General features: G+C 61.3%; 54 protein-coding genes (2 of these 54 running past the window's edge). 22 read left to right on the forward strand and 32 right to left on the reverse strand.

Going from position 1 to position 56,539, the window contains the following annotated elements:
• The 6 genes from ACO08A_RS10225 to ACO08A_RS10250 form a co-directional block, all read right to left on the reverse strand.
• Positions 1–646: the 5' portion of a thiolase family protein gene (locus ACO08A_RS10225; protein ID WP_422040982.1), read on the reverse strand. 551 nt of this gene lie to the left of the window's left edge; 646 of the gene's 1,197 nt are visible here — the first part of the coding sequence; its start codon is at positions 644–646; the stop codon falls past the left edge of the window.
• Complete coding sequence (locus ACO08A_RS10230; protein WP_422040983.1) at positions 643–2,076, reverse strand: AMP-binding protein; 1,434 nt, start codon at positions 2,074–2,076, stop codon at positions 643–645. Before ACO08A_RS10230 ends, ACO08A_RS10225 begins: the two co-directional genes overlap by 4 nt.
• Before the next feature lie 21 nt (positions 2,077–2,097).
• Entirely contained in the window at positions 2,098–2,652 is a 555-nt protein-coding gene (locus tag ACO08A_RS10235; RefSeq protein WP_422040984.1) for a biotin transporter BioY, read from the reverse strand.
• Between the two features lie 81 nt (positions 2,653–2,733).
• The gene (locus ACO08A_RS10240) at positions 2,734–3,372 is read right to left on the reverse strand and encodes an energy-coupling factor transporter transmembrane component T family protein (RefSeq protein ID WP_422040985.1); all 639 of its coding nucleotides are present in this window, start codon (positions 3,370–3,372) and stop codon (positions 2,734–2,736) included.
• Positions 3,372–4,148, reverse strand: a complete 777-nt coding sequence (locus tag ACO08A_RS10245; RefSeq protein WP_422040986.1) for an energy-coupling factor ABC transporter ATP-binding protein — start codon at positions 4,146–4,148, stop codon at positions 3,372–3,374. The genes ACO08A_RS10240 and ACO08A_RS10245 overlap by 1 nt, the downstream gene beginning before the upstream one ends.
• Before the next feature lie 373 nt (positions 4,149–4,521).
• On the reverse strand, positions 4,522–5,931 hold the full coding sequence (locus ACO08A_RS10250) for a PLP-dependent aminotransferase family protein (protein WP_422040987.1): 1,410 nt from the start codon (positions 5,929–5,931) through the stop codon (positions 4,522–4,524).
• A 98-nt stretch (positions 5,932–6,029) separates the two neighbouring features.
• Between ACO08A_RS10250 and ACO08A_RS10255 the strand changes: the two genes are divergently transcribed.
• Positions 6,030–6,626 (forward strand): LysE family translocator, encoded by a 597-nt coding sequence (locus ACO08A_RS10255; RefSeq protein ID WP_422040988.1) that lies wholly within the window; start codon positions 6,030–6,032, stop codon positions 6,624–6,626.
• A gap of 50 nt (positions 6,627–6,676) precedes the next feature.
• Here the strand turns inward: ACO08A_RS10255 and ACO08A_RS10260 are convergent, their stop codons facing one another.
• On the reverse strand, positions 6,677–6,964 hold the full coding sequence (locus tag ACO08A_RS10260; protein WP_422040989.1) for a hypothetical protein: 288 nt from the start codon (positions 6,962–6,964) through the stop codon (positions 6,677–6,679).
• Positions 6,965–7,122: 158 nt separating this feature from the next.
• Positions 7,123–8,442, reverse strand: coding sequence for an aspartate aminotransferase family protein (locus ACO08A_RS10265; RefSeq protein ID WP_422040990.1), 1,320 nt, complete (start codon positions 8,440–8,442; stop codon positions 7,123–7,125).
• 189 nt (positions 8,443–8,631) lie between these two features.
• On the opposite strand from ACO08A_RS10265, the gene ACO08A_RS10270 reads away from it, so the two are divergent.
• Positions 8,632–9,048, forward strand: a complete 417-nt coding sequence (locus ACO08A_RS10270; protein WP_422040991.1) for a YcbK family protein — start codon at positions 8,632–8,634, stop codon at positions 9,046–9,048.
• A 60-nt stretch (positions 9,049–9,108) separates the two neighbouring features.
• Here the strand turns inward: ACO08A_RS10270 and ACO08A_RS10275 are convergent, their stop codons facing one another.
• The gene (locus tag ACO08A_RS10275) at positions 9,109–9,468 is read right to left on the reverse strand and encodes an ArsC family reductase (protein WP_422040992.1); all 360 of its coding nucleotides are present in this window, start codon (positions 9,466–9,468) and stop codon (positions 9,109–9,111) included.
• A 182-nt stretch (positions 9,469–9,650) separates the two neighbouring features.
• On the opposite strand from ACO08A_RS10275, the gene ACO08A_RS10280 reads away from it, so the two are divergent.
• From ACO08A_RS10280 to ACO08A_RS10305, 6 genes are all read left to right on the forward strand, one after another.
• The gene (locus ACO08A_RS10280; protein WP_422040993.1) at positions 9,651–11,360 is read left to right on the forward strand and encodes an adenylate/guanylate cyclase domain-containing protein; all 1,710 of its coding nucleotides are present in this window, start codon (positions 9,651–9,653) and stop codon (positions 11,358–11,360) included.
• A 156-nt stretch (positions 11,361–11,516) separates the two neighbouring features.
• Entirely contained in the window at positions 11,517–12,674 is a 1,158-nt protein-coding gene (argE, locus tag ACO08A_RS10285; RefSeq protein WP_422040994.1) for an acetylornithine deacetylase, read from the forward strand.
• 134 nt (positions 12,675–12,808) lie between these two features.
• Positions 12,809–14,389 (forward strand): ABC transporter substrate-binding protein, encoded by a 1,581-nt coding sequence (locus ACO08A_RS10290; protein WP_422040995.1) that lies wholly within the window; start codon positions 12,809–12,811, stop codon positions 14,387–14,389.
• 73 nt (positions 14,390–14,462) lie between these two features.
• On the forward strand, positions 14,463–15,437 hold the full coding sequence (locus tag ACO08A_RS10295) for an ABC transporter permease (protein WP_306145931.1): 975 nt from the start codon (positions 14,463–14,465) through the stop codon (positions 15,435–15,437).
• A gap of 13 nt (positions 15,438–15,450) precedes the next feature.
• The gene (locus ACO08A_RS10300; RefSeq protein ID WP_422040996.1) at positions 15,451–16,428 is read left to right on the forward strand and encodes an ABC transporter permease; all 978 of its coding nucleotides are present in this window, start codon (positions 15,451–15,453) and stop codon (positions 16,426–16,428) included.
• 7 nt (positions 16,429–16,435) lie between these two features.
• On the forward strand, positions 16,436–18,157 hold the full coding sequence (locus tag ACO08A_RS10305; protein ID WP_422040997.1) for an ABC transporter ATP-binding protein: 1,722 nt from the start codon (positions 16,436–16,438) through the stop codon (positions 18,155–18,157).
• Positions 18,158–18,666: 509 nt separating this feature from the next.
• Here ACO08A_RS10305 and ACO08A_RS10310 read toward each other — a convergent pair.
• The gene (locus tag ACO08A_RS10310) at positions 18,667–18,891 is read right to left on the reverse strand and encodes a hypothetical protein (RefSeq protein WP_422040998.1); all 225 of its coding nucleotides are present in this window, start codon (positions 18,889–18,891) and stop codon (positions 18,667–18,669) included.
• Between the two features lie 116 nt (positions 18,892–19,007).
• Here ACO08A_RS10310 and ACO08A_RS10315 point away from each other — a divergent pair, with 116 nt between their 5' ends.
• The 3 genes from ACO08A_RS10315 to ACO08A_RS10325 all read left to right on the forward strand — a co-directional run bounded on the left by ACO08A_RS10315 (position 19,008) and on the right by ACO08A_RS10325 (position 22,717).
• A complete protein-coding gene (locus ACO08A_RS10315) occupies positions 19,008–20,408 on the forward strand; it encodes an HAD family hydrolase (RefSeq protein WP_422040999.1) in 1,401 nt (466 codons plus the stop codon).
• Between the two features lie 112 nt (positions 20,409–20,520).
• Positions 20,521–22,320 carry an IlvD/Edd family dehydratase gene (locus ACO08A_RS10320; RefSeq protein ID WP_422041000.1) on the forward strand — a complete coding sequence of 600 codons (1,800 nt, stop codon included), beginning with the start codon at positions 20,521–20,523 and terminating at the stop codon, positions 22,318–22,320.
• A 115-nt stretch (positions 22,321–22,435) separates the two neighbouring features.
• Positions 22,436–22,717, forward strand: coding sequence for an SCP2 sterol-binding domain-containing protein (locus ACO08A_RS10325; protein ID WP_422041001.1), 282 nt, complete (start codon positions 22,436–22,438; stop codon positions 22,715–22,717).
• A gap of 87 nt (positions 22,718–22,804) precedes the next feature.
• Here ACO08A_RS10325 and ACO08A_RS10330 read toward each other — a convergent pair whose 3' ends face one another.
• The 12 genes from ACO08A_RS10330 to ACO08A_RS10385 form a co-directional block, all read right to left on the reverse strand.
• Positions 22,805–23,452: a pyridoxamine 5'-phosphate oxidase family protein gene (locus ACO08A_RS10330; RefSeq protein ID WP_422041002.1), complete on the reverse strand. Its 648-nt coding sequence runs from the start codon at positions 23,450–23,452 to the stop codon at positions 22,805–22,807.
• Positions 23,453–23,576: 124 nt separating this feature from the next.
• The gene (locus ACO08A_RS10335; protein WP_421980546.1) at positions 23,577–25,178 is read right to left on the reverse strand and encodes a TRAP transporter large permease; all 1,602 of its coding nucleotides are present in this window, start codon (positions 25,176–25,178) and stop codon (positions 23,577–23,579) included.
• A gap of 4 nt (positions 25,179–25,182) precedes the next feature.
• Entirely contained in the window at positions 25,183–25,887 is a 705-nt protein-coding gene (locus ACO08A_RS10340) for a TRAP transporter small permease (RefSeq protein ID WP_421980545.1), read from the reverse strand.
• Between the two features lie 102 nt (positions 25,888–25,989).
• A complete protein-coding gene (locus ACO08A_RS10345; protein WP_422041003.1) occupies positions 25,990–26,997 on the reverse strand; it encodes a DctP family TRAP transporter solute-binding subunit in 1,008 nt (335 codons plus the stop codon).
• Between the two features lie 248 nt (positions 26,998–27,245).
• Positions 27,246–28,157 carry an RNA polymerase sigma factor SigJ gene (sigJ, locus tag ACO08A_RS10350; protein WP_422041004.1) on the reverse strand — a complete coding sequence of 304 codons (912 nt, stop codon included), beginning with the start codon at positions 28,155–28,157 and terminating at the stop codon, positions 27,246–27,248.
• Positions 28,158–28,174: 17 nt separating this feature from the next.
• A complete protein-coding gene (locus ACO08A_RS10355; protein ID WP_422041005.1) occupies positions 28,175–28,606 on the reverse strand; it encodes a carboxymuconolactone decarboxylase family protein in 432 nt (143 codons plus the stop codon).
• 281 nt (positions 28,607–28,887) lie between these two features.
• Complete coding sequence (locus ACO08A_RS10360) at positions 28,888–30,222, reverse strand: sigma-54-dependent transcriptional regulator (RefSeq protein WP_422041006.1); 1,335 nt, start codon at positions 30,220–30,222, stop codon at positions 28,888–28,890.
• A gap of 3 nt (positions 30,223–30,225) precedes the next feature.
• The gene (locus ACO08A_RS10365; RefSeq protein WP_422041007.1) at positions 30,226–32,028 is read right to left on the reverse strand and encodes an ATP-binding protein; all 1,803 of its coding nucleotides are present in this window, start codon (positions 32,026–32,028) and stop codon (positions 30,226–30,228) included.
• Positions 32,029–32,108: 80 nt separating this feature from the next.
• Positions 32,109–33,200, reverse strand: coding sequence for a molybdenum ABC transporter ATP-binding protein (modC, locus tag ACO08A_RS10370; protein WP_422041008.1), 1,092 nt, complete (start codon positions 33,198–33,200; stop codon positions 32,109–32,111).
• On the reverse strand, positions 33,187–33,894 hold the full coding sequence (gene modB / locus ACO08A_RS10375) for a molybdate ABC transporter permease subunit (protein WP_422041009.1): 708 nt from the start codon (positions 33,892–33,894) through the stop codon (positions 33,187–33,189). Before modB ends, modC begins: the two co-directional genes overlap by 14 nt.
• A gap of 56 nt (positions 33,895–33,950) precedes the next feature.
• Complete coding sequence (gene modA / locus ACO08A_RS10380; protein ID WP_422041010.1) at positions 33,951–34,712, reverse strand: molybdate ABC transporter substrate-binding protein; 762 nt, start codon at positions 34,710–34,712, stop codon at positions 33,951–33,953.
• 65 nt (positions 34,713–34,777) lie between these two features.
• Positions 34,778–36,391, reverse strand: coding sequence for a GMC family oxidoreductase (locus ACO08A_RS10385; RefSeq protein WP_422041738.1), 1,614 nt, complete (start codon positions 36,389–36,391; stop codon positions 34,778–34,780).
• Positions 36,392–36,616: 225 nt separating this feature from the next.
• Between ACO08A_RS10385 and ACO08A_RS10390 the strand changes: the two genes are divergently transcribed.
• From ACO08A_RS10390 to ACO08A_RS10405, 4 genes are all read left to right on the forward strand, one after another.
• On the forward strand, positions 36,617–37,786 hold the full coding sequence (locus ACO08A_RS10390; protein WP_422041011.1) for a hypothetical protein: 1,170 nt from the start codon (positions 36,617–36,619) through the stop codon (positions 37,784–37,786).
• 73 nt (positions 37,787–37,859) lie between these two features.
• Positions 37,860–38,324 carry a DUF1203 domain-containing protein gene (locus ACO08A_RS10395; protein WP_422041012.1) on the forward strand — a complete coding sequence of 155 codons (465 nt, stop codon included), beginning with the start codon at positions 37,860–37,862 and terminating at the stop codon, positions 38,322–38,324.
• Between the two features lie 169 nt (positions 38,325–38,493).
• Positions 38,494–39,327, forward strand: coding sequence for an isocitrate lyase/PEP mutase family protein (locus ACO08A_RS10400; protein WP_422041013.1), 834 nt, complete (start codon positions 38,494–38,496; stop codon positions 39,325–39,327).
• 5 nt (positions 39,328–39,332) lie between these two features.
• Entirely contained in the window at positions 39,333–39,812 is a 480-nt protein-coding gene (locus tag ACO08A_RS10405) for a GNAT family N-acetyltransferase (protein WP_422041014.1), read from the forward strand.
• Here ACO08A_RS10405 and ACO08A_RS10410 read toward each other — a convergent pair.
• Both ACO08A_RS10410 and ACO08A_RS10415 read right to left on the reverse strand, forming a co-directional pair.
• A complete protein-coding gene (locus ACO08A_RS10410; RefSeq protein WP_422041015.1) occupies positions 39,794–40,687 on the reverse strand; it encodes an AEC family transporter in 894 nt (297 codons plus the stop codon). The two genes, ACO08A_RS10405 and ACO08A_RS10410, sit on opposite strands and share 19 nt — an antisense overlap.
• Before the next feature lie 151 nt (positions 40,688–40,838).
• The gene (locus ACO08A_RS10415; protein ID WP_422041016.1) at positions 40,839–42,008 is read right to left on the reverse strand and encodes a citrate/2-methylcitrate synthase; all 1,170 of its coding nucleotides are present in this window, start codon (positions 42,006–42,008) and stop codon (positions 40,839–40,841) included.
• A gap of 77 nt (positions 42,009–42,085) precedes the next feature.
• Here ACO08A_RS10415 and ACO08A_RS10420 point away from each other — a divergent pair, with 77 nt between their 5' ends.
• Positions 42,086–43,189 (forward strand): citrate synthase/methylcitrate synthase, encoded by a 1,104-nt coding sequence (locus ACO08A_RS10420; protein ID WP_422041017.1) that lies wholly within the window; start codon positions 42,086–42,088, stop codon positions 43,187–43,189.
• A gap of 209 nt (positions 43,190–43,398) precedes the next feature.
• Here ACO08A_RS10420 and ACO08A_RS10425 read toward each other — a convergent pair whose 3' ends face one another.
• Together ACO08A_RS10425 and ACO08A_RS10430 are read right to left on the reverse strand one after the other, a co-directional pair.
• The gene (locus ACO08A_RS10425) at positions 43,399–44,148 is read right to left on the reverse strand and encodes a tellurite resistance TerB family protein (RefSeq protein WP_422041018.1); all 750 of its coding nucleotides are present in this window, start codon (positions 44,146–44,148) and stop codon (positions 43,399–43,401) included.
• Between the two features lie 134 nt (positions 44,149–44,282).
• Positions 44,283–44,750, reverse strand: a complete 468-nt coding sequence (locus ACO08A_RS10430) for an Lrp/AsnC family transcriptional regulator (RefSeq protein ID WP_422041019.1) — start codon at positions 44,748–44,750, stop codon at positions 44,283–44,285.
• Positions 44,751–44,876: 126 nt separating this feature from the next.
• Between ACO08A_RS10430 and hppD the strand changes: the two genes are divergently transcribed.
• Complete coding sequence (gene hppD / locus ACO08A_RS10435) at positions 44,877–45,989, forward strand: 4-hydroxyphenylpyruvate dioxygenase (RefSeq protein ID WP_422041020.1); 1,113 nt, start codon at positions 44,877–44,879, stop codon at positions 45,987–45,989.
• A gap of 415 nt (positions 45,990–46,404) precedes the next feature.
• On the opposite strand, the gene gshB is transcribed toward hppD, so the two are convergent.
• The 3 genes from gshB to rsmI form a co-directional block, all read right to left on the reverse strand.
• Positions 46,405–47,349, reverse strand: a complete 945-nt coding sequence (gene gshB, locus ACO08A_RS10440) for a glutathione synthase (RefSeq protein WP_422041021.1) — start codon at positions 47,347–47,349, stop codon at positions 46,405–46,407.
• A gap of 602 nt (positions 47,350–47,951) precedes the next feature.
• The gene (locus ACO08A_RS10445; protein WP_422041022.1) at positions 47,952–48,335 is read right to left on the reverse strand and encodes a YraN family protein; all 384 of its coding nucleotides are present in this window, start codon (positions 48,333–48,335) and stop codon (positions 47,952–47,954) included.
• 2 nt (positions 48,336–48,337) lie between these two features.
• The gene (gene rsmI / locus ACO08A_RS10450) at positions 48,338–49,243 is read right to left on the reverse strand and encodes a 16S rRNA (cytidine(1402)-2'-O)-methyltransferase (RefSeq protein WP_422041023.1); all 906 of its coding nucleotides are present in this window, start codon (positions 49,241–49,243) and stop codon (positions 48,338–48,340) included.
• A 173-nt stretch (positions 49,244–49,416) separates the two neighbouring features.
• Here rsmI and ACO08A_RS10455 point away from each other — a divergent pair, with 173 nt between their 5' ends.
• Together ACO08A_RS10455 and coaBC are read left to right on the forward strand one after the other, a co-directional pair.
• On the forward strand, positions 49,417–50,640 hold the full coding sequence (locus ACO08A_RS10455; protein ID WP_422041024.1) for a penicillin-binding protein activator: 1,224 nt from the start codon (positions 49,417–49,419) through the stop codon (positions 50,638–50,640).
• A 30-nt stretch (positions 50,641–50,670) separates the two neighbouring features.
• Positions 50,671–51,894 (forward strand): bifunctional phosphopantothenoylcysteine decarboxylase/phosphopantothenate--cysteine ligase CoaBC, encoded by a 1,224-nt coding sequence (gene coaBC / locus ACO08A_RS10460; RefSeq protein ID WP_422041025.1) that lies wholly within the window; start codon positions 50,671–50,673, stop codon positions 51,892–51,894.
• A 513-nt stretch (positions 51,895–52,407) separates the two neighbouring features.
• Here the strand turns inward: coaBC and ACO08A_RS10465 are convergent.
• From ACO08A_RS10465 to ACO08A_RS10475, 3 genes are all read right to left on the reverse strand, one after another.
• On the reverse strand, positions 52,408–53,196 hold the full coding sequence (locus ACO08A_RS10465) for a DODA-type extradiol aromatic ring-opening family dioxygenase (protein WP_422041026.1): 789 nt from the start codon (positions 53,194–53,196) through the stop codon (positions 52,408–52,410).
• A 161-nt stretch (positions 53,197–53,357) separates the two neighbouring features.
• On the reverse strand, positions 53,358–53,939 hold the full coding sequence (locus ACO08A_RS10470; RefSeq protein ID WP_319384916.1) for an OmpA family protein: 582 nt from the start codon (positions 53,937–53,939) through the stop codon (positions 53,358–53,360).
• 20 nt (positions 53,940–53,959) lie between these two features.
• Positions 53,960–54,379 (reverse strand): hypothetical protein, encoded by a 420-nt coding sequence (locus ACO08A_RS10475; protein ID WP_422041027.1) that lies wholly within the window; start codon positions 54,377–54,379, stop codon positions 53,960–53,962.
• A 173-nt stretch (positions 54,380–54,552) separates the two neighbouring features.
• On the opposite strand from ACO08A_RS10475, the gene dut reads away from it, so the two are divergent.
• The 3 genes from dut to cysK form a co-directional block, all read left to right on the forward strand.
• Positions 54,553–55,002, forward strand: a complete 450-nt coding sequence (dut, locus tag ACO08A_RS10480) for a dUTP diphosphatase (protein ID WP_422041028.1) — start codon at positions 54,553–54,555, stop codon at positions 55,000–55,002.
• Between the two features lie 15 nt (positions 55,003–55,017).
• The gene (locus ACO08A_RS10485; RefSeq protein WP_422041029.1) at positions 55,018–55,677 is read left to right on the forward strand and encodes an HAD family hydrolase; all 660 of its coding nucleotides are present in this window, start codon (positions 55,018–55,020) and stop codon (positions 55,675–55,677) included.
• A 111-nt stretch (positions 55,678–55,788) separates the two neighbouring features.
• A protein-coding gene (gene cysK, locus ACO08A_RS10490) for a cysteine synthase A (protein WP_422041030.1) crosses the window boundary here: on the forward strand, positions 55,789–56,539 show its 5' portion. The gene runs 209 nt beyond the window's last position; the window shows 751 of its 960 coding nt (coding positions 1–751); its start codon is at positions 55,789–55,791; its stop codon lies beyond the right edge, outside the window.

Here is a 56,539-nt window from a genome sequence, read left to right on the forward strand (position 1 = left end):
TTTTCAATGTCAGCGGGCGGGTGAAATCGTCTCCCCGGACGCCCGGAACACATTCAACGAGGCGGTCGGCATGCCTGCTTTTCGCGCCAAGCGCCTTTGCATGCGAGACAACCGCAAATCCGGCCTGGGCGTTTGCCGGAACGGTCCGGTCACGCGCAAGGCGCGCCGCGGCATCCGTCATGTCCGGGTCGTCAAACGGCGGCGGAGCGAATGCCGGTCTTGCATACAAAACGGGTTCGGCATCGCGCGTAACCGGCCGGTGCATGCGGATCGGTGACCGGCTGAAGCTTTCCGCTCCCCCCGCAAGGATGCAGTCGGCCGCACCGGCTTCGATCATCCGGACACCCAGCGTGATGGCATCAAGCCCCGAGCAGCACTGGGTGTCGATGGTCATGGCCGGAACCCCGGCAGGCAGGCAGGCACGAAGCGCCGCCAGCCGTGCAGGATTGCCGCCCGCGTAGAGCGCGTTGCCCAGAATGACATGATCGACGGATGCGGGCGACAGGCCTGCATCCAGCAGAAGCTGTTGCAGGACAGGTGCCGCGAGTTCATCGGCCTGCAAATGCGCCAGCGCGCCGCCGCGCGGGGCAACCGGGGTGCGTCTTGCCGCGATGATATAGGCGGGCGAGCCGTCACGGGCGGTCATGCGTCGCTTTCCCCGTTCTCCATCATGTCGGAAACGCGCTGAATATCGAGCTTTCCTCCGGCCGTTTGAGGCAAGTGATCGAAGAAATGGATACGGCGCGGCAGTTTGGCCGAAGCGAGCCTATTCCTGCAATATGCCAGCAACACCTCCCGCGGGTGTTCAAGGGCATCCTGCAGCTGCACGGCTGCCTCCAGCCGGGTGCCCCGCACCGGGTCTTCAAGGCCGGCCACGACGGCGCCGGCGACCGCCGGATGGGCCATCAGAACGCTCTCGATCTCTTCGGGGTAGACGTTCAATCCGGACGTCACGATCATCCGGTTGGTGCGGCCCGTCAGGAACAGAAAGCCGTCCTTGTCCAGATAACCTTCGTCGCCGAACGTCAGCCATCCGGCCTTCCACCGGGTCTGAGGGTCGTCGCCACACAGGTAGCCGGAGAACAACAGGGCGCTCCTTACCCAGATCGCGCCGGATGTCCCGACGGCCGCCGGCGCGTCCGGGTCACCGATGGCGATTTCCACCTCGGGCGGTGGCTTGCCGACCGAACCGGGCGGCAGCGCGCCACCGGCCGACACGGTGATGAAGCTCGTTTCGGATGCGCCGTAGAATTCGATCAGCCGCGCATTCGGAAACAGGCCGCCGAGGTGCCGGCGATCATCGTCCTGCCACTTGGCGCCGCTGGACAGAACGTGACGAACGGCATCAACCGAACCCTTGCGCTCCGTGGCTTCAGCCAGGAAGTGCAACTGGGTCGGCGTCGCATAGAGCGCGGAGCCGTTTGCGCATCCTGAAAGATCGGCGAGCAGCGTTCGCGGATCAAAGCGCTGTGACAGCACGACTTCGTGGCCGCGCTCAAGACCGCAGACGGCTCCGTAGAGATGGAGCGAATGGGTCAGCTGGCCAGCGACGACAACGCGTTCGCGGCGCGGGATGCCGAATTCCCTGTCGGACAGCTCGAAACTCTTCAGCCAGGAGCCGTGATTCCTGAGATATCCCTTCGGCCGGCCTGTCGAGCCTGAGGTAAAGCCGCAGTAGAAGGGGTCCTCTTCGCTCGGATCGCAGGCGTCCCGTTCGAAATTCCCGGGGGCCTTATTCGAGAGCGCCGCCGAACAGGCCTGCCGGTCGAGGATCAGGTCAGGGGCCGCGTCATCGAGTACAGCGGAGCGCTGTCCGGCCGGCCAGCCCGGATCCAGCACCATGGCAATCCGGCCCGTGCGGGCGCAGGCAAAGAAGCAGATGAGCAGCGCGGCAGGGTCGTCGAGAAGAAGGGCGACCCGGCCGCCCTTGTCGGTGGCGCGGCGGATGGCCGTCTCAACCGTTGCGATGGCGGCCAGAAGAGCGCGCCACGACCAAGCCGCCGAACCGCTCTTCAGCGCGACTTGATCCGGCCGCTTCGCGGCGGCCTCATCCAGGCTGGATCCGATGAAAGCCATGCCGCGCCGATCGTTGCCCGGTCAGCCGCGCGACAGCATCGCTCCCGGCAAGCCGCGGGCAATCGTCTGGGCGATCAGCGCGGCCAGGACGACCTTGACCAGGTCTCCGGGAATATAGATCGCGCTGCCCGCTGCCGCCGTCAGGAGGGGCAGGCCGGCCATGTATGCGACACCTGGTATACCGAAGAGATAGACCACGAGAATACCGCCGACTGCTGCGGAGATCGCGGCAGAGGCAAAAATGTTCATGCCGGGTGTCGCCCGCATGATCCAGCCGGCGACGAAGGCACCGACCGGCCAGCCGATCAGAAAGCCGACCGAAGGCGTTGCAAAGACGCCCAAACCGCCGCGCCCGCCGGCAAGGAACGGTGCGCCGAGGGCCACGAGAAACAGGAAAAGGAGAACCGCGAGCGCGCCGCGCACCGGGCCCAGCATGATCCCGGCCAGCATCACGCCGAGCGTTTGCGCCGTGATCGGCACGCCGCCCAGGAACGGAATTGCGACCGGCGGCACCAGTCCCAGGGCGGCAATCAGTGCCGCGTAAAATGCGATATGAACGAGTGAGCGATCAGCCATGGCGTCGATACGCCTCCCTTTTAGGTTATGTCTCGCGGCCCGGCGGGTCCCGCCCCGTCCCGGTCTCGCGGTTCTGTTCAATCAGGCCGTTCCGGGCCCTGTGCGAATTTCAGCCTGTCCCGCCAGGCCCTCGGATCCGCCGCGCGCCTGCAGCGCATCGGCGACGTTGTCGGACATACGCAGGCACTGGATGGCCAGCGGCGGTATGAGTTTCCAAGAATTTTTCGCCCCGGTGCGCGCCTGAAAAGCCTCGCGCATCTTGGAGAAGATCTGCATCATGTAAGGCGCAAAGCGCAGGACAAGGGCGACGCAGAGCGCGGGTTTGCGCGCCGAAAGCCCAAACCACTCGAGCGGCCTGAACAGGGGCATGACCGCTTCCAGCATGTCATCCATCCGCGTGGTGATGGAGACAAGGTTGGCGGCCAGGATCAGCACGACCAGCCGCAGGATGACCGAGACGCCCTCCCAGAAGGTGCCGGAAATCCAGTGCAGAAGAAGAAGGATCGCCAGCAACACCGTCAGGCCACGCAGCAGGGCAAGGCGCGCAAGCCCTTTGCGCCCGAGCGTTGCATAACACGCGACCACGCCGGCAAGACACGCAATGAAGATCAGCGGGGAAGCGACCTGGAACAGGAGCAGACTGGCAATCGCAACCACCAGCAGCTTGAGCCCAGCCGGGGTCCGGTGCAGCCAGCTGTTTCCGGGAAGGTAGATCGACATCACAGCGCGGCCAGCTCCAGTTTGACGCCCGACCGCCTGGCGATATCCGCCTCGAAGGCGCGCAGGACCTCGTAGGGCGATCCGTCCATGCGCAGGCGGCCATCCTCTAGCCAGAGCACGCGGTCAAATCCCTCGAAGTGGCTGAAGTCGTGGCTCACCATGACGATCTTCTGTGGCAGGGACAAAAGCTTGTCGCGGATTTTCCGCGTTGCCAGCATATCAAGGCTCGTCATCGGTTCATCCAGAACCAGCAGACGTGGTTCCATGACCAGCACGGACAGGATGCACACGAGCTGTTTCTGGCCCTCCGACAGTTCGGCGATCGGCAGGGCGGCCAGCTGCCCACAGCCATGCACGGCGAGAAACTCCCGGGCCCGTTCGCGGCTTTCCCGCCGGTCCGCCCCCAACTGGGTCAGACCGAAGGCGATCTCTTCCTCAACTGTCGGAAAAATGGCCTGATGGTCCGGGTTCTGAAAGACGAAGCCGACATGACGCGGCAGCTCCGGGGCCGCCTTCGCCGCCTCCGCACCGAACAGCGTCAACGACCCGCCAGCCGGCTGGCGCAGTCCGTTCAGCAGGCGGACAAAGCTGCTTTTGCCGGATCCGTTCAATCCGATCACGCCAATCCGGTCCTCCCTGAGCGAAAGTGTCAGGTCGGACAGGATGCGCTTGCCGCCAAGCTCGAGCGAGACCGCTTCGAAAACGGCAAAGGGATCGGCATGCGGATCGCAGACCCGCATCTCTTCCTGCCTGTTTTTCCTGGACCAGATCGCCATCTCACCTCGCCAAGGGCGCGCGCAGGCACCTGACGGTCAACGATGCCCGGCGTCCTGCGCTCTCAAGGGGCCGCTTATTGACCGGATCGTGCCCGATGTCAAAGTAATACCAACCTCAACAAATAGGAACCTATCTGACCGTGTCTGGAGATTGTTCAGCAAGAAGCAGGTCGCAGGGCGATATGGGTTATCTTCCAAGACCTTCGACGCCGCGGAACAGTCTCCAGACGCGGCCTTTGGTGGCCTGTTCCGGCTCGCCGGACGGCGTTGCACTGCTTGAACGGCCAACCAGGCCGTCCTGCGCAATGCGCCTAGCCGGCAAACAGGAACAGTGCCATCAGATAGGTTCCTATTTGTTGATGGTGGTATAAGCCTATCCTACAGGTCGGCCCAATTCCGGCAATTCGGCCAATTGGTCAATGGTCGAGCGCACCTTTTCCAGGGACCGGAAAAAGCGGTCGTCGGATTCCTCCGAGCCGAACGTGATGCGCAGATAGGGCGCGGGCGCGTTGTCCTTCGCTTGAAAATAGCGAGAGGACAGCACCGAAATCCGCTGATGACCAAGCGCGGCCTGGACGGCATCCGGGTCGACATGATCAGGCAAACGCAGCCATCCGAACACCTTGTGCGTATCGCCTTGCAGGAAATAGGGCGACAGGATATCCCGCGCCTTTTGGAAACGGATCCGGTTCGCCTTTCGCTTCAGGCGAAGGGTTTTGAACAGGTGTCCCTCGCGCACCCAGCCGGCGATCAGCTCGGCGGTGATCGGCGAAGCCATCCAAGTGCTTTCGCCGATCTTGTTGCGGATCGAGTCGCCGAACAGTTCCGGGACATGCACGAAGCCGATGCGGCTGCCCGGTGAACAGACCTTGGAAATACTGGCGATGGAGGCCGTCCGCTCCGGGGCAAGGGCTCCGAAGGCCGGGAGGCTCTCGGGGAGAAACGGCGTATAGGGATCGTCCTCGACGATCTTGAGATCATGCGCCCGGGCAACCGCGACAAGATTTTCACGCTGCTCGAGCGACATCGTGTGCGTGGTCGGGTTCTGCATGTTGGGCATCAGGAAGACACCCTTGACGCCGTGCACCCGCGCGGCCTGCGCGAGGGCTTCCGGGTCCATGGCCCCGAAGCCACCGTCGGACCGTTCAAGGGCCGGCACGGACACCGCCTTCAGACCGAGACTTGCCAGCGAAGGGAAGATCGACGGGTAGGTGAACCTGTCGATGGCGATGGCATCGCCGCTGCGGAACAGCGCCTGGCAGGTCACCTGGATACCGTGCTGCGCGCCGCAGGTCACGGCGACCCGGTCCGGGTCCGCATCCAGGCCGTAATCCTTGAAGACGAGAACACCCGTTTCGCGATGCGCCTTCAGGCCTTCCGACGGCACGAAGCCGTTCAACCGGTCGATTCCGGCTGTCCGCGCCATCCGGACGAGACCATCGGAAAGACTGGGGTTCAGGTGCGGATAGGCGAAGTTGCGCGCCAGATCGCAAACATCCGCTTCGTCTTCGGTCGGAACCAGCGGCGAGACCTTGTGCGTCTCGGGTGCAACATAGGTTCCCCGGCCCGTTTCGCCCTTGACGAGACGGCGGCGTTCGGCCTCGCCATAGGCGCGCGTGACCGTTCCGAGCGTGACACCCAGCTGGTAGGCCAGCTCGCGCTGCGGCGGCAGCCGGTAGCCCTGGTCAAGGACACCACTGCTGATATCGGCTTCCAGCGCATCGGCGATCGCCAGATAGATCGGCCCTTGCGCGTCTTCGATCTTGGGAATCCACATTGTCATGGAAACAATGTTTACATTGACTGATACAATATCTCAAGACAATTAGTATCTCCGCCACTTTGTATCGATTGTATCGATACTGTCACAGGAGAGCACCCATGGATCTGGCCACCTTCCTGGCATTCGCCATTTTCATCATTGTCATGACCGGGACGCCTGGGCCGGGAAACCTGACGTTTCTGGCCATCGGCGCGTCCGCGGGCTACCGCACGGCCTTTCCGGTGATCGTGGCCTCGCAGATCGGCTCGCTGCCGCTGAAACTCAGCGTCGCCTACGGGCTTGGACACGTCATGGCGGGCGGAGGGCCGGTCGTCCTGCTCTTCAAGGTGATGAGCATGGCGTACATGACCTACCTTGCCTGGCGGATCATTTCGCTGTCGGTAAAGCCGAAAGGCGAAGTGGCACTGCCCAGTTTCTGGGAAGGCCTCCTGATCCATCCGCTCAGTCCCAAGACCTGGGCCATGAACCTGGTCGCGTTCTCGACCTTTCTTGCAGGCAACGGTCTCAGCATTCACGAGAATGCGCTGATCCTCGTCGCCGGTTTCACCCTCGGCGGCATGGTTTTCCATTCGCTCTGGGCGCTGCTCGGCGTCTCGATACTCGCCCTGATCGGCGATGGACCCGTGATGCGCGTCGTCACCGTCCTGATGGCGGTTTCCATGCTTGCAGCAACAGTCTGGGCGCTTGCGATCTGACAGGCGTCAAAGGCGCGGGCCGGCGTTCTTGCCGGCCCGCTGCATCACCGTCAGTAGTACATGTAGTGGTAGTGCTCCGGGCTCAGATACCCTCTTGAATCGGAACGTTCCTTCCGCTCCAGATCCAGTTCGGTCTCGTAAGCGCTATCGGCGAGCCGTTCGTCACGGGTGCCTTGCGTATCCGCCAGTTCGCTCTCGTGCATGACCGGCAGGCGATGCTTTGCCTGCGCGTAGCAATGGTTGGTGACCGACACGAAGCCGGCCGCGATCCGGCTCCAGATACCGGGCTTTTGGTTGCCCGCCGCCGCTTCGATCTGATCGTTGGTAACGTATGCCATTTCCATCTCCTTCGTTCATGTGAACCAGAGATGGCGATCGCCGGCGGATCTTCAATTTAACTCTCTGTAATATTACGCCTTTTTAACCTGGGGATCACCTTAGGGCAATCATTCCTGCATCACGACCGTTTTTTGACCACGGCCGCGTCCGCGAAGGGTCACTGGAGCGCCGATTTGATTGCCGTGTCCAGCTTGCCGACGATTTCCGAGACATGGGCATCCTCGATGATGAACGGTGGCGCCAGCAGGACATGGTCGCCCCTGACGCCATCGATCGTCCCGCCCATCGGGTAGCAGATGAGCCCGGCTTCGAACGCGGCTTTCTTGATCTTCTTGTTGATGCCCGCCGCGGGGTCGAACGGGGCCTTGGTGGCCCTGTCTGCCACGAGTTCAACACCCCGGAACAGCCCGCGTCCGCGTATGTCGCCGACATGGGGGTGCTGTGCGAAGGCGTCCTGCAGCGCCTCGTCAAGCTTGGCCCCCATGGGCGATACGCGATCCACCAGGCCCTCACTCAGTTTCCTGAAGACGGTCAATGCAGCCGCGCAGGCCGTCGGATGCCCGATATAGGTATGGCCGTGCTGGAAGAACCCGGATCCGGCCTCGATCGCCTGATAGATCTCCTCCGTGCACAGCATTGCACCGATCGGTTGGTAACCGGCACCCAGGCCCTTGGCAATGCACAGGATGTCCGGTGAGATGCCGTCCTGTTCATGGGCGAACAGCGAGCCCGTCCGGCCCATTCCGCACATGACTTCATCAAGTATCAGGAGAACCCCATAGGTGTCGCAGATCTCGCGCACCCGTTTGAAATAACCTTCCACCGGCGGCACGGCGCCTGCCGTTGCTCCGACGACCGGTTCCGCGACAAAGGCCATCACGTTTTCGGGTCCGAGCCTTAGAATCTCGGTTTCCAGTTCGCCGGCAACGCGCTGGCCGTATTCGAATGCGGTCTCGTCCTCCCCGCGGCCGCGATACTCGTAACAGGCGGAGATGTGCGAGGTTTCGATCATCAGAGGCGAGAAAGGTTCGCGCCGCCACTGGTTGCCACCGGTCGCGAGCGCGCCCAGCGTGTTTCCATGATAGCTCTGGCGGCGCGCGATCACGCGGTGCCGCGACGTCTCCCCCTTTTCCAGAAAGTACTGGCGCGCGAGCTTGAGTGCAGCCTCGACAGCCTCAGATCCGCCGGAGACAAAGTAGACCCGGTCAAGGTTTCCGGGCGCCCTTGAGACGAGTAGGTCGGCCAGTTCCTCAGCGGGCTCGGAGGTGAAGAAACCGGTATGGGCAAAGGCGATCCGATCAACCTGGTCCTTGATTGCGCGGGTTACGTCCGGGTCGCTGTGCCCAAGACAGGACACGGCTGCGCCACCTGATCCGTCGAAGTATTTTTTCCCCGACTTGTCAATTATATAGCAGCCTTCCCCACGATCGGCGACCGGTGGACTGGCTTTCGTGTGGCGTGGAAAAACGTGGGACATGGATATCAACCCGAGCAGTGATCCTAGTGTGATCAGATGAGAGACTGTAACATTTGTATCAGACAATCATCAAATCTGAAACATTTGTTTCGACGCGTCGTTAACCACGTTTTTCATCACAATTTTAATCAAATTGCAGGAACGTTCGCGCGGGGGATATCGCAACACACTCGACAAGGCTCGCCCGTCATGCCCCAACGCCTCTTCGCCTGGATTTTCTTCATCGTATTTACCGTCACGCTTGCCGGGTGCGGCACCGTTGCGGGGGTCACCGGGCTGGGATGGGCCACCGCTTCGCACAGCTCGATCGACTATGACGATTCATCGTGGTGCGTTCCGCGCAAGCTCAAGAAAGTTCTCAATCGGGTTGCCAGCCGCTACGGGGAAGTCACGGTTCACTCGACAAAACGCTGGTGGCTGGAGAACTGGCGCAAGGGCGGCGCGCGAAACTCCTATCATCTCAATTGCCAGGCGGTGGATTTCTCGGTCCGCGGCGACCCGTCCACCATCATCGCCTACCTGAAGTCGCAGCCCGAGGTCGGCGGATACAAATACTACGCGTCCGGTCACTATCACATTGACACGGGTCCGCGCAGAACCTGGTAAAGCCGCCTTCGGTTCAGGTGTCCCCGCACGGCCTTCGACGCGGGGCCACAGGTCCCGCCGCTATTTCAGTTCACCAAGTTCGAGCGCCATTTCCCAGGAAACCGGATCGAAGCCGACGAAGTTCTTCACTTCGCCTTCCACGATGGGACGCTTGATCGTTGATGGATTTTCAATCATGACATCGAGGGCAGACGCCGCATCGGTCACCGATTCCTTGGTAGCTTCGTCCAGCTTGCGCCATGTCGTGCCGCGCTTGTTCAGGATCGTCTCCCAGCCGAATTCGCCGACAAAGGCCGCCAGCCGGTCGCCGTTGACGCCGTCCTTCCTGTAATCGTGAAAATCGTAGGCGATCCCCGCCTCTTCCAGGAATTTGCGCGCTTTCTTGACAGTGTCGCAGTTCTTGATGCCGTAAACCTTCATGATTTTCCTTCCCGCGCGGATCGATGGGCGGAAAGTTACGGTTCCTGCATACGGATTCAAGTCCCGGAATACAGTTTCCCCTATTCGGGTTGACCCCGCTCTGATCTCGGGTCAGAGATTTTCCTGACCAACTCTGACTGGGAACCCGAACCCGTGCAAAGGAAACCGACCGGGATGACCGCATGACCGCATCAGCAAGCGAACCGGTCAAGACGGTGCCTGCGGAACGCAAGAAGAAGACAGGCCCGTCCTGGGGCAACTGGCGACAACGGCTGCGCCTTTGGAGCGGCCTGATCCTGTTCGCCTACTGTCTCAGCCACTTTTCGAACCACGCTTCCGGCATCATTTCGGTCGATGCCATGGAAAAGGCCTCGGTCTGGCATTACCGCATCTGGCGCAACGAAATCGGTGAAACCGTGCTGATGCTTGCAGTTGTCACGCACGTCTTCCTGGCGCTGTGGCGCACCGGAAGACGGCGCACACTGAAAATGCCGCCCTGGGAATTCGCGCAACTGGTTCTCGGGCTCTACATTCCGTGGTCTCTCATACCGCATGTCGGCACGACGATGGGGCTGGCCAACGAGTTCGGGTTTTCACCGACCTACCACCAGATGCTGACGATCCTCTGGCCGCAACACGGGTTGACGCAATCCGTCCTGCTCCTCGCGGTCTGGGCACACGCCATGATCGGCCTGCATTTCTGGCTGCGGCTTTATCCGCTGTATCATCGTCTGAGATACGCGGCCCTCGGATTTGCCATCGCCATGCCCGTGCTTGCGCTTTGGGGCTTCATCGAAGGTGCCCGGCGGCTCGAGCTGGCAAAGGATGTCAAGCTCAAGGTGACGAAAGAGCAGTTCGACTGGCTGACAACCTTCGTCATTGAAGCCCGTGCCGTCGTTTTCGGTCTCATTGCCGCCAGCCTCGCGGTCATCCTGCTCCGCTATGTCTTCGGCCTGACGGCGCGCCGGCTCACGATCACCTACCCCGGCAGCCTGTCGATCAGGGCCAAACCCGGTGCAACCCTGCTCGAGATGAGCCGCATCAACGATGTCCCGATCGCCTCGGTTTGCGGCGGGCGCGCGCGCTGCTCTACCTGTAGGGTGAAGGTCCTCGACGGACGCGCTGCGCTGGCCGCGCCAGGCGCAGCGGAAAAAGCCGTCCTGGCCCGGATATCCGCCGAAGACGATGTCAGGCTGGCCTGCCAGATCCGTCCACAGCAGAATATCGAGGTGCTGCCGCTTGTGCCGGTCAAGGCAAAGGCGGAAACCACGGAGAACCTCAAGGACGCGTATTACTGGGGTGTCGAACAGGATGTCGTGGTGATGTTCGTCGACCTGAGGAATTTCACGCGCATTACCGAATCCCAGCTCGCCTATGACGTGGTTCATCTCCTGAACAGTTATCTGGAGCAGGCCTCCGCCGCCATTCACGCGGAAGGCGGTTTTGTCGACAAGTTCATAGGCGACGGCATCATGGCCATCTTCGGGATGGACAGCGACCCCGCAACCGGCGCCCGTCAGGCCCTGCGCGCGTCCCGCCGCATCGAAAATGTCATGAAGGCGCTCGAAGCGGAAAAGGGTCCGCAGTTCCAGGATCCGATCCGTCTCGGGATCGGCCTTCATCTGGGACCCGCGATCCTTGGCCGGATCGGCGCCGCCGGCACGTCCGGCGGTCTCACGGCGCTTGGCGACGTGGTCAATACATCGAGCCGGCTGGAAACCGAGAACAAGACACACCAGAGTTTTCTCGTTGTCTCGAAGGACGTGGTCGACGCGGCGAACGTGGCCGTGCCCGACGCACTTGCCGCCGAAATCAAAATCAGGGGAAAGGAAATCCCCTTGCAAATCTTTGCCTTGAGCAGCTTAGATGCGCTGGATATCCCGGCAGACTAGCGTCAGGCCCCATTTATTTAGATGAATTGGCCCCGCCCTAGTCACCTGAATTTTGAGTTCGCTTCGCAGACGGCTGGAGCAATGATGCGAACTTCAAATTCACCGCACCAGGACGCACGGTTCCCTCGATGCGGGACCCTGGGTACAGGAGATTTTGTGAGTACACGCTACACGCCGCGGGAAATGCTGGAGAAACTGATCTCCTTCAACACCGTCTCGGACCGGAGCAACCTGGACCTCATCGCATTCGTGGAAGATTACCTGTCGGGATACGGCATCGCCAGCGTTCGCGTTCCGGACGAGACCGGCACAAAGGCTGCGTTGCACGCGCGCATCGGCCCGCCAAGGGACGGCGGCGTTGTTCTGTCGGGGCACACGGACGTGGTGCCCGTTGCCGGTCAGAACTGGTCGCAAGATCCGTTTTCTCCGTGGGTTTCGGACGGCAAACTTTACGGGCGCGGTTCGGCGGACATGAAGGGGTTTGCCGCAACGGTCCTTGCCAAGGTGCCCGATTTCATTGCTGCGGATCTTGAACGGCCAATCCATATCGCGCTTTCCTATGATGAAGAAGTGGGCTGCTTCGGCGCGCCTCCGCTTGTCAGGGACATGCTCGCCAAAGGCCCCAGACCGGAATTTGTGATCGTCGGCGAACCGACCAACATGAAGATCGTCACCGCGCACAAGGGCATCGCCGTCTACAAGACCACCGTCCGCGGGCATCCGGCGCATTCCAGTCAGCTGCACCGCGGCGTCTCGGCGATCTCCGCCGCAGCGAAACTGATTTGCTGGCTTGACGCCCGGACCGCGGAAAACAAGACGAATGCTGATCCGGATTGCGCGTTCGAGCCTGCCTACACCACCTTGCACAGCGGCGTCATCAAGGGTGGCGAGGCGCACAACATCACAGCCGAGCATTGCGAATTCACGACGGATTTCCGTCTTTTGCCAGGCGACAGCAAACAATCCTGGCTTGACCGCTACCAGGCCTTCATCGACACCGAAGTGCTTCCCGGCATGCTGGCGATTTCCGGTGAGTGCGCAATCAACGTCACGGAACTGGCTTATGTTCCGGGGCTTTCGGAAGAAGTCGGCGGACTGGCTGAAGCCGAAGTGCGCGGCCTGACCGGCGACAATGGCCGCCATGTTGTCGTCTACGCAACGGAAGGCGGCATCTTTCAGGAACACGGTCTGTCAACCGTCGTCTGCGGCCCGGGTTCGATAGACCAGGCTCACCAAGCCGATGAATTCATAGAACTTGTGGAATTGGAACGATGTGCCGCTTTTTTGGACCGGCTGATGAAACGCTTATCGTAAAAACAGGCACGAGCGGGTTTGAACCCGGCCACTTACGGTGTCATAGTTGCCGACGGACGGGCGGCTGCACCACTCCATGAAATCGCGGCCGCTGTTGCGGCGTCATTCCGGGAACCGGAACCAACGAGGGGAAAATGAACAAGAAAACTCTGATTTTGGCTGCTCTTCTGGCAGCAGGAACGGGTAGTGCTGCTCAGGCGGAAACATTCAAGTTTGCCTTTCAGGGAAGCCTGAACGGTCTTGATCCCTACAGCCTGAACGAGACTTTCACGTTGTCGTCGCTCGGCAATGCCTACGAAGGCCTGACACGGCGCGGCGCCGACCTGGCGATTGAACCGGCGCTTGCGGAGCGTTGGGAGATCGTCGAGCCGAATCGCTGGCGCTTCTTTCTCCGCAAGGGCGTCAAGTTCCACAACGGCAATGACTTCACGGCAGAAGACGTTGCCTTCTCGATCGAACGCGTGCGCTCCGAGGGCTCGGATCTGACCACACGCGTGCCGGCCGACGCAAAAGTCGAGATCGTCGACGACCACACGGTCGACATTGTGCTGACGGGTCCGAATCCGATCCTTCACTATGAGTGGGACACGTTCTACATCATGGACAAGGACTGGACGACGGAGAATGACGCGGTCAAGGTGACCTCCGCGTCCGACACGACGCCCAACTACGCTTCCCTGAACGCCAACGGCACCGGCCCGTTCAAAATCGTCAGCCATGAAGCCGGCGTGAAGACCGTCTACGAGAAAAACGACGGCTGGTGGGATGAAGCCACGCACAATGTCGATACGGTCGAATTCACGCCGATCCCGTCTGACGCGACCCGTGTCGCGGCCCTTTTGTCGGGCGAGCTTGACATGGTCTATCCGATCCCCGTTCAGGACATCAAGCGTATCAACGACAACTCCGGCACGGTTGCGCTGACGGGGCCGGAACTGCGCACGATCTTCCTCGGCATGGATCAGATGCGCGATGAACTGCTCTATTCCGACGTCAAGGGCAAGAACCCCTTCAAGGACGAAAAGGTCCGCAAGGCGTTCTATCAGGCGATCGACATCGAGGCGATCAAGAACAAGGTCATGCGCGACCTCGCCACGCCGTCGGCCATCATGATCTCGCCCTTCCTGTTCTCGAAGTCCAGCGAGTTCGAGCGGTATCCCTATGATCCGGAGAACGCCAAGAAGCTGCTTTCCGAGGCCGGATACGCGGACGGCTTCACCGTCGGCATGGATTGCCCGAACGATCGATACGTCAACGACGAATCCATCTGTCAGGCCGTTGCCGCCATGCTTGCGCGCATCGGCGTCAAGGTTGACCTGAACGCGCAGCCCAAGGCCAAGTATTTTGCAAAGGTGCTTGCATCCGGCGGCTTCGACACGTCTTTCTACCTGCTCGGCTGGACCCCCGGTTCCTTGGACAGCTGGAATGTTCTTTCGAACCTGATGAACTGCCGGACCGAAGCCGGGGAAGGCTCCCCGTTCAACCTCGGCGGCTTCTGTGACGACAAGATCGACGACCTGACCGGCAAGGTTCTGGTCGAGATCGATCCGGAAAAACGTGACGGCCTGATCGCCGAAGCGTTCAAGATCAGTCACGACAACGCCTACTACATTCCGCTTCACCAGCAGGGCCTTGCCTGGGGCGTTGCGGACAACATCGAGCTCGTTCAACGCGCCGACAATCAGTTCAAGTTCCGTTTCATCAACAAGAACTGATTTCTGCAACCATAGCTTGACGCTCCCGGCGATGCCGGGAGCGTATTTTCATGCCAGACCCTGAAGAGCCGAAATGATTGGTTTTGCGACACGCCGCCTGATCCAGGCGTTGATTGTCATGCTGGTGGTGGCGCTGCTTGCCTTCACCATGTTCCGTTTTGTGGGTGATCCGATCAACCAGATGGTCGGGATCGAGACATCGATCGAAGAACGTGAAGCCCTGCGCGAGCGGCTCGGGCTGAATGACCCGATACCCGTTCAGTTCCTGCGCTTCGTCACCAAGGCCGCCCAGTTCGACTTCGGCACGTCCTACCAGTTCCGCCAGCCTGTTTCGGAGCTCTTCGCCAAACGTATCCCGGCAACTCTGGAACTCAGTCTGACCTCCGCGCTGTTTGCGCTGGTGGTCGGCATCCCAATGGGGATCTATGCTGGTCTTAACCGGGAATCGCCCATTTCCAAGCTGTTCCTGTCCGTCTCGCTTGTCGGGATTTCATTACCGACCTTCTTCATCGGCATTCTGCTCATCTTCCTGTTCTCCGTCACCCTGCAATGGCTGCCGAGCTTCGGACGCGGCGACACCGTGCAGATCGGTTCGTGGTGGACCACCGGGTTTCTGACCGCATCCGGATTGAAGGCCCTGATCCTTCCCTCGATCACGCTCGGGCTATACCAGATGACACTGATCATGAGGCTGATCCGCGCCGAGATGCTGGAAGTGATCCGGACGGACTACATCAAGTTCGCGCGCGCACGCGGCCTGCCGGACCGGCTCGTGCATTTCAGGCATGCGCTCAAAAACACGCTGGTTCCCGTGATCACGATCACCGGCCTGCAGCTTGGCGCCATCATCGCCTTTGCCACGATCACGGAGACGGTGTTCAACTGGCCGGGCATGGGGCTTCTGTTCCTGCAAGCCGTCCAGAACGTCGACATCCCGATCATGTCCGCCTACCTGCTGCTGACCGCATTCCTGTTCGTTGCGATCAACTTCATCGTGGACATTCTCTACTTCTATATCGATCCGCGCCTGCGGGTCGGACGGCCATAAGGGGACACTCCAGATGCCATATGTCTCCAATGAAGAAGTCACGGCCGCCGTTCAGGACCGGTCAAACGAGAAGCCGCCGACGGGCCGTGTGTCCCGAATTCTGGACAGTGACCTGTTCCATTCGTTCCTGCGGTCAAAGATCACCGTTGTCGCCGCAATCGCCACGCTGATCCTGTTTCTGCTGTCGTTTCTGGCGCCCTGGGTCGCGCCGCACAATCCGTTCGACCTGGCGACGATTTCGATCCTCGATGCCCGCGTTCCGCCCATCTGGCAGGAATACTCGGACCCGCGTTTCCTTCTGGGCACCGACGACCAGGGCAGAGACCTGCTCTCCGGCATCTTCTACGGGATGCGGATTTCCCTGATCATCGGGTTCTGCTCGGTGATCGCGGCCGCCGTTCTCGGCATTTCGCTCGGCCTCGTCGCCGGGTACATGGGCGGACGCGTCGATTCGTTCATCATGCGCGTTGCCGATGTCCAGCTGACCTTTCCAGCAATCCTGATCGCGCTGCTGATCGACGGTATCGCCGCCGGGATTTTCGGCGGTGTCGATCGTGAATTTTTCGCATTCTATATCCTGATCGTGTCGCTGGCACTGTCGTTCTGGGTTCAGTATGCGCGCACGGTGCGCGGGTCGACGATGGTGGAAAAGAACAAGGAATACGTTCAGGCGGCACGCGTCATCGGCATTCCGGCCGTCATCATCATGGTGCGCCATATCCTTCCCAACGTGATGGGACCGGTCATGGTCATCGCAACAATCAATCTCGCGCTTGCCATCGTCACCGAGGCGACGCTGTCGTTCCTTGGGGTCGGCATGCCGCCAACGCAACCTTCGCTGGGAACGCTGATCGCGATCGGAAACGACTTCCTTTATTCCGGCGAATGGTGGATCGCGATCTTCCCCGGCCTGGCGCTTGCGCTACTGGTCCTGAACGTCAACCTTCTGGGCGACTGGCTGCGCGACGCCCTCAACCCGAAACTGCGGTGAGGGCACCATGAACGTTCTGGATATCAAGGACCTCACCGTCGAGTTCCCGGGCAGAAAATCCGTGTTCGTTGCGGTCGACGGCGTCGACATGAGCGTGGACGCCGGCAAGATCCTTGGCGTGGTCGGAGAATCAGGCGCGGGCAAGTCTACGGTCGGCAATGCCGTCATCGGCCTCCTGCAGGAGCCCGGCCGCATCGCAGGCGGAGAGGTTTTCCTTCACGGAAAACGCATCGACAACCTGCCCTACAAGGAAAAACGGCTGCTGCGCGGCCGGAAGATCGGCATGATCTTTCAGGATCCGCTGACATCGCTCGATCCGCTGCAGACCGTCGAATCCCAGCTTGTCGAGACAATTCGAACGCACCTGCCGCTGTCGGCGAGGGACGCGCAGAAACGCGCGATCGAACTGATCGACGCGGTCGGCATCCCCAACCCGGCGGAACGCATCAAGCAGTATCCGCACCAGTTCTCGGGCGGGATGCGCCAGCGTGTCGTGATCGCGCTCGCCCTGTGCGCGGAGCCGGAACTGGTCATCGCGGACGAACCGACCACGGCACTGGACGTCTCGATCCAGGCCCAGATCCTCGAACTGATGAAGAAGCTGTGCGAGGAACGGAATGTGGCCATGCTGGTGATCACCCACGATATGGGGGTCATTGCCGACATTACCGACCATGTCGCCGTCATGTATCACGGTGACCTCGTCGAATACGGAGAGACCACGCAGGTGCTCGGCGCGCCGCAGCACCCCTACACGCAAAGCCTGATTTCCGCCGTTCCCCGCCCGGACGTGAAGGTGGAACGCTTTCCGGTGGTCAACTACATCGAAAAGGCGGGCACACCGCAGAAACACATCGACATCTCCACGCACTGGCTGGGCAAGTCCCGGGACTATGAGAAGATCACGGGTCCTCTCGTCCAGATCCGCGACCTGGACATGCGGTTCGAGGTTCGCGGGAGCGTTTTTCCCTCGCGCAGGAAATACTTCCAGGCCGTCAAGAAGGTGAGCTTCGACATCCAGCAGGGCGAAACCTTCGGCCTTGTCGGAGAGAGCGGATCCGGCAAATCGACAATCGCGCGCCTGATCACCGGCCTCTACGACCCGACAGGCGGGTCGATCCTGTTCGGGAAAACAGAGCTGACGTCACTCAAGAACCGGAAAGACGTGCTGGCGATGCGTCGCCAGATGCAGATGATCTTTCAGGATCCCTATTCGTCGCTCAATGCCCGCATGCGCGTGCGTGACATCATTGCGGAACCGATCAAGTTTCACAAACTCGCCTCCGGCAATGCCGAAGTGAGGCAGATCGTCGACGACCTGCTCGATCACGTGGGTCTCGGAGCCCAGGCCGGACAGAAGTTCCCGCATGAGTTTTCAGGCGGGCAGCGCCAGCGCATATCCATCGCGCGTGCACTTGCCACCAGGCCGCGCTTCCTGATCTGCGACGAACCGACGTCGGCGCTGGATGTGTCCATCCAGGCCCAGATCCTCAACCTGCTGAAGGATCTGCAACAGGAACTCGGCCTGACGATGCTGTTCATCAGTCACGATCTCGCCGTCATCAGGCAGATGTGCAACCGGATCGGCGTGATGCGCAACGGCGAACTTTGCGAGGTTTCCGACTGCGACGATCTCTTCGAAGCCCCGAAACATCCCTACACACGGGAGCTTCTGGATCTCATGCCGTCAATGGAACTGCTCTCCCGCGCCAATCTGGAGACGACTTAGGGCAGCTTCCGGCCGGCTGATCCGGCGGCCTGCCCCGGCCATCGCCCCTGTCACGCAGGAGCATCGCCGCTATAGCATGCGATCCTCGGAGCTACCGGGCGGTAGCCAGCGGCGACATCGATTCTGTTGGTTCGGGCATGCCTCGGACTTGACTCGCTTCCGCGCGCCGATTCCCCGGTGGCCAGATCAAGATAACCACAATCGAGTCCGGTGGCGGCAATTATTGCCGGACCAGCGCCGCGCTTGAAGTCTAGATTAAACGGACTTCATGTTCTTGCGCGCGTTTCGGGTTGTCTTGCCATAATTTGCAAACTGAACTCTGCGCTCATCTTGGGAAAAGGAAAGCAGGGAGAGCTGAGGGGCTCTCCCTGCGACCCACTTATTCAAAATACTCTCATTCCTAGAAAATAATTCTGATTGAGTCTTTAAATTGTTTCGACTCTACTTTGATATGGTTCGCATATTCCCTAAGGTTCGCTTGCATCGCAAGAGCGATGCCGCACAAATCGTCAGCAATAATGACTAATGTTTGACCAATTTGGAGCTGCGGGGCGGGCCAGATCGGCTTCGCGGCATTGCCAGCCTCGCCCCGCCTCCACATGCTTGAAGCCGTTTTCCGGAAGATGTCCGGCAACTTGAGTCAAACGCGTTCCTTGAAACCCCAAACGATTCTCGTTTCGAAAGCCGCGGAAAAATGCCGAAAACGCCCGTCCAAACAACGACTTGGTGCGCATTCATTTGTATCTCCCTTATCTTTCTGCTGTTCGCATTGCAGCAAGCTGGATGGAGCAACGGCCGCCTTTTGACGCCGCGCGGACCTTTCGGGGACCATTCCGCTCTGATCTTCAGCATGTTTTCGGCGATCTTCGCCTTTCTGCCGCTCAGCCTGCGCCTCACCGAGGAAGCCGGCAGACCCATGACTGTCATCACGTGTTGCCTCAGCCTGTCTCTCCTCGTCCTGACCGCCTTGCTGCAAACCCTGGGTGATTTCCGGACAAACGAGGCGATCGTTCCGGCGCTCGCAGGTGCGATCCTGATGATCCAGCGATCGGCCGGTTTCGCCATGCTGCCAGCGCGGGGTGACCGAAGCGGGTTGCTGGAGGCGAGCGGCTCAATCGCACTCGCAACCCTGTCGGCCTCCGTGTGGCTGGTCATTGATCCGCCGGCAAGTCCAGCCGCTTTCGCGGCAGCCCTCGTGCTTTCGTGGCCCGGTCTCGTCGACGGAATCAATGCCTTTGCCGACAAGATCTTTCACCGCGCGGCCGCAGGTGCCGGTGCGCGTGACCTGGCACCCGGAGCATTCCCGGTGATTGCGCGCGCGCAGCACATCCTGATAGACAAAACGGCGATCATGTCCGGGCCTGACCTGATGGTCAGCAACGTGATGGCGTTCGACAACGAACCCAGGACGCTGCTCGCCGTGGCAGCATCCGCCGAAGCGCATGCAACGCATCCGATTGCACACGCCCTGCGCCAGCTTGCCGTCCAGTGGCGCGTCACCCTGCGGTCTCCCGACAGATATGACCCGGCACCCGGGCTGGGCGCAGTCGCCCTGTTGGGCGGGCAGACCGTTGTCCTTGGCAGCACCGACCTGCTGAAGCGTCTCAAGATCGACAGTTTTACCGCCGACGCCATCGCCCGTTCGCTGGAATCGGACGGCAAGACCGTGCTGCGTGTTGCCGTCGGCGGACGGGTCGTCGGCGTGCTCGGGCTTGAAGGAACCTTGCGACCCGATGCCGGCGTTGCCGGCCGTGCGCTGCGAAACGAAGGTCTGGAACCCTGGCTTCACACGAGCGACAGCCAGAAGACGCGGGAAGCGCTGGCGGAGATGCTCGGCATGAATGCTCCGGACGACCCCAAACCCGGTGAAACGGCACAAGAGGCATCCTTGCGCCTCTTTGCGCCCGGGACATGTCTGCGCCTGTCCCTTTCGGACGACAGACGCGCGCTGGAATTGTTCGAAGCCACCCCATCCGCTCCGGACCGCATGGACGACGCCCGTCCGATTGCCGTCAGCGACACGCAGGATATCGGCGCTTTCCCTGCCCTCAAGGCCCTGGCAAGCCGGCGCGATCTGCTCGCCTCGCGCGCAAGACAGACCCTTGTTGCGCTTTGGTCATGTTGCGGACTGCTGGGTGCCACCGGCGTGTTTCCGCTCTTGTCCGCCCCGGTGGTGTTCGGTGCTGCAATTGCCATTCTTCTGATTTTTGCCCGGATTTCCGTCACTGGCACTTTGCCGGTGCGTTCCTGAACGCAAGAATCTCAAAAGGTGGAACCACTTTGCACCCTGACCGCCTTTACAGTTTCTGATGCCTGGTGTTTATCCTGCCCCAAGACTTGAAAAGATTGAGGGATGAGGCGCCATGAGCGAGAACAAAACGCCGAAGCTGCGGTCCGCGGCCTGGTTCGACAATCCGGGAAACCCCGGCATGACGGCGCTTTACATCGAGCGCTATCTGAATTTCGGCATCACGCGGGAAGAACTGCAATCCGGTAAACCCATTATCGGCATTGCGCAGACCGGGTCGGACCTGTCTCCCTGCAACCGGCATCATCTTGAACTGGCCAAGCGCGTTCGCGAAGGCATTCGCGACGCCGGCGGCGTCGCCTTCGAGTTTCCGGTCCATCCGATCCAGGAAACCGGCAAGCGGCCGACGGCGTCTCTGGACCGGAACCTTGCCTATCTCGGGCTGGTCGAACTTCTCTACGGCTACCCGATTGACGGTGTCGTTCTGACGATCGGTTGCGACAAAACCACGCCTGCCTGCCTGATGGCGGCTGCCACGGTCAACATTCCGGCCGTCGCGCTCTCCGTCGGTCCGATGCTCAACGGCTGGTACAAGGGCGAGCGCACCGGGTCAGGCACCATCGTCTGGAAGGCGCGCCAGATGCTTGCCGCCGGTGAAATCGACTATGCCGGCTTCATGGACCTTGTTGCCTCCGCAGCGCCGTCCGTCGGGTACTGCAACACGATGGGAACGGCGACAACGATGAACTCCCTCGCCGAGGCACTCGGGATGCAGCTGCCCGGAGCTGCCGCAATACCGGCGCCTTACCGGGAGCGGGGCGCAATCTCCTTTGAAACCGGCAAACGCATTGTCGAAATGGTTCACGCGGACCGGAAACCGTCCGACATCATGACGCGGAAGGCGTTCGAGAACGCCGTCGTGATCAATTCAGCGATCGGCGGGTCCACCAACGCCCCCATCCACCTGAACGGGGTTGCGCGCCATGTCGGCGTCGAACTCGACAATGACGACTGGCAGAACCTCGGTCATGACGTGCCGCTGCTGGTCAATCTGCAGCCGGCCGGCGCGTATCTCGGGGAAGACTATTTCCACGCGGGCGGGGTCCCGGCCGTCGTCGCCGAACTGCTGCGCCACGGCAAGCTGCCGCATCCGGACGCGCTGACGGCAAACGGCAAGACCATTGCCGAAAACTGCGAGGGGATCGTCACCGATCTGCCGGAGGTGATCAAACCGTTCGACGCGCCGATGATGGAGCGGGCCGGCTTCATCAATTTGAAGGGCAATCTCTTTGACAGCGCGATCATGAAAACCAGCGTGATCTCGGATGAATTCAGAGACCGCTATCTCTCCAACCCGGACGATCCGGAAGCTTTCGAAGGCCGTGCGATCGTGTTCGAAGGCCCCGAAGACTATCACGACCGGCTCGACGACCCGGGTCTGCAGATCGATGAAAACTGCATGCTGTTCATCCGCGGCACCGGCCCGATCGGGTATCCCGGCGGCGCCGAGGTCGTCAACATGCAGCCACCCGCTGCCCTGATCAAGCGCGGCGTCACCGCCCTGCCGTGCATCGGTGACGGCCGCCAGTCCGGTACCTCCGGGTCTCCGTCCATCCTGAACGCGTCCCCAGAGGCTGCCGCAATGGGCGGCCTGGCCTTGCTCAAGACCGATGACCGTGTCCGGATCGACCTCAGGAAGGGCACGGCGAACATCCTGATTTCGGACGAGGAACTGGCGCAGCGCCGCGCGGATCTCGAAGCGGCCGGCGGGTTCGAGATCGCCGAAAGCCAGACCCCCTGGCAGGAAATCCAGCGCGGCATTGTCGGACAGTTTGACAAGGGCATGGTGCTTGAACCGGCCGTCAAATATCAGGACGTTGCCCACAAAAGAGGACTGCCGAGGGACAATCACTGAGCGACCTGCTCACCGCCTGCGGCAGCAACACATTTCTCTCTTGACGATTACGTAAAGGTCATGCTTCAAGAGGATCGAAGACTGGCACTGGCCAGGCCAAGATGGGAGAAAATTCATGTCCTTGGAACAGCTCACGGAAGGTGTTCGTGGCAAGGTCGCCGGCGGCGGCATTGAGGAAAGCGTCAAGTTCGACCTGGGTGGTGACGGCGTCATCTTCCTGCAGGGATCGGATGTCAGCAATGACGATGCGGACGCGGACTGCACGATCAAGATCTCGGCAGAGGATCTCGCGGACCTGCTGTCGGGCGACCTCAACCCGACAAGCGCTTTCATGGGCGGCAAGATGCAGGTCGAGGGCGACATGAGCGTTGCCATGAAGCTGGGTAGCATCGTCTGAATACAGCCTGCAGTTTCTGAAGCGTCACAGCCGGTCCATTGGACCGGCTTTTTCGTTTCTATCCGCAGCGGTCTGCGCTTGCCGACGCTACCAGAGGTCCAGTTCGCCCTTTTCCTTGAGGTTTTCAAACCATTCGTCCGGGCTCATCGCGATCCTGGCGTGCTTGACCATGGCCTCGTTCATGTCCGCCATGCCATCGGTATTCGGCCACTTGTCCGGCTGCCAGATGCCCGAGCGGAAAACCCATTTCGGGCAGTGCATGAAGGCACTGCGCACATGGACGACAAGCGCAAGTTTCGGTGGCCGGTCATTGATGGCCATGGAGGCGAGCAGGTCCGGGTCGCGGACGATCCTGGCCTCTCCTCGGATGCGCAGGGTTTCACCCCGGCCCGGCACCATGAACAGCAGGCCGATCCGCGGGTCCGCCAGAATGTTCTGAAACGTGTCGACACGCCTGTTTCCGGGCCTGTCGGGGATCGCGAGCAGCGATTCGCTCAGGATCCTGACAAATCCGGGAGGGTCGCCTCTTGGGGACACGTCGACATGCCCGCCCGGGTTCGCGGTTGCCAGGAAGCAGAAGGGCGCGCGCTCAATGAATGTCCGGCAAATGGGATCGAGCGCCGGTATCTCCTTTGCAACGATCTGCGGCAGCGGCTTGCCGGTGATGTCCTCAAGCTCATCCGCGTGCGTCACGATGTCGGAGAATCCGGAAAACGGATCGGTGTCGGTCGTCATCAAAGGCTCCCGCTGTTCTTTGAAAAACTAAAGAACGTCGCCTGCCGCCTGTCAACAAGCCGCCCGCCGGGCAAGCAGAAGCGGCCGGAGAATTCCGGCCGCCTGCAGATCGATTGCACCCGAGTTACTGGATGATGATTTCCGGCCCCATGAAGTAGTAGGGCAGGAAGGTCGAGAGCGCCGGGACATAGGTCACCAGGATCAGGAACAGCAACAACACCAGAACGAACGGTGCCGCGGCCTTCACCACCTGCACGAGGCTCATGCCCGTGATCCCCGACGTCACGAAGAGGTTCAGACCGATCGGCGGCGTGATCATGCCGATTTCCATGTTCACGACCATCAGAATGCCGAGGTGAATCGGATCGACGCCGAGTTCCAGCCCGATCGGAAACACCACGGGTGCCACGATCAGCAGCAGGCCCGAGGGCTCCATGAACTGACCGCCGATCAACAGGATGATGTTGACCGCGATCAGGAAGGTGAACCAGTTGAACCCGGCTTCGACCATCCAGTCCGTGATGAACTGGGGGATCTGTTCGGCCGTCAGCGTGTGCGCGAACAGCAGGGCGTTGACGATGATGAACATCAGCATGATCGTCGTTTTCGACGAATCCGTCAGCACCTTCTTGGTGTCCTTGTGGAACAGTGCCGGCAGAAATTTCCAGCCGATCATGCCGAGGTTCCGGCCCCAGACCTTGCCGCCGACCGCGTAGGTCGCCGGCAGTTCCGCCGGCGCAAGGCCGTGCCGCAGTATCGGATACCCCACCAGAGCCGCGACCAGGACAACAGCGCTGTCGATGCCGAAGAGGGCCGCGCGCTCGGTGAAGATGTAGGCCAGTCCCGACCAGACAAAGACCGCGACAACCGCATAGGTGATGGTCTTGAACCCGGTCAGGCCCAAGGCGCCGTCTTTTTCCTCGACCCAGCCGACGCCGGCCAGCGGCCCCATGTCCCGATAGACGAAGAGCGCGATCAGGCAGGCATAGACAGCGGCAACGGCCGCCGCTTCCGTCGGCGTGAAGATCCCGCCGTAAATGCCACCCAGAATGATGACCATCAGGAACAGACCGACGGCGGCCTGCGATACCGAACTCCAGAGTTCCTTCCAGCCTGCCCAGGGCTGCGCCGGCAGCTTCTTGACCCGCGCCATGATGTAGATCGCGGTCATGAGCATCAGGCCCGCGATGATGCCGGGGACGACACCGGCAAAGAACATGCGGCCGACCGAAACATTGGTGGCTGCGGCATAGACGACCATGACGATCGACGGCGGAATGAGGATGCCGAGCGTGCCCGCATTGGCGATCACACCGGCGGCGAATTCCTTGGTGTAACCCGCCTGGCGCATCCCGGCGATGGCAATCGTGCCAATGGCGACAACCGTGGCCGGAGACGAGCCGGACAGCGCCGCGAACAGCATGCAGGCAAAGACGGCCGCGATGGCAAGACCGCCGCGTATCCAGCCGACAGCATCGATCGAGAAACGGATGATGCGCCGGGCAACGCCACCGGTCGACATGAAGCTGGAGGCCAGAATGAAGAACGGGATCGCCAGAAGGGTGAAGTTCTGCGACGCGTTGAACAGCTGGACGGCCACGGAACTCATCGAGTCATGGCTGAACAGGGCGATGTAGAGAACGGCCGAGAGGCCAAGCGAGACGGCAATCGGAACCCCGAGGAACAGGAAGCCGAATACGAAAATGAACAGAAATGCGGTTTCCATCGGCCTAGTCCTTCAGTACGTCTTTGTTTTCGGCCACCAGCTCTTCCGCCTCGTGGGCGGCGATGATGGCGTCCTTTTTTCCAAGAAGGATCAGGACGAATGCCTGAACGGACCGATAAGCCAGCAATGCCAGCCCGATCGGCAGAATGATGTAGGGTATCCAGCGGGGAACGCGCTCGCGAACCTCGAAAAACTCGATGATGAAGGTCGGCCACTTCAGGTCTTCCATGCCGATCGGCAGCTTGTAGAACCTGGCGACGTAGGCGTAGGCACCGCCGCTGGAGCCCTTGTTTTCAAGGGAAAGAAGCGCACCGAGCCAGGCCGCCTCGAACAGCAGCGCCGCATAGAGGATGGTCAGCGCGGCGCCCAGCAGAGCGGCAACGCGGAACAGGCGCTTGGGCAAAAGGTTGATGATTGCGTCGACACCAAGATGGGCTCCGATCTTGATGCCGTAGCTCATGCCGAACAGGATCAGCCACGCGAACAGCACACGTGTGAATTCGAGCGCACCACCCCAGCCTGAGTTGAAGCCATAGCGCGCGACCACCTGGGAAAATGTCACAAGGGTCATCAGCGCGAGGATGATTGCGATAAACGTTTCGTCCAGCGCTTCGATGAGTTTCGGCCGGACATAGTCAAGCACGACATAGAGACAGAAAAACGCGACAATCATCACGACCGGCCAGTATGTGGCCAACCAGGAGCCCATATTACCCTCCCCCGTTGAGAGTATTCAGATTTTTCAGAAATTTGGTGATGGACGAGGAAGGCCCGGAGGCCTCCCTCGAAGGATCACTCAAGTCAAGGCAGCTTAGCTTGCCTGATTGGACGACACCGCAGCATCGATGACGTCCTGGCCGATATCGTCACGGAACTTGTCCCAGACCGGCTTCATTGTCTCAACCCACTGATCGCGCTCTTCAGGCGTCAGCTGACGGACTTCGCCGCCATTTTCCATGATCTTCTTCTTGTTCTCTTCGTTGATCTGCGCCGCCCGCGCATTGTACTCGTCGGCGACCTCGTTGAAGATCGTCAGGAACTGGTCCTTGACGTCGGCATCCAGGCTGTCGAGCCACTCCTGCGACGTCACGGCCAGGTAGGTCAGCAGCTGGTGGTTGGTCTCGGTGGTGCCGTCCTGCACTTCAAAGAACTTCTGGGTGTAGATGTTGGACCAGGTGTTTTCCTGTCCGTCGACAACGCCGGTCTGAAGCGCACCATAGACTTCCTTAAAGGCAAGTTTCTGGGCGTTGGCGCCAAGTGCCTCGATCATTGCAACGGCAACGTCGGAGGTCTGGACTCGGAATTTCAGGCCCTTGGCGTCGGTCGGCAGCATCAGCGGCTTGTCGGCGGAAAACTGCTTCAGGCCGTTGAAGACGTAGCCAAGTCCGACAAAACCGTAGTCGGACATTGCGCCGAGCAGTTCCTGACCTTTTTCACCCTTGGTAAAGGTGGTCACGGCATCCATGTTGGAAAACAGGAACGGCAGATCGAAGACGCGGTATTTCAGCGTATAGGATTCGAACTTCGACAGGGAAGGAGCGGCCAGCTGGACGTCGCCCAGCAGCAGGGCTTCCATGACCTTGTTGTCGTCGAAGAGCTGCGATGACGGGAATACCTGCATGCAGGCCTTGCCGTCCATTTCCTTGTTGATGCGATCGGCAAGAGCGGTTGCCATTTCACCCTTCGGGTGGCCCTGGGCCGCGACCACGTGGCTGAACTTGATGACAACTTCGCCGTCGGAGCAGTCATCGGCGGCAAAGGCCGAAGACGTCATGGCAAAGGAAGCTGCCGTCGCAGCGGCAATTACAAACTTTTTCATCGGATGTCCTCCCAGACATTTCAATATGACGGCCGTTAGGGCCGGACAGCGCGGAGGCTGGTCGCACACTTATTGGCAAATCGTGTGCCAGTTCCCTGTGACCCGTCCAAAAGCGCTGATTTCCGCAGGTTATCAGACTGGGTCACCGGGGACAGTCCGGGGGATTTCTTATTGCGTGTGCAGGTTTCGACACATGCGAAACCCGAATGTGTCGAAACCGACACATCATGGGCCGCCAGCGTGCCGCGTTATTGCCAGAGCGCTCCGTTGCTGGGATCGTGCCGTGTCGGCGCCGCAAGGCGTTCAAGCTTTTCCGGATTTCGGACGATATAGATCTGATCGACCTTGCCCTCATCCGTGAAGCCTAGCGTCATGGCGGTGACGATCCTGCCGTCTTCTAGCTGTGCCAGGCCGCGCATCCCGTTGATCTGAAGTTCGACGATCTGATCGCGGACCCACAAACGGCTGATCGCCCTCGTGATGAAGCCGACGACTTCCTGCCCCTCGATGACCCGGCTGATCGCGGCCGCCTTGCCGCCGCTGTCCGTGCGCAGCTGGACGGACTCCGCCAGAACATCGGCGAGTTCATCCGGCGAACCCGTCTCGACTGCCGACAGGAATGCCTTCAGGAAAACATCCTGCTGCTCCGGCGTCGGTGCGGAACGCGATGCCTGCGAGCGGACAAACCGGCCCGCGCGCGAGACCAGCTGACGGCAGGACGCCTCGCGGAGACCGAGGATCTCGGAGACCTCGCCATAGGATTTGCCGAACACTTCACGCAGGAGATAAGCCGCCCGTTCCTTCGGGGTCAGACGTTCAAGCAGGAGCAAAAAGGCGGTCGTGAGCGACTGGGCCCGGTCCAGATCGGCCTCCGGGTCCGTTCCGGCATCGATCTGCAGCGGTTCCGGGATCCACGGGCCGACATAGTCGACCCGCTTCCTGTGGGCGGCTTTCAGATAATCCAGGCACCTGTTGGTGCAGACTGTCGTCAGGTAGGCCTCCGGATTGGCGATCTGCGCACGGTCCGCATCCTGCCACTTGATGAAGGTGTCCTGCACGGCGTCCTCGGCATCCGCCATCGACCCGAGCATGCGATAGGCCAGCCCGATGAGGCGGCCCCTCATGTCTGCGAAGATCATGTCGTCCGACGTTCTGCTCATGCCGCCCTCCCGAGCCGTCAGTGGTTGGATACCTGGATGCGGTTCCAGAGATTGATCATGGCCACCGCGGAGGTAAGCGCGCTGATCTCGCCATCGCTGAAATGCGCGCGCAGATCGACGCGCAACGTGCCGTAGTCCGTATCGAGGCCGAGACCGGTCAGCGCTTCCGTCCAGGCGAATGCCGCCTTTTCCGCCGCGGTGAAGTCGTCGACATGACGCCAGACCGTGATGCGCTCAAGCCGCTGGTGGCTCTCGCCGTCCTTGAGCGCCTCGCCGGTATGCATCTTTACACAATAGGCGCACTGGTTGATCTGGGAGGCGCGTAATTCGACGAGATGCCGCAAACCGGGGGCCAGTTCGGTCTTGCCGATTTCGATGCTCGCCGCCTCAAACCGTTGCAGCACGCCCGGAACATGGTCGAGATAGTTGATGGAGTTTTCTGTCGTCATGGGTGTCTTCCATTTGAAGTTAAAGAGGGTGACACCCCTTCGACGAACGAACAGCCGGCTTTGTGACATCCGGCGTTGCTTTTTGTTTTGGGCCATATTGCTGTTCGTCGGCTTGAACCCCAAAACACCCTGAAGAACCCGCGCTGTATCGGCATGGATGCCATGATCAAGTCATGGCATGACGCGGAGGCGCGGATTCTCCTCGGAAAAGTATCTCTCTGCGGTCATTGCAGGGCTCGACCCTGCAATCCATGCCGTGACATCGCAATGACCGCGAACGCTTAGACAAGCTCGCTTTCATCCTTGCCGAGCGCGTATTTTCGCATTTTCTCGTAGAGCGCCTTCCGGGACAGCCCGAGATTTTCGTAAGTCGGCTTGATGGCTCCGCCGTTGCGCTTCAGTTCCGCGGCAATCAGCGCCTTCTCGTACCCGGCAACCTGTTCGAAGAGGCTTGCGCCCGTTGCCGATGCCGGCTCTGCCTGTTGTTCCAGACCAAGGACGAACCGGTCGGCGACATTGCGCAACTCGCGCACATTGCCGGGCCAGTCGCGCGCCATGAGACCGGCGAGGTAGGCTTCGGTGATGTCGGGTATCTCGCGCCGGTAGCGCGCCCTTGCCTCTACGGCCAGATGCCGGAACAGGAGCGGAATGTCCTCGAGCCGGTCCCGCAAGGGCGGGATGGCGACGTGAACCACGTTGAGCCGGTAGAACAGGTCGAGCCGGAAGCGGCCGTCTTTGCCGGCCTCCTCCAGATCCTCCTTTGTCGCCGCAATGAAGCGGACATCGAGGTCGATCGCCTTGTTGGAGCCGAGACGCTCAATCGTCCTGGTTTCGATCACCCTCAGCAGCTTGACCTGCAGTTCGAGCGGCATGGATTCGATCTCGTCCAGAAACACCGTGCCGCCATGCGCATGTTCCAGCTTGCCGATGCGTTGCCCGCTTGCGCCGGTGAAGGCACCCTTCTCATGGCCGAAAAGTTCCGATTCGATGATCTCGGCGGGCAAGGCGCCGCAATTGAGCGCGACGAAGGGTTTCACCTTGCGCGGCCCTTCGTCGTGAAGAGCCCGGGCGACGACTTCCTTGCCTGATCCCGTCTCTCCGAGGATCAGCACATCCGCGTCCGTCGTGGCCAGTGCCGTCACGTTCTTCCGCAGCAGGTCCATCACCGATGTCCGGCCCACGAGACGGCTTTCGAGTCCCGTTCTGTCGGCCAGTTCCTCGCGCAGCTTGCGGTTCTCCAGGACGAGTCGGCGCTTGTCCAGCGCTCGCTCCACAACGGATGCTAGATGCGACACGGAAAAGGGTTTTTCCAGAAAATCATAGGCACCGGCCCGCATCGCCTCGACGGCCAGCGGGACATCGCCGTGTCCGGTGATCAGAACGACAGGGAGCGCCGGGTCGATCTCGAACGCCGATTTCATGACCTGAAAGCCGTCCGTTCCCGGCATGCGGATATCGGTGACGAGAACGCCGTAGAACCCGCGATTGATGCGTTCAAGCGCCTGTTCGGGCGCTCCGGTCGCAAAAACGTCCTGGCCGCTCAGTTCCAGACCCTGGCTCAGGGAACCCCTGAGCGCCTCTTCGTCATCGATCAACAGAACCGTTGCCTGATCCATGTCCTATTCCGCCGCCAGCACCTGTTTGTCCGCGATCGGCAAGCGCATGGTGAAGACCGCGCCTCCGCCTTCCCGGTTTTCCGCCTTCAGCGTTCCGGAAAAATCATGGACGATCTTGTAGGCGATCGACAGGCCCAATCCAAGACCGGCGCCGACATCCTTGGTGGTGAAAAACGGGTCGAAGATCTGCGGCAGCGTTTCCTGGTCGATCCCGGTGCCGTTGTCGGCGACTTGCAGAACCGCCTCCCGGTCCTCGCGCACAAGCGAAAGACCGACCATCGGTGTGGCACAGGACTGCACCGCGTCGAACGCATTGGACAGCAGATTGATGATCACCTGTTCGAGGCGGATGCGGCCACCCTTGACGATAATGTCTTCCTCCGGAAGGTCGAGGTTCAGCACGAAACCGCTTTGCTTGATCTGCGGCTGCAGCAGGAGAAGGGCCTCGTCGATCGCCTGGCGCAGGGAAACGGGTTTGATATCCGTGCCGGAACGCCGGCTGAAACCCTTGAGAGTCTTTGCGATTTCGCCCATTCGGGTGACCATCCCACCGATACGCGTCAGGTTGGATTTTGCCTCGTCCGCACGGTTGCGGTCGATCAGCATTTCCGCAATTTCCGCGTCGGACCGGATCGCCGCCAGGGGCTGGTTGTATTCATGGCTGAGCGCCGCGGACATGCGCCCGAGCGTTGCCAGCTTGGCCGCCTGGACAAGTTCCGCCTGCGTCTGGCGCAAACTGGCTTCCGCCTGCTTGCGCTCCCGAACTTCGCGCTCCAGATGGGTGTTCGCCCGGCGCAGTTCCGCGGTCCGGCTCTGGACGCGGCGCTCCAGACGAAGGGCCGACGCCCTGTTGCGCCGCTCCTCGCGCACGAACTCCTTGCGCCGGGCAATCAGAAACCAGATACCGCCCGCAGCGATGACACAGACCAGCAGGGCCACAAGCATTGCCCATCCGGACTGACGGCGCGCATCCTCAATGTCCACAAGCGTGCGCACTTCCCACTCCAGCACCGGAAGGTTCGACGTCAGCTGCATGTGCGAATTGCGGGCACCGGCGGCAGGAAGCAGCAATTGCATGCGCCCCGCCAGCGACAGGTCGGCAACGTTCCAGCTCGGGTCGAGCTCGTCTCTCGTGCGGCCCCTCAGCTCGGGGACATTGGAAACGACCACCCGGTTCCTGCCATCAAGAGCGAGGATCGGGTCCTTGCTCAAGGCCCAGGCCTGCTCGACGTCATCGAGGCTCACGCGCACGGCCAGCACGCCAAGGAACGTGTCACCCCGCCTTAGGGGCGACGCAAAGACGTAGTTGGACGGTGTTTCCGGCGTTCCCGGGATCAATTCCCTGCCGAGCTGACCCTGGCTCGCCTGCGCAAAGGCGTGAGGTATTGTCCTGGCACCGCCGATCGCGTTCGCCGGGACGCTTTCCTGGCTGGACACGATCACCTTGCCGGACGCGTCCATGAGCCAGATTTCCTCCGCACCGGACATGCCTGCCGCAATTGCCGCAATGCCGGGTTCCGCATCGACCCTTTGATTGTGAATGAGCCCCGCAATGTCCGGACCGCGTGCAAGCAAGGGCGACAGCAGACGGAACTTGTCCAGCAGGCGCTCCAGAACGGCGGTCTGCACGGCAAGGTTCGCTTCTGCCCTGGTCTCCGTCTCGGCAAGTGTGATGCGCAGGCTGGCGAGACCGGTCAGCCACACGATCAGGAGTGTGGCCAAGACCAGACCGGCACCTATGCCGAATTTCAACTTGCGCCACGCCCGGCGCTTTGGTCTGCGCATCATCGGGTCAGTATACTGCACGAAATTCCGCCGTGAAATTGACCAAAATCGTCAGGGTCGGAAAAACCGCTAGGGTACACACCCATAAATGAGTCCGTACCCTAGACAAGACTTCTCTGCCGCCTGTCGATGGCGACGCTTTTGATCAGCACGGTCACGCTCCTGCCGGCCGCGAGCTTCAGATCGGCAACGGATGCGCGGGTGATGCGTGCGCGGATGGTCTGCTCGTTGAGAACACACAGGATTTCCGCATACGGGCCTGTCTCCTCCGAAATGCTGGTTATAGTTGCTTCGAACGCATTGCGGATCGAAAGGCCTTGCGGCGGTTCGAGCGCAAGGGCGACATCGCGCGCCCGGATCCGAAGCCGGACCGTATCGCCGGTTTTGGCCGGCAGATCCGGGATCTGCAGGACGGCGCCGCCGATATCGACAAGGGTCAGGCCCCATGCCCCATCGGTTCCCGTGACCGTGCCGTGAATGAGCGCACCGGCCTCGTGACGCCCGGTCGCGCGGCCAAGGTCGGTTCTGGTCAGCATCTCGGCAACCGGTCCATAGGCGGGCGTGCGGCCGTCGGACAGGATGACCAGCGTGTCGGACAATCTCGCGACTTCCTCGATCGAATGACTGACATAGAGGATCGGTATGCCGGCTTCGCCGCACAAACGGTCGAGATAGGGCAGGATGTCGTTGCGGCGGGCCTGGTCGAGACTGGCAAGCGGCTCGTCCATGATCAGCAGACGGGGATCGGACAAAAGCGCCCGCCCGATGGCAACGCGCTGCTTTTCGCCTCCCGACAGCCGGCCCGGCTTGCGCTCCAGAAGAGGGGACAGGCCGAGCAGTTCGACGACTTCATCCGGATCGCGATCCCCCGCACGCCGTCCCGCCCAGCGCGCGTATGTGAGGTTGGACCTGACGCTCAGATGGGGAAACAGACGCGCATCCTGAAAGACATGACCGATGCGCCGCGCCTGCACCGGCAGGTTCACGCCCTGCGCCGCGTCGAACAGAACCGTCCCGTCCAGGACGATCCGCCCGGATTGAGGGACCAGAAGTCCGGCGATCATGTTGGTCAGGGTCGTCTTGCCGGAGCCCGACTGTCCGAACAGCGACGTGACGCCGCCCTCGCTGGCAAACCTTGCCTGAAATTCCAGGCTGCCGACCCTTCCGGCAATGTCGACGTCAAGCATCGGCACCTCCGAGACGGGACCGCAGGTGGCGCGCCAGCAACTCGGACGCAATCAGGGCAGCGAAAGCGACAAAGGCCGCGATCAGCGTGAGCCTGAAGGCGGCGAGGTCGCCGCTGGGGGTCTGCGTTGCGGTATAAAGCGCAAGCGCAAGTGTGCGGGTTTCACCCGGGATATTCGAGACAAAGGTGATGGTTGCGCCGAACTCACCCATGGCCTTGGCAAATCCGAGGATGGCACCACCGAGAATACCGGGAAGGGCGAGCGGCAGCGTCACGGTGAAAAATGTGACCAGCCTGTGTGCGCCGAGGGATTTCGCGGCTTCTTCCAGCTTCGGATCAACGGCTTCGAAGGAGAGGCGGATTGGGCGCACGATCAGCGGAAAGGCCATCACGCCGGCAGCCAGCGCGGCGCCGGTCCAACTGAAGGCAAAGCTGATCCCGAAGGTGTCGTTGAGAAATGCGCCGACCGGACCCTTCCGGCCGAACATCATCAGGAGCACATAGCCCGTCACGACCGGCGGCAGGACCAGCGGCAGATGCACCAGCGCGTTGACCAGCCCATGGCCGGGAAAGCGATACCGCGCGAGGACATAGGCAACGAGAACAGCGACCGGCAGGCTGACCACGAGCGCGACGGCCGCGACCCTCAAGGTCAACAGGAGTGCCTGCCATTCGTCGGGTTGAAGGTCGAAAAGGTTCACGTGCGCCCGGTCTGCTGCTCATCGCGCCGCTCGAGGCCGTGCCTCCTGGCGGCAAACTATTCCACCTTATCGGTCACAAACCCCAGAGATTGCAAGATTTCTCGTGCATCGGGGCCGGTGAGATAATCCAGAAAAGGTTCGGCGGCCGGGTTCGCGCTCGTTTCCGTAACGGCTGCGAGATAGCGGATTTCAGGATGGCTGGAGATCGGCAGTACGGCCAGAACGGCAACGTTCGGCTCGACTTCCGCGTCCGTGCGGTAAACGAGCCCGAGCGGCGTGTCGCCCCTGGCCACCGAAGCCAGGGCAATCCGGACGTTTTCCATGGGGGCAAGCCGGCCGGCAACCGATTGCCAGAGACCGAGGTTTTCCAGCGCAATCCTGCCGTACCGACCCGCCGGGACCGTGTCCGGATCCGCCATCGCCATGCGCTGGTCATTAAGGAAGTCCGCGATCGTCGATGCCTCAAGTTCAAGTGCGGCAGCCCCCCTCGCCCCGACAAGGACGAGTGCGTTGGACGCGACCTGCCGCACGCCCGCAGGATCAACGCTGCCATTTTCCGTCACATAGTCCATCCAGTCGGCGTCTGCGGAAACAAAAAGATCAGCGGGAGCACCGGCCTCGATCTGCCGCGCCAGTGCCCCGGTGCCCGCGAAGGAGAACACCACCTTCGTCCCTGTTTGGTCCTCGAAACCGGACGCGATCCGTTCCATCGCCTCGCGCATGCTCGCGGCGGCAAAGACCGTGAGATCGGATGCGGCCGCTGCCGGCGCAAGCAGCGCTGCCAGGACGGCCATGATCGGAAAAAGACGCGCGTGCATTCGAGTTCCAGGTTCGCAGACAGTCAAACGGCTAACTCATCGGCAGGTGGAGTGCAACAGCGCCCTCAAGTCGTTGCGCGGCGATCTTCCCTGATCATGTCGGCACCCTTTTCCGCGATCATGATTGTTGGCGCATTGGTGTTTCCAGAGGTGATCGTCGGCATGACGGAGGCATCGATCACACGGATGTTGTCAAATCCGCGCAGCTTGAGGCGTCCGTCCACCACCGAAGCATCGTCGGTGCCCATCCGGCAGGTGCTCACCGGGTGAAAAATGGTGGTGCCGATCTCGCCGGCAGCCTTCACCAGATCCTCTTCGTCGGTCAGATCCGGTCCCGGCAGAAACTCTTCCGGCTCGAACGGCTGCATGGCGGGGGCCGCCATGATCCGCCGGGTCAGCCGGATCGCGTCCGCGGCAACCCGCTTGTCGGCTTCCGCAGAGAGATAATTCGGCAGGATCTCGGGATGATCGGATTTGTTCGCGGTCGTGATGTGAACATGGCCACGGCTTTCGGGCCGGAGATTGCAGACGCTTGCCGTCACCGCCGGAAAGGGATGCAGCGGTTCGCCGAATTTCGGCAGGGACAGCGGCTGCACGTGGTATTGCACATTCGGCGTTTCAAAGGACGGATCGGTCTTCGCAAACGCTCCCAGCTGACTGGGGGCCATCGACATGGGGCCGGACCGCTTGAGCAGATATTCGAGCCCGATCTTCGCCTTGCCGACCCAGTTGCCCGCCATCTGGTTCAGCGTCAGGGTGTTCCTGACCTTGAAAATCGGGCGCAGCTGCAGGTGGTCCTGCAGGTTCTCCCCGACATTGCGGTTTTCCGCGCGCGGTTCTATCCCGGCGTTTTTCAGGATTTCGGAATTGCCGATCCCGGACAGTTCAAGCAGTTGCGGCGAGCCGATGGAACCCGCCGAGAGAACCAGTTCGCCGTCCACACGCAAGGTGGCCGGCTCACCCGCGACGTCGAGCGTCAGTCCGCGCGCCTTGCCGTTCTCAAAGTCGATGCGTTCGGCATGTGCCTCGGTCAGCACCTTGAGATTCGAGCGGTTCTGCGCCGGGCGCAAGAAGGCTTTTGCGCCATTCCAGCGCAGCCCCGATTTCTGGTTGACCTGAAAATAGGCCGATCCGAAATTGTCGCCCGTGTTGAAATCGGCGGTCTTGGGAATACCGGTCTGTTCGCAGGCGTCCCGGAACGCATCGAGGATCTCCCAGGACATGCGCTGCTCTTCCACGCGCAGGTTCCCGCCCTGGCCGTGCATGTCGTCGTCCAGGGCATAGTGATCTTCCGATTTCCTGAAATAGGGCAGGACGTCTTCCCAGCCCCATCCGGTCAGCCCGAGCTGGCGCCAGTGATCGTAGTCCCAGGCCTGTCCACGCATGTAGATCATGCCGTTGATCGAGGAACAGCCACCGAGCACCTTGCCGCGCGGATAGAGCAGCGACCGGCCGTTCAGGCCCTTTTCGGCTCCGGTCTTGAAGCCCCAGTCGACCCGGGGATTGCCGATGCAGTAGAGATATCCGACCGGTATGTGCACCCAGACGTAGTTGTCGCGCTTGCCCGCTTCCAGGAGCAGCACCTTGACATCGGGATCTTCCGACAGGCGGTTCGCCAGCACGCAGCCCGCGGTTCCCGCACCGACAATTACGTAATCCCATGCCCCGAGGTCGTGCATCATTCCTCCAATACCCGTTTCCCGGATGGAGGCACGAGCGACAGTGTCCGGTCAAGTTATCCGCTGGATGAATAAGATCGCACCGGAAAAGATTTTTGTCACAGGCAAAGGTCGAAGCCGCCTATAGATGAAGCCGGACACTAGGGTACGGACCCTATGGCCGTTTACGTATTTCTTACGAGACCTTGCGACAAAGGAAGCGGTTCCGCAGGCGAGGCTCACGACATGTCCAACTTTGCACAACGTAGTCTGGAAGGTGTTTTCCTGACCGCATTCGGTATTGCAAGCCGCATCTACCGTCCGCTGCGGAGCTGGCTCGGAGCGGCTGTGCTGTGCCTGTTCATCCTGATGACGGCGGCCGTGGTGCAGGTGTTCCCGGTCTCGAACTGGGACATGCTGGCCTATACGGCGACCGCGATCGAGCCGGACACGACCGATAGCGCAGACCTGCATGCAAAGACCTACGCGCTCGTGAAGGCCAATGTCAGCGACGGTGAATATGTCACGCTGACCGAGGACCGCCCATATCGTGTCCATCAGGCGCAGGATGCGGACGCCTTTGAAACGATGCTCGGTTTCTACCGGCTCAAGGTGCTCTATGTCGAAACCGCGCGTCTTTTCTCTGGCGTCACCGGTACCGTTGAGGCGTTCCGGCTGATCTCGCTCCTGTCGGTCCTTGCCGTCGGCGCGGTTTTGCTGGTCTGGCTCGGCAGGACCGGAACACTGGCCCACGGGCCCGTTGTCGCCGCCTTCCTCATGCTGTGCAGCTTCGGCTACGCGGCCCAACTCGTTTCGCCGGATCTCTACGCGACATTCTTCCTGTTGCTGGCGGCCTTCTTCTATCTGGAAAAATGGGACATAGCGGCGGCGCTTGCGCTCATTTGCGCCTTTCTCGTGCGGCCGGATCATCTTGCCTTTGTCGGCGTGTTCTTCGTGTTCGCCGCCATCTACGGACCGGGACGCTGGGCGATGATAGCCTGCTTCGCAGCCTGCCTGGGGATCTATGTCTGGCTGACGCGCGGTGCGGATCACCCGGGCTGGTGGATCCACATGTGGTTCACCCATATCGAATACGTGCCGACACTGAAGGATTTCGATCCACCCTTTTCCATGGTTACCTACGTCGAAATGCTCGTCCGGTCGACGGTCAGGGCCGTCATGGGCTTCACCTGGGTCGCGGTTCTGTTCGGGCTAGTGCTCTTCTTCGCGAAGTGCATTTCACCCGACCGTCTGGATCTCCGGTCGAAAGTGCTGCTTTATGCGGCCTTCACGTCAATCTGCGCCAAATACATCGTGTTCCCGCACTATGAAACGCGGTTCCATCTGCCGTATCTGGTGATCCTCGGCATGATCCTGCTTGTCGGCTGGCACCGGCAGCAGACCGTCACGCAATAGGGGCTCGCAAATCGGGTCGCCTTGCGGGTGACCCGTTTTTAAGGTCGCCTCAGACGAACTGAGGAGACGTTCCATGTTTCAGATCAATCCCCTGCCGGAGAGCGCGTTTTCCCATCTTTACGGGCTCCCGGACGACGAACTTGCGCTCAGGAATATTCAAGTGCACGTATCCGATGGCGGAGCACCCTGCCGGGTGTCCCTGACCGACCTTGCAGAAGGACAGCGCGTGTTCCTTCTGAACTTCGAACATCAACCCGGCGAAACCCCCTATCGCTCGCGCCATGCGATCTATGTCGGTGACGGGGCGCTGGAGAACCGTCCGGCCCCCGGTGTTGTTCCCCCATCCATTGCAAGCCGGCTGCTATCCGTGCGCGCCTTCAACGCGGAGCACGAAATCGTTGACGCCGATGTCATCGACGGTTCGGAGGTGACCGGGCTGATCTCGACATTCCTAGGCAATGCGGAGGTGGATTATCTGCACCTCCATTTCGCAAAGCGGGGTTGTTTCGCCGCCAAGGTGACCCGGGCAGGCGCATAGAGTTTTTCCTTCGGGCCTCGCCTTGCGCGTCAAACCGGTTCCTTCTTTTTGGGTAAACTGGTGCTGGCATCCGGGCGCTTGTTTTGGAAGCGTCCGGTCCCGGGACCGCATCTCGTGCTAAACTTGGGATGACAGATCCGGTTTCGACAACCAAAGGGAGAATTGCGCCATGCAGACCGCCGCCGACCGTTGCGCCGCTTTCAGGGCCCTGCACGAAAAAGGGCGGGCATTCCTCATGCCCAATCCCTTTGACATCGGTTCTGCCCGCATTCTCGATGGAATGCGGTTCGATGCACTGGCGACCTCAAGCGCAGGCTTCGCCTGGACCAAGGGCGTGCGCGACGCCGAGGGTCATATCACCCGCGACGACGCACTCGCCCACGCCGCCGACATCATCAGCGCCACCAGCCTGCCGGTGAACGGCGATCTTGAAAACGGGTTCGGACACAGCCCGGACGAGGTCGCCGAGACGATCAGAGGCGCCATAGACGTCGGGCTGGCAGGATGCTCGATCGAGGACTACACCACCGACCCGCACGCGCCCTACTATCCGCTCGATGCGGCTGTCGACCGGATCAAGGCCGCCGTCGATGCGAAACTGAGCGCTTCGCCGGATTTTGTCTTGACCGCGCGCAGCGAAGGTCCGGTGAAAACACAATTCGAGCTTGATGAAACGATCAAGCGCCTGAATGCCTTCGCCGATGCGGGCGCGGACTGCCTCTATGCACCGCAACTCAAGGACAAGGACCAGATCGCGGCGGTGCTTGCCGCGGTCAACAAGCCGGTCAACATCCTCGCGGGACGCAAAAATTTTCACCTGACCCGGAAGGAACTCGCGGACCTGGGCGTTGCGCGGGTCTCGATCGGTGCCGGACTTGCGCGCATCGCGCTCGGGGCGTTTGTCGCGGCGGCCGAGGACATGAAAGATGGCGGCGCCTTCGGATGTTTCGACCGGGCGCAAGGCATGAGCGATTTTGAATCGTTCATGAAGGCCCGGCCCTGAGCGGGATGGGCGGGAACAGGCCGGGCAAGGACCCGGAACGGGCGCGACCGGAGGACGCGTCGGCGCTCACCGAACTTGCCCGGCGCGCCTATGAAAGGTTCATTCCGATCATGAACGCGGTGCCGCTGCCGATGACGGCGGACTATGCCGCCCTGATCGGAAATGCCGATGTGTGGGTCGTGCGAAGCGCGGCCGGCATCGGCGCGAGCCTCGTTCTTGTTCCCGGGGACGATCACCTTCTGATCGAGAGCGTCGCCGTGGATCCGGACCGGCAGGGCGAAGGGCTCGGACGGCAGATGCTGCACTGGGCTTACGCACGCGCGCGGGACCTCGGCTTCGACGAGCTTCGCCTCTACACCAATGTCCTGATGCATGACAACAGGGCCTGGTACAAGCGCGCCGGATGGACGGAACTCCACGAGGAGCAGCGCGGCGACAAGCGCATCGTCCACTTCGCTTACAGGCTTCAGCCCGTCGCCCAGTAGGTCAGGACAATCGGCAGCGTGACCAGTGTCAGGCATGTGGAGACGAATATGAACGCGGCCACGCCTTCAGCGTGATCGGGCTGATGCTGGGAAATTGCCAGATAGGTCGCGACGGAGGGCGGCATGAAGCACAGCAGCACGATCACGCTCTCGATCTTCGCATCCAGCGGCAGAACAGATGTAATGGCAAAGGCTGCCACCGCCGAGATGCCGATATGGATCAGGGACAGGAGAACCGCGCGTGAAACACCGCTCAATTTCAGCGTCTCGAGACTGTGCCCAAGCGTGAGCAGCATGATGGGAATGGCGAGCCCTCCCAGGATCTCGAGGCTCTGGTCAACGGGACCGGGGATCTTCCAGCCGGTCGCGAGCAACACAAGCGCCAGGATCACGGCATAGATCACCGGCTGCCGGGCAAGCGCCTTGAAGTCCGGGCGCCCCATGGGGATCGCGATGCCGATCGTGAAGATCGCCGTCAGCACAACGACGATGAAACCGATGGCGACGGCTCCGCCTTGCGCCCCGAAGGCCAGCGTTGCGACCGGCAGGCCGATATTGCCGACATTGGACAGCATCATTGGGGCCAGGTAGGCCCTGATCGAAATCCGCATCAGTTTCAGCACGAGAAAGCCGAGAGTACCGAAAATCACGACCATCGCGAGCGCCGCGCCAAGCACCGACAGAAAGGTCCCGAGCTGGATATGTTCCTTTGCCAGGTGAGACAGGATCAGGGTCGGATAGCCCACGTTGGAGACAAGCGACCCGAAGAGTTTCCGGTCGTACGGGGCCTTGAACCAGGCCAGGGCATAGCCGAGCAGGACGCAGAGCAGCACCGGCACCATGACATTGGCGACATGTTCAATGATCCCGGTCATGCCTCTTCTCCCCTCCCTTGTTCATTCCATCGATCCAGAAGCTGATTAGGTTTGGTCACCAACCAGTCTCAAGAATTCAATGCGAGTGAACAACCTTTTTGGACTGCACATCTAGGATTTGCACCTTTGCCGAAGCAAGCGCGGGGCACATCTATTCCGGCCGTTCGCCAACGTAGGCGGCGCGAGGCCGGATCTTCTCGTGGGCCGCATACTGTTCCAGCGCATGCGCGATCCAGCCCGTGATCCTGCCGGCGCAGAAGATGATCTTGGCTGCATCCTTCGGCAGGCTATAGGTCTTCTGGATGGCTGCCAGCGCGAAATCGATGTTCGGCGGCAAGCCGAACAGGTCGTCGGCTGCCGTGATCATGTCCGGCAGACGCGCGACGAACGGATTGTCCGGTTCGGTTCGCAAGAGAATGTCCAGAAGACAATCGGCACGCGGATCCCGGTCCTGATAAACGGAGTGGCCGAAGCCGGGCAATGTTTCACCACGCGCCAGCCGGTCCGCCAGGGCCTGCTCGATGTCGGTCTCGGACTGGATTTCAGCAAGCCATGCCGCCGCCCTGTCAGGTGCCGCGCCGTGGCGCGGACCGGCAAAGGCTCCGAGGCCGGACAGCAGCGCCGCATGCAGGGGCGCGCGCGTGGAGGCCGCGCAGCGCGCGGCGAAGGCGCTGGTGTTGAGTTCATGATCGGCGCATAGAACCAGTGCGGCCCTGATCACATTCTTCGCACCGGCAGACACCTTGAAGGCATCGGCGATCTGGGTGTGGATCGGAACGGCGACCGGTTGCTGATCGAGGAGAGCGGCGACGCAATAGCGCAACAGGGCCGCTCCCTTTGTCTGGAGCAAGCGCGGAGCAAGCGTGAAGGCGGCCCTGTCCTGCAATGGCCAGGCCGCCAGCGCCATCATCAGCCGGTCCAGCGGCGCGAGACCGTCCGGCATTACCGGCGGGTCCTGCGGGACATTGCCGGCGAAAGGGTCGTCGGGTGAGGCCCAGAGAAGCGTTGCGACGCTCTCCAGCGTGGATGTCCCGGCGAGATCCGTCGCCAGCCTGCCCCGGTAAACCGGGCCCACGTCCGAAATCAGCGTGAGTTCGGTCTCAAGCACCGGATCGCCGGTCAGCGGCCGCGCACCCGTATGGTCCTCGACCTGCCGGCGGCCCTTGAGGCGGCGGACGTCCGCGGCATCATACCGACGCTTTTTGCCCGGACCGGCAACTGAGGAAATCAGACCGCGGCTGACATAGGCGTAAAGCGTTGCCGGCTGTACGCCGAGCTCCGTTGCGGCTTCCTTGGCAGAAAGAAAAATGGGCGTGCTCATACATTGATTGTAATTGTCAACATTGATCAATGCAATTCTTTTCATCTATCTGAGCACACCCAAAGAAGGAGCTGACCATGACAGAAGTGCCAAATCCGGCTCAGATGAAACAGGACCCGACAGCCGGTCTCGACGGGGTTGTCGCCGCCACGACACAGCTAAGCGACGTCGACGGCCAGAACGGCGTGCTGGTGCTGCGCGGCCGGAGAATCGAGGATCTTGCAGGCCGGGTTTCGTTCGAACAGGCGATCGCGCACCTGTGGCAAGACGTCGACCCCGTCGACGCTCAATCGCTGAAAACCTCGCTGGGCGAGGCACGGATTGCAGCCTTTTCGCTTGTTCCCGTTCTGGAGAGCGCGCCGGAAAGCCTGCCGGTCCTGGAACGGATGCAGCTTGGCCTTGCCGCACTTCAGCCGAAACCGGGCGTTCCGGAAGCCGTGTCGATCATTGGCGCCCTGTCCGTCTTCCTGGCAACCTCACACAGGATTTCGACCGGCCAGAGGACGCTTGCCCCGGACAGCACGCTTTCGACGGCCGCCGACATCTTGCGCATGCTCACCGGGGAAACGCCCGCCACTGCACACACGGATGCCCTCGATCGGTATCTGGTCACCATTCTCGATCACGGTCTCAACGCATCGACTTTCACGGCCCGGGTGATCGGCTCGACGCAGGCAAGCATGAAGCAGGCCGTCCTGGGCGCCATGGGGGCGTTGAGCGGCCCGCTGCATGGCGGTGCGCCGGGACCGGTTCTGGACATGATCGATGCGATCGGAGAACCCGGTAATGCCGAAAGCTGGATCAGGCAGGCGCTGGCGCGCAAGGAACGTCTGATGGGCTTCGGGCACCGGATCTACCGGACCCGGGATCCACGGGCCGACGTCCTGAAAGACGGCCTGCGGCAGCTGAGCCGGGACAATCCGAAGGTGCAGCTCGCGGAAAAAATCGAGGCGGCGGCACTCGCCGCCCTCAAGTCGGCCAAGCCGGACCGCCCTCTGGACACCAATGTGGAGTTCTACACGGCCGTTCTTCTGGACGCGATCGGCATCGACCGGACGCTGTTCACGCCGCTCTTCGCCACGGGCCGTGCTGCCGGCTGGTGCGCGCATGTGATCGAACAGCAAGACACCGGTAAACTCATCCGTCCGGCATCGCATTATGCAGGGCCGATGCCGGACTGATGCGACGAAAGGCGTTTGAACCGGTCATTTCAGTTTCTTGCTAGTCATTGCCGGACCTGATCCGGCAATCCATGCCGATACGTCCCGGCAACGAAACCCTGAGCAACCGGAAACGCAACGGAATGGATGCCATGGTCGAGCCATGGCATGACCCGGGATTAAACAGAGGCTTGAACTGTGTTCCGCCAGTACGAGGACGGCGGAAACTCCTATCCGGCCATTTCGGCTTCGCGCACGGCGAGCTCGATCTCGTCGATGAGACCTTGCTCCAGGCCGAGGCGGGCCGCCAGCATCTGCAGATAGGCGCGTTCGGCCGGGTGGTCGGGATCGATGGCAAGGCGCGAGGCCGCGTAGATCTCGGCGGCAGTTTCGGGGCAGGTCGCGGAGGCGACGACCTTGTCCAGGTCCAGCGGCGATCTCAGCTCGTCCATCAGGAAGGCCTTGGCTTCGCTGTCGAGACCCGCTTCGTCGATCTTCGCAAAGATCCGGTCCTGTTCCTCCCGGTCGATGTGCCCGTCGGCCTTGGCCGCTGAGACCATCGCCGTCAGCAGCGCGACCGCGAAGGCATTTTCGCCGCCCGGCTGCTGTGCCGGATCGAAGGCGGTGCCGCGTGGCGCCTCGAGCGGGATCGGTTCGTCCTGGGGATATTGCGGACGCGGCGCATTCTGCTGGTTTGCCTTGTGACCCTGATAGGCCTTGTAAGCGAGTCCTGCGACGAGCGCGAGACCGCCGTATGTGACCGCCTTCTTGCCCATCTTGCGCCCGGATTTCGAACCGAGCATCAGCCCGGCGAGACCGCCGAGCGCCAGGCCGCCACCCTGGGAAGACAGGAAATCCTTGCCCTGCGAGAGCAGATCACCCGATCCGCCGCCCCGCTGCGCCGCCCCGCCCTGGCCGCCATACTGATTGCCGGACTGGCCGCCGAGAAACTGGTCCAGCAAGGATTTCGCGTCAAACATGAAGTGCTCCCTTTAACGACCCCTTCCGGGGCAAATCACAATTGCCCTAACAGATGGTGCTTTCTTCAGGGTGCGCAAGTTTGCGTTACATTTGCATACACAAACAAGACCGCCGGTCCGTCTGGCTGAAGACGCTATCCGAGCGGCAGCAGATTGTCGTCCTTGAGTGTTTCCATCGCGATAGACGACCTCACATGCTGCACGGCCTCCTGGGGCAGAAGATCGTCGTTGATGATCCGGCTGAGTTTCTTCAGATCCGCGACCACGATTTTCAGCATGTAGTCCACGTCTCCCGTGAGTGTGTAGGCCTCCTGCACTTCCGGCATGGCCGTGACCATGTTGCGGAACTTGCGGGCATTCTCATGGCTGTGCGCGCCGAGCGTCACGCCGACATAGGCGGTTACCATGAGCCCGAGCGCTTCCGGGTCCAGAGCCGCGCGGTAACGGCGGATCACGCCTGCCTCTTCCAGCTTCTGACGGCGGCGGGACACCTGGCTTGCGGACAGACCGATCAAGTCGCCAAGCTCCGCATTCGTTAGCGCCGCGTTCTCCTGCAACGCGGTCATGAGTTTCAAGTCAAAGCCATCCCATGCACCAGTCATGCATTCAATCCCGTTTTTTGGCAATTTCCGTGCACCACCATACGCATTTTCACGTGAATTGCACACACCCTGCGCGGCGTTTGAGGCACTCTTTCCTGAACAAAGCTCATTTGAAGGAGAGACGGCATGGGACCGTTCCCGCATAACGCGCCGCCAGCCCGGATCACGCCGCAGAATCCGGCCGGTACGGACGGCTTCGAATTCGTCGAGTTTGCCCACCCGGAGCCGGAAAAGCTGGACGCGCTGTTCCAGCGGATGGGCTACGTGCCGGTTGCAAGACACACGTCAAAGAACATCACGCTCTATCGCCAGGGCGACATCACCTACGTCCTGAACGCGGAACCCGGCAGCCATGGCATGCGTTTCGTCGAAGAGCACGGTCCGTGCGCACCGGCCATGGCCTGGCGGGTCGTCGATGCAAAACACGCCTTCGACCATGCCGTTGCCAACGGTGCGACGCCATATGAGGGCAGCGACAAGACCCTGGACGTTCCGGCCATCGTCGGCATCGGCGGATCGCTGCTTTATTTCGTCGACACCTATGGCGACAAGGGGTCGGCCTATACGGACGCATTCGACTGGCTCGGCGAGACCAATCCCAAGCCGGAGGGGGTCGGCTTTTACTATCTCGACCACCTGACCCACAACGTCTATCGCGGCAACATGGACAAGTGGTGGGATTTCTACCGGACGCTGTTCAACTTCAAGCAGATCCACTTCTTCGATATCGACGGACGCATCACCGGCCTCGTCAGCCGCGCGATCACCAGCCCGTGCGGCAAGATCCGCATTCCGCTGAACGAATCCAAGGACGACACCAGCCAGATCGAGGAATATCTGAAGAAGTATCGCGGGGAGGGTATCCAGCACATCGCGGTTGGCACCGACACTATCTACGACAGCACGGACCGGCTGGCAGCCAACGATCTGAAGTTCATGCCGGGTCCGCCTGCGACCTATTACGAGATGTCGCATGATCGCGTCCAGGGCCACGACGAGCCGCTGGAGCGGATGAAGCAGCACGGCATCCTGATCGACGGCGAGGGCGTCGTCGATGGTGGCATGACGAAGATCCTGTTGCAGATTTTCTCGAAGACCGTGATCGGGCCGATCTTCTTCGAGTTCATCCAGCGGAAGGGCGACGAGGGGTTCGGCGAAGGCAATTTCCGCGCGCTTTTCGAGTCCATCGAGGAAGACCAGATCCGCCGCGGCATCCTGAAAACGGAAGCTGCCGAATAAGGCGCTGCCGCTTCCGGCAACTCGTCATCGGACCTGAGGCCGCTTCCCGTGCCGGAAGCGGCCTGTCTGCCTTCAAATGAACTCCTCAGCGCCGTTCCAGCGCCACAATCACCTACAACTCCATGTTGACTAAGTAATTGTATTTAAAATATTTTTCTGAATGAATTACAGTTATCATTTCGCTAAGTTGCTGAATCTTTTCGTGTTTTTCAATCGCGCTTTATGCACGCATTATTTTTTTGAATTTTTTTTGATTTTTCGAGGAAGAACAATGGCCTCGGTGGGTTTTACAGACAGAGGTTGCCGTGAGGCCCTCTGTTGCATTGTCTAAGCACACTAACTTTCACCTCCGCGTTCGCGCGGAGGTTTTTTTTTGAAAAACTGCAAATACGCGCCCAAAACAGTCGAGCGTTCCTCACCCCTTGACCCTGGCCTCCAGCACGTCCCAGACCATCGCTGCAACGTCCGGTCCGCCGAGATTGCGGATCGCGCGGATGCCGGTCGGAGCGGTGACGTTGATCTCGGTCAGCATGCCGTCGATCACGTCGATGCCGACGAGGATGAGGCCCTTCTGCTTGAGCGACGGACCGAGGCGGGCGCAGATCTCGCGCTCCCTGTCCGTGAGGTCGCTGTCGGTCGGCGCGCCGCCCCGGACCATGTTGGAACGCAGATCACCCGCGGCCGGGACACGGTTGACCGCGCCCGCAAACGTGCCGTCGACCAGCAGAATGCGCTTGTCGCCATGCTTCACGTTGGGCAGGAACTGCTGGATGACCCAGGGCTCACGGAAAGTGGCGTCGAAGAAATCGTAAAGGGAGCCGTAGTTCAGGTCGTCCCGGGTGATCCGGAACACCGCCGCGCCGCCATGTCCGAAGAGCGGCTTCATGACGATGTCGCCGTATTCCTCGCGGAACAGATCAATCTCGGCCCTGTCCTTGGTTATGAGCGTCGGCGGCATCAGGTCGGGAAATTCGGTCACGAACAGCTTTTCCGGCGCGTTGCGGACTTCGCCGGGATCGTTCACGACCAGTGTGTCGGGATGGATCTTTTCCAGGATATGTGTCGCGGCAATGTAGGAGAGGTCGAAGGGCGGATCCTGGCGCATCAGGACGACATCCATCTCGCGCATATCCATGCGCGTGCGCTCGCCAAGCGTGAAGTGGTTGCCCTTTTCGTCGCGCACCTCGACAGGCTCCAACGCGCAAAAAACCTCATCGCCGCGCAGCGCGAGCCGGTCGGGCGTGTAGTGGTAAAGCGCATGGCCGCGCGCCTGCGCTTCCAGCATCATCGCAAAGGCACTGTCGCCGGCAATGTTGATTGTCGAGATGTGGTCCATCTGGACCGCTATTTTCAAGGCCATGAGGCAACTCCCGGCGGGCGCGCCCGACAGGCGCAGGGGGATACTAGATCGTTTGGTCCAGATATGCGGTGGCGATGCGTCTTTGTCCAGTGGGTGACCTTGTGGAGCATTCCGGCGTTGCACTTTCCGTTCGCAGGCTGTTGCCGGTTCCGGCCTTGGCGGCCCATCCTTCGAGACAGCGCCTCCGCGCTTCCTCGGAATGAGGTCGTTGGTAACGACGCCTTATTGGCCGGGCTTGTTCCGCAAAGCCTCATCCTGCGGAGAGAGGCAATCCCCAGTCAATTAACTTGTCATTCCGGCTGGAGCGCAGCGGAAGGCCGGAACCCAGTAGCCACTTGTTTCTCCTTCTTCTTTTAACTTCTAGTCCTGGGGAATACTGGTTCCCGGTGTTGCCGCATATGCGACAAACCGGAACGACAAATCCGGGAGAAAACACCGTATCCCGGCTTGGCGCTAATCGGAATTGCGCAGCTTTCTCAACGGCATAAGTTCGAGTGTATGTTCTGAACCGGACAGCGGTGGATCTGACCATGGTATCGACGCCGATGCCGGCCTCAGTGGTGCAGGTTCCCGGCTTTTGCGTCCGGACCATTGCCCCAAATCTACTCCCAAGCCTCAAACGCGTTTTCGATCCGCTCGGGCAAGGCCCAGGGGCGGATGATGATGACGTCGAACCTGAGCGTGAAGAACCCGGCCTTGGGATGCTCGGACACAAAGATCTTTGCCGCCCGCGTGATCCGCTTCTGACTGGCCGGGGTGACCGCGTTCATGGCCGCTTCGCGGGTCTTGCGGGCCTTGACCTCGACAAAAACGACCGTCTTGCGTTTCTTCGCGATCAGGTCGATTTCGCCGGCCCTGGTCCTGTAGCGCCGTTTCAGGATGCGCCAGCCGGTGAGCCGCAGATACCAGGCCGCCCGGCTTTCCGCGGAAAGCCCCAGCCTGTGGGCCTTCCGGCGCGTATCCGGCTGCTTCCCCGTCTGTCCCAAACTCACCGTTCTCCCGATTTCAGGTCCAGTGCGCGCTTGTAGACCTCGCCGCGATCCAGCCCGGTGGCCTTCGCGACCTTCTTGGCGGCCGCACTCACCGGCATCTCGTCAAGCGCGGCCTTGAGCAGCGTGTCCAAGTCGGACGCATCCGCCTCGGGCCGTTCTTGCGGCGGGCCGACGAGGATGACGATTTCGCCCTTGACGGCCGTGTCTTCGAACCGCCCGGCGAGGTCGCTCAAGGTGCCGCGTTCGAAGGTTTCAAAACGTTTTGTCAGTTCGCGGGCGACGACGGCCTCGCGCGTGCCGCCGAGCACGTCGGCCATCGTTGCCAGCGTCGCCGCCGTGCGATGCGGGGACTCGAAGAAAACCAGCGTTGCCGGCACCTTCGCAAGGTCCTCGAGCCGTTTTGTTTTCGGGCCGCCCTTTTGCGGCAGAAAGCCCGCGAAGAGCACCGTGTCGCTCGGCAGGCCTGAGGCGACGAGACCGGCGAGCGGGGCGGAAGCGCCCGGGATCGGAACCACCTTGTGGCCGGCTTCCAGGACACCGCGCACGAGGCGGTAGCCCGGATCGGAGACCAGCGGTGTTCCCGCATCGGACACGAGCGCGACCGCGTTGCCGGCATCGAGCTCCGCCAGGATCTTCGGTCTCTGCTTTTCCGCGTTGTGTTCGTGATAGGGAATGAGGGGCGTTTTCAGCCCGAACTTCTGGGTGAGGGTCGATGTCACGCGCGTGTCTTCGCAGGCGATCATGCTGCTGGCCGCCAGCGTCTCCAGTGCCCGGACCGTGATGTCACCGAGATTTCCGATCGGAGTGGACACGATGTAAAGCGCCGGTTCCAGATTGGGCGCGGAAAAGGCGTGCTCCGACAGGCTGAAACGATTCCTTTCCGAACGTTTGTCGGTCTCCATGAAAGCTCCCATCACTCCCCGCCGGACGCATTCCGTGCTCTGCGCTAACCGCAGCAGAGCGCCGTTGCAAGGTAAATCCACTGTTCATCGGGCAGCAATGCCACCGAAAAGCCGCTAAAACTGGACATTCTCCCGGCGAATCCGTAAGTCTTCCCGATAGTGGAAAAATAACAATGGCAAGTGCAATGCGGGGCAAAACCGGACAGCAACAGCGGCGCCAGTTCCTGAAAACGGCTCTGGTCTGCAGCAGCGCCTTTGCGCTTACGGGGTGCCTCGGATCTTCGCTCGGATCGCTTCCCGGGGATCAGGTTCAGCCAACCGCGCAACCGCAGACAACAGGGGAAGTGATCGGAACCGGCAGCGTGCGCGTCGGGTTGCTTCTGCCACTTGGAAGCACCGGCGGCAACGCCTCTATCGGAACCGTTTTCAAGAACTCTGCGGCGCTTGCCCTTCAGAACTTCCCGAACGCGGACGTCCAGCTGCTGGTGAAGGACACCGGCGGATCGTCCGAAGGCGGTCGCGCCGCCGCTCAGGCCGCGATATCGGAAGGTGCCGAATTGATCCTCGGACCGGTGTTTGCGCCTGCCGTCTCGGGCGCAGCCGCGGCCGCACGCGCCGCGGGCGTTCCGGTCATTGCCTTTTCGACGGACACATCGGTGGCCGCGCGGGGGGTTTATCTGCTGAGCTTCCTGCCCGAAACCGACGTCAAGCGGATCATCGGTTACGCCAATAGCCAGCAGAGACGCTCCTTCGCGGCACTGATCCCGGAGGATAGTTACGGTGCGGTCGTCGAAGCCGCCTTCCGGCAGGAAGTCGGCCGCGGCGGCGGCAGGATCGCAACCATCCAGCGTTACAAGGCATCCGGTTCGGACACGTCTGACCTGGTGGCAAAGACAGCCGCGCTCAAATCCGTCATCAACAGCATAGATGCGCTGTTCGTTCCGGCGGGCGGCAACGTGCCGCCGCTGGTCGTGCAGTCGCTTTCCAGCCAGGGTGCAAATTTCGGCACCATCAAGCTGCTCGGCTCCGGTCAATGGGATTCCGCGCAGCTCAAGAACAGTCCCTCGCTCGCCGGCGCCTGGTTCGCGGGACCGGAAGACAAGGGCTTCCAGGGCTTCGCGCAGCGCTACCAGGGCACCTACGGGACACCCCCGCCGCGCAATGCAAGCCTTGTCTATGATGGCGTGACCCTCGCCGCGGGCCTGATCCGCTCCGCCGGTCCGCAGCGTTTTCAACAGAGCATCCTTACCAACCGGGACGGCTTCATCGGCATTGACGGCCTGTTCCGCTTCAGGAACAACGGTCTCAACGAACGCGGCCTCGCCGTTTACCAGATCACGGGCCGCGGAACCGAAGTGGTGTCACCTGCGCCACGGGATTTCCGCACGGGATTCTGATACACCTGCCCCTTCGGGAGGAGTGCATTGATGTTGAACGGCAAAGCCATTGTCCTGATCATCAGCGGCGGCATTGCCGCTTACAAGTCGCTCGACCTGATCCGGCGGCTGAAGGAGCGCGGTGCGCGCGTGATCCCGATCATGACGGACGGCGCCCGCGAGTTCGTGACGCCGCTCGCCGTCGGTGCGCTGTCGGCGGAACAGGTTTTTACCGATCTCTTCGACCGGGCAGCCGAGCACGATGTCGGGCACATCCGCCTTGCCCGTGACCACGACCTGATCCTGATTGCCCCGATGACCGCCAATCTCATGGCCAAGACAGTGCATGGCATTGCCGATGACCTGGCCGCCGCGGTGCTGCTGGCAACGGACAAACCGGTGCTGGCCGCCCCGGCGATGAACCCGAAGATGTGGCAGAACCCGGCGACCTTGCGCAATGCGGCCAAACTGGAAGAGCGCGGCATCCGGTTTGTCGGTCCGGCAAGCGGCGAGATGGCGGAAAAAGGCGAGGCCGGTATTGGCCGGATGAGCGAACCTCTGGAAATCGTTGCCGCCGCCGAAGCGGTTCTTCGAGATCATGATATGCGTCACTCCGGCCTTCCGCTCGCCGGGAAACACGTGCTGATCACGTCCGGGCCGACACATGAGCCGATCGATCCGGTCCGCTATATCGCCAACCGCTCATCGGGCAAGCAGGGCCATGCGCTCGCGCGCGCCGCGTTCGCTGCAGGCGCACGCGTCACGCTCGTGTCCGGGCCGGTCGAGCTGCCCGACCCGGCCAATATCGAGACGGTGCACGTCGAAACGGCGGCGGAGATGCTCAAGGCCGTTGAAGCCAATCTGCCGGCGGATATCGCCATCATGGCCGCCGCGGTCGCGGACTGGCGTGTGGCTTCGGAAGGAGCCCAGAAGATCAAGAAGGACGGAAGCGGCCAGCCGCCCGCACTGGCGCTGGTGGAGAACCCTGACATCCTGGCAACGATCGGACACCACCAGAACCTGCGCCCGCAGCTCTTGATCGGTTTTGCCGCCGAGACGCAGAACCTGATCGACAACGCGCGCGCCAAGCTGGAGCGCAAGAACGCCGACTGGATCGTCGCCAACGATGTCAGCCCCGAGACGGGCATCATGGGCGGCGACGCCAACACCGTCCGCCTTGTCAGCCGGTCCGGTGTCGAGGACTGGCCCGAAATGAACAAGTCCGACGTCGCCCAGCGGATCATCGCCCGCGCCGTGCAGCAAATCGGCGACTGACGGAGATCGACAATCAAGACGGGGAATTGGGCAGCGCACTCTTCCCCTTCAGTCATTGCCGGACTTGATCCGGCAATCCGTTCCCTTGCCTCTCAGCCCAGAGAGGCCGTGCGACCGGAAACGTAGCGGCATGGATGCCATGGTCACGCCATGGCATGACGCCGGAAGAGATGAGGCAGAGAGAGGCCGGGATCTCGAATTCGGGAACCGCCCCTGCCATTGTCACCCCGGGCGAACGCAGTGAGACCCGGGGCCGGGGAGCCGCGGTGTGCCGGGAGAACACCGAAAACCCGCCAGGGCCGTGCCTCACCGATCCCGGATCTCGCGATGCTCGACCGGGATGACGAAGGAAAAACGAAAGCCTCATTCCTGCTTGTACGCTTCGGCAAGCTGGACCTTATTCGTCAAGCCATTGCGCGACCAACAAGGTCAGCCATGGTATCTGGCTCGTTCCGGAGTTCTGCCTGTCAGGCAAGTTGTTGACCGAAACGAAGGTTCGCGATCAGCAACGCCTCAAGCGGCGAAGCGGAAATAGCTCATGCTGATGGAGCCGTATTCGTAGCTCCGGTGCAGACGCTCGACACTTGCCTGTGCACCGGCAGCGCCGAAGGGGAAAAACAGCGGCAGAAGATGTTCTTCGGTCGGATGATTGCGCCGGAAGTCCGGGGCGGCATCCAGATCCTTGAAATAATCGATCGAGCCGGCCTTCAGGCCTTCATCCAGCCAGTGGTCGAAGTTTTCGGCCCAATCCGGTGCGTTCGAGCCCTGCGGCCTGATATCGCGCAGATTGTGCGTCGTGCTGCCGGAGCCGGCAATCAGGACGCCCTTTTCGCGAAGCGGCGCCACCGCCCTGCCGAGCCGGTAGATGCTCTCAGGTGTGCTGCCATTGGGAAGCGAGAGCGCCGTGACGGGAATTCTGGCGGCCGGGAAGGCGAGCGACAGCGGCACCCAGGCACCGTGATCCAGCCCCCATTCACTGTCGAGCTCGACATCGTAGCCGGCCTCTTCCAGGAGCTGCGCCGTCTCGTCGACATCGTCTTCGTCGGCAATGGCAGGATAGGAAATCTCGTAGAGCTCTTTCGGAAAGCCGCGGAAATCGTGGTAGGTGCGCAATGGTCCGGGTGCGGAGAGCTTCAGCCCGTCGGTTTCCCAGTGCGCGGACAGGATGAGGATCGATCTGGGTTCAATGCCGTTTTGCGCAAAGGACTTCAGAAACCGGTTTGCCGCGGTGTCCTCAACTGCCAGCGTCGGCGCTCCATGCGCGAAGAAGACCGGTGGAATGGTGCGTTGCGTTTCGGACATAAGGGCTCTCCATTGGACAACTGGAACTCTGGCTCTGCTGAACATAAGCGGGTTCAGCCCGGACAGAAGGTCAGTTTTCGGAGAAGGGCTGTTCCAGATTCGGGAACAATCAAAAAACCGTTCCCACCGGGGCGGGAACGGCCTTTTCAGATTAGTCGCGCTCAGCGATAGCCGACGTTGATCAGCTGGACCCGGCGGTTGATGCCCGCATCCGGCTTGGACGGATCGCGCAGCTGCTCTTCTCCAAGTCCGACGGCTTCAAGATATTCGCCCGGGACCCGGAATGTCGTCACGAGCGCGTCACGGACCGATTTGGCCCGTTTGATGGACAATTCGAGATTGAAGTCACGCGGCCCGTCGGCACTGGTGTGACCGACGACAAAGAAGGTCTGGCCCTGCAGGTAAGGCGTGTGCAACGCGTCGGCGATCAGGCCGATGGTCTCGTAGGATTCGGGCCGGATGCGCGCGGAATTGATGTCGAACGTGATTTCGACATTGAACTGGCGCAGCGAGGCAAGCTTGTCCCAGAGCGGCAGATTGCCCGGCGAGTTTGCACCCGGATATTTCTGGATGTTCTCGAACGCGGCCTTCTGCAACTCGTCGGCACTGACATCGACCTTCTGCTGGGCACCCTGCAGCGAATTGATGATTTCGTTGCGGTTGAGTTGGGTCTGGGCGCTGGCGCCTGAGACGCAGACGGCAAGAAAAGCGGCCGAGAGACCGGCGAAAAGGAACTTTTTCATGAATTATCTCCCGGATGCGCTTAACGGTAGCCAGCCAAATCAATGGCGGTGTTGCACTTGTTGCTCACGGAACGCTGCGCCTTCAAGAGGCAGCGCAGGATGTGACCGGCCCCCGGCTTGACGCCCTTGCAGCGTTGCGCGGCATCGCGCTGGCATATCTTCGGAGCCGCTGCCTGCGCGGCAAGACGTTCCTGGATGAGGGTGGCGACAACGGCACGGTCCGCATTGCACTTCTGGGACACCTTGGCCTGGTTCTGGTCCAGGCACTGGCCGATGCCATTATTGGCAAGCGTGGCGGATTTGCAGTACTTGTTGATGTCGTCGCCACAGCTCGCCGAGAGGATCTTGATGGCTTCAGCGAAGCCGACCGTCTGGGCGAAAGCCGCCGGTGTGGACACAAGCAGGACACCTGTGGCGAACGCAAAAATCATACGTCTCATGTTGCAAATCTCCCAACCTTGGCAACATTACGATGGGTCAAAGTGTTTCAGGACATCGTCTAAACTTCAAGACGTTAGCCAAAAATATTGAGTCGTAAATCCAGCCATTGCGAATCTTGACAAGTCACATCGAATATCGTCCCTGCCAGGCAGCGCGAACAAGGATCCCGAAGATGCAAGTGACACTGGAACTGAAACAGCTCGACCACGCCAAGGGCCTGCCGTTGCCCGCCTACCAGTCGGACCTTGCAGCCGGCCTCGACCTGGTCGCGGCGGTCGACTCGCCGCTTCATCTGGCGCCGGGCGAACGAGCCCTGGTTCCGACCGGGCTTGCGATGGCACTGCCGGCAGGCTTTGAAGCGCAGGTCCGGCCGCGCTCCGGCCTCGCCGTCAAGCATGGCGTTACCGTTTTGAACACGCCCGGAACGATCGATGCGGATTACCGGGGCGAGGTAAAGGTCATCCTGATCAACCTCGGCGATACGCCTTTCGAGATCGTCCGCGGCGAACGGATCGCGCAGATGGTGATCGCACCGGTGCTTCAGGCCGTCATTACCGAGGTCGAGACGCTTTCGGAAACCCAGCGCGGTGCGGGCGGCTTCGGGTCGACCGGACGTGCGTGACGGATAGGCCATGACATGACCCCAAAACTTGTGATCTTTGATTGTGACGGCGTCCTGGTGGATACCGAACGCCTGACGAACCGGACACTGGCGGCGCTTCTAACCGACTGCGGTTTTCAGATCACCGGTGAAGACTGCCAGAAACGGTTCATGGGCCGGACGCTCGAAGCGGTGCAGGAGATTGTCGAACGCGAGCTTGGCAGAAAGCTGCCCTCCGATTGGCTCGAGAAGCTCCGCGCCCGCGACATCGAAAGCTTCAAGGCCGGTGTTACGCAAATACCGGGCGTTGCCGATGTCATGGACCTGCTCGATGAACGCGGCATTCCCTACTGCGTCGGTTCGTCCGGAAAATACGAAAAGATGCATTCAACGCTCGGCAGCGCCGGTCTGCTGCCGCGGCTGAAGGACAGGCTCTATTCCTCGCAGGATTGCGAAAGGGGCAAACCCGCCCCGGATGTGTTCCTGCTCGCGGCAAAGTCCATGGGTCATCGCCCGGAAGACTGTGTCGTGATCGAGGACAGCCTGCCCGGCGTCAAGGCGGCACGGGCTGCCGGCATGCGGGTCTTCGCCTATGTCGATGACCCTGTCTGCGACCGCGATGCGCTCAAGACCGCCGGTGCCATTCTCATCGAGCGCATGGATCAGCTCCCGGGTCTGCTCTTCGGCGAGGCCTGACGTGCCCGCCTCGGTGCAACTGGCCACGCCAATATTTTGGGATGACCGATTGCAGAAAAGCGAATAGGACGGAGGAAAGGACAGCGAAAAGTCTGGCAAGGGAGGGCCGCCATGACCAGAAAAACGCACGGGCGCGGAAAGATCTATGCCTCGATCACCGACACGATCGGGGATACACCGATCGTGCGGCTGGACCGGTTGGCACAGGCGCATGATGTCAAGGGAACCCTTCTTGCCAAGCTGGAATTCTTCAACCCGATCGCCAGCGTCAAGGACCGGATCGGCGTTGCCATGATCGAGGCGATGGAACGGGACGGGCACATTGCGCCGGAGAGGTCGACGCTGATTGAGCCAACCTCCGGCAATACCGGCATCGCACTCGCCTTCGTGGCCGCCGCCAAGGGTTACCGGCTGATCCTCGTCATGCCCGAAACCATGTCGGTGGAACGGCGGAAAATGCTCCGCATACTGGGTGCCGAACTGGAACTTACCGACGGCGCGCTCGGGATGAAGGGCGCGATCGCACGCGCGCAGGAACTGCTCGGCGAGATCGACGGAGCCGTGATGCCGCAACAGTTCAACAATCCGGCCAATCCCGACATCCACCGCAACACCACCGCGGAAGAAATCTGGAACGACACGGACGGCAAGATCGACGTCTTCGTTTCCGGCATCGGTACAGGAGGCACGATCACCGGCGTGTCGGACGTGCTGAAGGCGCGCAAGCCGGACTTGCGTGTCGTTGCAGTCGAACCCGCCGACAGCCCGATCCTCTCGGGCGGAGAGCCCGGTCCGCACAAGATCCAGGGCATAGGCGCCGGGTTCGTGCCCGGCGTGCTCGATACCGGCGCCTATGACGACG

This window comes from Roseibium sp. (assembly GCF_965232425.1).
Taxonomy (GTDB): Bacteria; Pseudomonadota; Alphaproteobacteria; order Rhizobiales; family Stappiaceae; genus Roseibium.

Coding starts and splice junctions, on each gene's coding strand:
- ACO08A_RS10230 (WP_422040983.1), bottom strand. CDS start 2,076: ATGGCTTTCATCGGATCCAGCCTGGATGAGGCCGCCGCGAAGCGGCCG.
- ACO08A_RS10235 (WP_422040984.1), bottom strand. CDS start 2,652: ATGGCTGATCGCTCACTCGTTCATATCGCATTTTACGCGGCACTGATT.
- ACO08A_RS10240 (WP_422040985.1), bottom strand. CDS start 3,372: ATGTCGATCTACCTTCCCGGAAACAGCTGGCTGCACCGGACCCCGGCT.
- ACO08A_RS10245 (WP_422040986.1), bottom strand. CDS start 4,148: ATGGCGATCTGGTCCAGGAAAAACAGGCAGGAAGAGATGCGGGTCTGC.
- ACO08A_RS10250 (WP_422040987.1), bottom strand. CDS start 5,931: ATGACAATGTGGATTCCCAAGATCGAAGACGCGCAAGGGCCGATCTAT.
- ACO08A_RS10255 (WP_422040988.1), top strand. CDS start 6,030: ATGGATCTGGCCACCTTCCTGGCATTCGCCATTTTCATCATTGTCATG.
- ACO08A_RS10260 (WP_422040989.1), bottom strand. CDS start 6,964: ATGGCATACGTTACCAACGATCAGATCGAAGCGGCGGCGGGCAACCAA.
- ACO08A_RS10265 (WP_422040990.1), bottom strand. CDS start 8,442: ATGTCCCACGTTTTTCCACGCCACACGAAAGCCAGTCCACCGGTCGCC.
- ACO08A_RS10270 (WP_422040991.1), top strand. CDS start 8,632: ATGCCCCAACGCCTCTTCGCCTGGATTTTCTTCATCGTATTTACCGTC.
- ACO08A_RS10275 (WP_422040992.1), bottom strand. CDS start 9,468: ATGAAGGTTTACGGCATCAAGAACTGCGACACTGTCAAGAAAGCGCGC.
- ACO08A_RS10280 (WP_422040993.1), top strand. CDS start 9,651: ATGACCGCATCAGCAAGCGAACCGGTCAAGACGGTGCCTGCGGAACGC.
- ACO08A_RS10290 (WP_422040995.1), top strand. CDS start 12,809: ATGAACAAGAAAACTCTGATTTTGGCTGCTCTTCTGGCAGCAGGAACG.
- ACO08A_RS10295 (WP_306145931.1), top strand. CDS start 14,463: ATGATTGGTTTTGCGACACGCCGCCTGATCCAGGCGTTGATTGTCATG.
- ACO08A_RS10300 (WP_422040996.1), top strand. CDS start 15,451: ATGCCATATGTCTCCAATGAAGAAGTCACGGCCGCCGTTCAGGACCGG.
- ACO08A_RS10305 (WP_422040997.1), top strand. CDS start 16,436: ATGAACGTTCTGGATATCAAGGACCTCACCGTCGAGTTCCCGGGCAGA.
- ACO08A_RS10310 (WP_422040998.1), bottom strand. CDS start 18,891: ATGCGCACCAAGTCGTTGTTTGGACGGGCGTTTTCGGCATTTTTCCGC.
- ACO08A_RS10315 (WP_422040999.1), top strand. CDS start 19,008: ATGTTTTCGGCGATCTTCGCCTTTCTGCCGCTCAGCCTGCGCCTCACC.
- ACO08A_RS10320 (WP_422041000.1), top strand. CDS start 20,521: ATGAGCGAGAACAAAACGCCGAAGCTGCGGTCCGCGGCCTGGTTCGAC.
- ACO08A_RS10325 (WP_422041001.1), top strand. CDS start 22,436: ATGTCCTTGGAACAGCTCACGGAAGGTGTTCGTGGCAAGGTCGCCGGC.
- ACO08A_RS10330 (WP_422041002.1), bottom strand. CDS start 23,452: ATGACGACCGACACCGATCCGTTTTCCGGATTCTCCGACATCGTGACG.
- ACO08A_RS10335 (WP_421980546.1), bottom strand. CDS start 25,178: ATGGAAACCGCATTTCTGTTCATTTTCGTATTCGGCTTCCTGTTCCTC.
- ACO08A_RS10340 (WP_421980545.1), bottom strand. CDS start 25,887: ATGGGCTCCTGGTTGGCCACATACTGGCCGGTCGTGATGATTGTCGCG.
- ACO08A_RS10345 (WP_422041003.1), bottom strand. CDS start 26,997: ATGAAAAAGTTTGTAATTGCCGCTGCGACGGCAGCTTCCTTTGCCATG.
- sigJ (WP_422041004.1), bottom strand. CDS start 28,157: ATGAGCAGAACGTCGGACGACATGATCTTCGCAGACATGAGGGGCCGC.
- ACO08A_RS10355 (WP_422041005.1), bottom strand. CDS start 28,606: ATGACGACAGAAAACTCCATCAACTATCTCGACCATGTTCCGGGCGTG.
- ACO08A_RS10360 (WP_422041006.1), bottom strand. CDS start 30,222: ATGGATCAGGCAACGGTTCTGTTGATCGATGACGAAGAGGCGCTCAGG.
- modA (WP_422041010.1), bottom strand. CDS start 34,712: ATGCACGCGCGTCTTTTTCCGATCATGGCCGTCCTGGCAGCGCTGCTT.
- ACO08A_RS10385 (WP_422041738.1), bottom strand. CDS start 36,391: ATGCACGACCTCGGGGCATGGGATTACGTAATTGTCGGTGCGGGAACC.
- ACO08A_RS10390 (WP_422041011.1), top strand. CDS start 36,617: ATGTCCAACTTTGCACAACGTAGTCTGGAAGGTGTTTTCCTGACCGCA.
- ACO08A_RS10395 (WP_422041012.1), top strand. CDS start 37,860: ATGTTTCAGATCAATCCCCTGCCGGAGAGCGCGTTTTCCCATCTTTAC.
- ACO08A_RS10400 (WP_422041013.1), top strand. CDS start 38,494: ATGCAGACCGCCGCCGACCGTTGCGCCGCTTTCAGGGCCCTGCACGAA.
- ACO08A_RS10405 (WP_422041014.1), top strand. CDS start 39,333: ATGGGCGGGAACAGGCCGGGCAAGGACCCGGAACGGGCGCGACCGGAG.
- ACO08A_RS10410 (WP_422041015.1), bottom strand. CDS start 40,687: ATGACCGGGATCATTGAACATGTCGCCAATGTCATGGTGCCGGTGCTG.
- ACO08A_RS10415 (WP_422041016.1), bottom strand. CDS start 42,008: ATGAGCACGCCCATTTTTCTTTCTGCCAAGGAAGCCGCAACGGAGCTC.
- ACO08A_RS10420 (WP_422041017.1), top strand. CDS start 42,086: ATGACAGAAGTGCCAAATCCGGCTCAGATGAAACAGGACCCGACAGCC.
- ACO08A_RS10425 (WP_422041018.1), bottom strand. CDS start 44,148: ATGTTTGACGCGAAATCCTTGCTGGACCAGTTTCTCGGCGGCCAGTCC.
- ACO08A_RS10430 (WP_422041019.1), bottom strand. CDS start 44,750: ATGACTGGTGCATGGGATGGCTTTGACTTGAAACTCATGACCGCGTTG.
- hppD (WP_422041020.1), top strand. CDS start 44,877: ATGGGACCGTTCCCGCATAACGCGCCGCCAGCCCGGATCACGCCGCAG.
- gshB (WP_422041021.1), bottom strand. CDS start 47,349: ATGGCCTTGAAAATAGCGGTCCAGATGGACCACATCTCGACAATCAAC.
- rsmI (WP_422041023.1), bottom strand. CDS start 49,243: ATGGAGACCGACAAACGTTCGGAAAGGAATCGTTTCAGCCTGTCGGAG.
- ACO08A_RS10455 (WP_422041024.1), top strand. CDS start 49,417: ATGGCAAGTGCAATGCGGGGCAAAACCGGACAGCAACAGCGGCGCCAG.
- coaBC (WP_422041025.1), top strand. CDS start 50,671: ATGTTGAACGGCAAAGCCATTGTCCTGATCATCAGCGGCGGCATTGCC.
- ACO08A_RS10465 (WP_422041026.1), bottom strand. CDS start 53,196: ATGTCCGAAACGCAACGCACCATTCCACCGGTCTTCTTCGCGCATGGA.
- ACO08A_RS10470 (WP_319384916.1), bottom strand. CDS start 53,939: ATGAAAAAGTTCCTTTTCGCCGGTCTCTCGGCCGCTTTTCTTGCCGTC.
- ACO08A_RS10475 (WP_422041027.1), bottom strand. CDS start 54,379: ATGAGACGTATGATTTTTGCGTTCGCCACAGGTGTCCTGCTTGTGTCC.
- dut (WP_422041028.1), top strand. CDS start 54,553: ATGCAAGTGACACTGGAACTGAAACAGCTCGACCACGCCAAGGGCCTG.
- ACO08A_RS10485 (WP_422041029.1), top strand. CDS start 55,018: ATGACCCCAAAACTTGTGATCTTTGATTGTGACGGCGTCCTGGTGGAT.